This is a genomic window from Arthrobacter sp. THG-b23 (assembly GCF_059091265.1).
This window is the reverse complement of sequence record NZ_JBNHGM010000003.1, coordinates 170,224-226,915: the sequence shown is the minus strand read 5'-3', so window position 1 is coordinate 226,915 and position 56,692 is coordinate 170,224. Positions and strand designations below refer to the sequence as shown.

The following is a 56,692-nucleotide window of genomic DNA, read 5'->3' as shown; positions in this document are numbered from 1 at the left end:
CACCGTCGTGCTGGCGGCTGCGCTGGAGTTCGCCGGTCTTCAGGCAACCCTTTGGCTCGTGGAGGGGCACATCTTCCTCGGCTACTGGCGGGACGAGGCGAATTTCCAGACCCCTGCGCTGGAGGAACCGGATCTGCTGGTCAATGCGATCGACATGGGCCGGATCCGCCTGATCGAAACGACCAAGGTCACTGATGTCGAGTCCTGGAGCATGGACGAGCTGCACAACAAGCCCTACGTGCGCTACCTGACGGGCGATCTGGACGAGGTCCTCGGTGTCGTCGATGTGTTCGCGGCACGCTATGCCGGCGTCCGGCCGATCCCGGCCAGGTTTACGGACGACGGCGGCAAGGTCGCCGTCGTCGAATACACCCCGCCCAGGCGGGAGGTGACGGGCGCAGCCCCGGCAGCTGCGCCGTCGGCAGCTCCCGGCACACGGCAGCGACCGGACATGCCGGCACGTGTCAGCCAGTGGAAGAATACACTGCTGGATCTGAGCCTTCGCAACCGGCTGATCAACTTCACCAAGACCGCTAGATTCCCGCTCGCTGTTCCGGATGACAGGGTGGGCCAGTTCGAGGACATGATTAACGGCGGAACCTCGATCACCCTGATGCCTTCGGACGACGTCTCCGCCATGCAGTCCGAGCGCGGGATCCGGTTCGGGCGGGACCTGCCCCAGGACCAGCTGGCGGACATTCTCGTCAACCAGAAGGCCGTCTTCGCCGACGTCACTAGTGACGCGTACCAGACCCGCATGCGGAATCTGGCCTACAAGGCGAAGACACTGGTGGAGGAAACGGGGGCCAACAATCTTTACCTCGCACTCGGCTCGCTCGTGTGGAGCATCGACGGCAAGGAGCTGCGCTCGCCGCTAGTCCTGGTGCCGGCGCGGCTGCGCCCAACCACCAAACAGGGCCCTTACCGCATCAGCCTGGATGATTCTGGCACGTCGACGCCGAACTACTGCCTGCTCGAGAAGCTGAGACTGACCCATGGGCTGGAAATTCCCGGGTTGGCGGAGCCGTTGGAGGACGGTTCCGGGATCGACTTGCAGGCTGCCTTCGGCGCCGTCCGGAGCGCGGTGGCCGAAAAGGGCCTGCCGTTCCGGGTAGAGCAGACCGTTGACCTGTCCATCCTGCAGTTCGCGAAGTTCCGGCTTTGGAAAGACCTGGATGAGAACTGGGAAGAACTCTCGCACAATGCCCTGGTGAAGCACCTGATCCACACCCCGACGGAATCCTTTGCGGACCCGGTGAGTGGAACGGCGGAGGCGGACCTGGACGAGCTGGCCGCGAAAGTGCCGATTCCGGCGGATTCCTCTCAGCTGCGGGCTGTTGCGGAGGCGGTCGCCGAGAAGACCTTCGTCCTTGAGGGCCCTCCGGGGACAGGCAAGTCCCAGACCATTACCAATCTGCTCACACGCGCCATTGTTGAGGGCAAGCGGGTCCTCTTCGTCGCAGAAAAGCGCGCCGCGCTGGACGTAGTGCAGAAGCGCCTGGACGAAGTCGGGATGGGCGTATTCTCGCTCGATCTGCACGACAAGGGGAGCAAGCCCGCTGCTGTACGAGAACAGATCAGGCTGGCGCTCGAGCACACCGCGGACCCGGACCGGCAGGGTCTGGACGCCGCCCTGGGGACACTGCACAACGCCCGCCGCGGACTCGTCCGCTACGCCTCCCGTCTGCACGAGGAAAACGGGGCGGAGCTGTCCCTGTACAGTGCCCGCACGCAGGAACTGGCCGTGGGGGAAGAGGTTCAGGCGCTGCACGTGCCGGAGGATTTTGCCGGACGCGTGTCACTCGACGCCCTGCAGCAGCTGCGCAGCTTGCTCGCCGAGCTGCCGGACACGGCGGAGCCTGCCGGGCCCGGCGAACGGCATCCGTGGGGCTTCATCGATCAGCCACTGTCCCCAGAAGGGGCACGAGCGGTGGCTGCCGCCGCGCGCAGTCTTCAGACGTCACTGGAACAGCTGCCTGCATCACCGGAGCTCCTCAAGGTCCTGCTCGCCGCCCGCATGCCCGCCGACCTGACCAACCTGGCCGCCCTGCTGCGCAGCGGCAATGTCGATATGGCCGTGCTAGACGAGGTCAACAGTGACCGTTGGAGCGTTGCCGTCCGCACGCTCGGCAGCCAGATGGCCGCATTCGTCGCCGCCTCCCATCCGGGGCTGGACAAGGTGACACCCGAGGCGCTGGATCTGCCCGTCGCGGACATCCACGCGCAGGCCGTTGCAGCGGCAGAATCCGGCTTCTTCGGGCGGAGGAAGCGGCTGATCGCGGTCCGGGACCAGCTCGCCTCGGTGATCCGGCCCGGCGTCGAAATCAAGCCGAAGGAACTACCCGGGCTGACAGGCGCCCTGATGAACGTCCAAGGTGCGGTCCGCGGATTCGCTGACTATGCCGGCTCCGTTCCCGGCGTAGCGCTGCCGGTCTCCTGGAACCCGCTCACCGAGCCGGGTCAGGAGTACCTGCGCAACAACGTCCAGTGGCTGGAGTGGGCGGCCTCGCTCGTGAAAGTCGACGGCGCGCCGGACCCGGCGGAGTTCCTGCCGACGCTGCGTGCCTTTCTCCGGGCCCGTACCCCGGTGGACGCGGCGGCGGTGGAAATTGTCGCCGCGCTGGCGCGCGCCGCAACAGATTTGATGGCCGCAGCCCGGCTGACCGATGAAGGGCTGCAGGCATGGCTGGGCGGCCAGCGCCTGCTCGAACGTTGGGAACAGACGAGCCGGGGGCGAGACCTGGACAAGTCCGCCGCGGCGTCCCTGGGTCGCTGGCTGGCGTTCATCGAACAGCTGGAACTGCTGCGCGCGGCCGGGCTTGTCCAGGCGCGGGAGCAGCTGATGCTGGGCCACATTGAGTCCGCCGACGCCGGCCGGGCGTTTGAGCGAGGCCTTGCCTTGGCCTCACAGCAGGAACGTGAGGGTGCTACCGGGCTGGACCGGTTTGAGCCCCGGAGCCACGAAAAAATGATCACAAGGTTCACCACAGGCTCGCGGCATATTCGCGAGTATCTGAAGGCAGCGCTGCCCGACGAAATCCTGAAATCGAGGCGCTTCGATGCGGAGGCCAAAGCCGGACAGATGGGGAAACTTCAGCGCCAGCTGAACTACAAGTCCGGGGGACTGCGAGTGCGGCCGCTGCTGGAAACGTACGGCGAACTCATCACCCAGATCATGCCCTGTGTTCTCGTCAGCCCGGACTCTGTGGCGCGGTTCTTCCCGGCGAAAGCGGATCTCTTTGACCTAGTGGTCTTCGACGAGGCATCCCAGATCCGGGTAGCCGACGCGGTCGGCGCCATGGGACGCGGCCGCTCCGTCGTCGTCGTCGGCGACAGCAAGCAGATGCCTCCCACCTCCTTCGCCGAGACCACCATGGAGAAGGACGAGGACACCGAGCTGGCCAACGAAACCGTGGAGGATGAGGAGTCCATCCTGTCCGAGTGCGTGCTGGCACGCGTTCCGCGGCAGTGGCTGTCCTGGCATTACCGTAGCCAGGATGAATCGCTGATCGCCTTCAGCAACCAGCAGTACTACGACAGCAAGCTTTCATCCTTTCCGGCACCGGTGCATGGCGCGGCTGATCCCGGGATCAACGGCTATGGCATCAACTTCGTTCGAGTGGACGGGCACTTCAACCGTTCCGGCGCCGGGAAGCTGCTGCGGACCAACCCGGTGGAGGCGGAGGCCGTGGTCGGCGAGATTCGACGGCGTTTTGAGGCCTCGCCGGAGGACTATCCGTCCATCGGCGTCGTGACTTTCAACCTCCAGCAGCGTGCGTACATCGAATCCCTGCTGCGGGATTCCGACGATCCGCGCATTGCCGAGGCACTTGACGCTTCCGACGGTCTGTTCGTAAAGAATCTTGAGAACGTCCAGGGCGACGAGCGCGACACCATCCTGTTTTCCACCGGCTTCAGCAAGAATGACCGAGGCTATCTGCCCTTGAACTTCGGACCGCTGAACCGCAGCGGCGGCGAACGGCGACTCAACGTCGCCGTCACCCGGGCTCGCCGTCAGGTCGTCGTGTTCTCCAGCTTTGATCCGTCCGAACTGCGGGCGGAGGAAACCTCCTCCGTGGGCATCAAGCATCTGCGCAGTTATCTTGAACTCGCAGCTCATGGCACCGGCTCGCTGCCCTTCGACGGCCGCAGGAAACCGGCGGTTGACCGGCACCGCGAGCAGATCGCCCTTGCCCTGCGCGACCGTGGACTCGTGGTCACTACGGACGTCGGACTCTCGGACTTCAAGGTGGATCTGAGCGTGGCGCTGCCCGAGAATCCGGACCGGCCGGTGATGGCGGTGCTGCTGGATTCACCGGCCTGGGCTTCGCGGGGAACCGTGGGGGACAGGGACGGGCTGCCGTCCGACGTGCTCTCACGGATGCTACGCTGGCCGGCCGTCGAGCGTGTGTGGCTGCCCGAGTGGCTTTCCGATTCGGCCGCGGTGCTTGAGCGGCTCGAGAAAGCGGCACGGCGGGAAGACGGTGCCTTTGCCGATGACGTGTCGGTGCCTGACGGCGAAGCCGACAGGCCGACTCCGGAATGGCACGTTGACGCTGACGTCCTTAGCGGTGCCGTTCCTCAGAACGCCAAACTAGATTCTGAGGCGCCCGTTGCTGTTGTCGTGGAAGAAATAGAAGGCCCGACGTCGTCAGGGGAAAAGACGTACGAGCCGGTCCGAGGCGCATCGGAAGCGGTTGTTCTCGATGCCAGGGTGAAGCAGTTTTCGCCCTGGACTTTCCGAGGAGCTGGCGGGATTGACGTCCTGGACTCGCTGACGTATTCATCGAAATCCCGGGCGCTGGTGGCGGCCGTCATTGCGCAGGTGGTCGAGGTGGAGGGGCCGATCCACACCGATCGGCTGGCCAAACTTGTCTGCGCTGAGTTTGACCTCAACAAGGTGAACAGCCAACGGGCGAAGTCCGTGCTGCGTCAGCTCGAAACCAAGCGCTTTCATGTAGACAAGGACTCCTTCGTCTGGCCGGCAGGTATGGATGGCACGATTTGGACGGGTTATCGCGAAAATGATGCGGATGTTGAGCGGAAGATCGAGCACGTGAGCAAGATCGAGATCGCTAACGCGATGGTGGACGTGTGCCACGCTGCCGCGGGGATCCATCTTGAGGAACTCAAACGCCAAACAGTTCGCGTGTTCGGCGGCAAACGCGTCACAGTCGGTATCGGTGCGAGGTTGGAGGAGGCTCTCAATGATGCTGTGCAGTCGGGCAAGCTGCGGAAGGATCCCTCAGGGCTGGTAAGAGCGGCGTAGCCATCACATCACGCTTGAAGAGCCTCGGAATATGCGGCAATAGTTCGAGCTGCGCCATACCGCCTTGGTGGTACGCGACGACGGGATCGACCGTGACTTCTCCGCCGCGGGCAGCCCACCATCGGCGTCCACTACCGGGACCACGTGTCAGACCCGCGGCTGGGCACGCCGGACGCCGAGCACTTCAACCAATCGGTGTCGATCACCGCCGGTGATCTGTTGCTCGCCGGGGCGCTGCGGCTGGTCGGCCGGGCGGCAACCGGTCTGCCGCAGGTTGATGAATTGACCGCTACCGCGCACGACGCCGTCTTCGCGTCCGCCGCCGGCGAGCTGGAGGACGTGCTCTTTTCCGCCACCACGGACAGGCCTCCGACGCTACGCGTCGGGCTCCGGATTAGCAGTGTCCGTCCGGTCGATCACGCGGCCGGTTCCGGCGATTTCACGTGCGAGCTCGATGCCGTCCTTGGCCTCCTGAAGGGACGGATACGTCACCGATTCGGCCATGAGATTTCCCTTGCCGTCCAGCATTCTGACCCGGTAGCCGCCGTCGGGCGCCTTGATCACTTCGAAATGCCCAGCCATGTCATGCGTTCCTGTCCACGAGGATTCCACGGCGCTGTGGAGTCCAAACAGTATGCCATCCGGCGTTTGCTGCCGTCTTGAGCCCTTGCCACACGTGCCCGCCGCGAGGAGAGTGGACAGTACGCTGACACGCTAGCGAAGGGAAAAAACCCATGCAGATCGACAAGCAGCAGATCATCGATTTCCTCAAGCAGCAGGGAAAAGAGGACCAGGCAGTTGCGGCAGATGCAGAACTGCCGGAGAAGGTGGACACCGAGCGCGACTCCGGGCTGTTGTCCAGACTGGGCATCGACGTCGACGCGCTCCTCGGCAAGCTCCCCGGAGGGTTGGGCGAGAAGCTGGGCGGCATGAAGGACAAGCTCGGGGGGTTCGGATAACAAACGCTTCCGCCTGAAGCGGCTCTGCGCGCGGCGCCCGGAGACCGCCTAGCGGTTGGCTCCGGGCGTTGCCGTGCCCGCCACCATTGGATTTATCGGGAGCCAGGCCGGACCGATGGCGAACGTATCCTGCCGCGACACGTTAAAGCCGGCGGCAGCGATCGCCGCCGCGGTGTTCCGGTTGGGCTCACATCCCTGCGCAGCGAACGACCACACGGGCCGCAGCAGGTCCTGCACTTTGCCGTGCGCGCCAGGGCCGCGGACGTGCTCCAGGAAGAGAAGCTTGCCGTCCGGCTTGAGCACGCGCTTGGTTTCGACCAGCGCCGATGCCTGGTCGGGGACGCTGCACAGCACCAGGGTGAACACCACGGCGTCCACACTCGCGTCCTCGGCCGGCAGGTCCTCGGCGACCGCATCCACGACGCGCAGCGTTGCGGAGTGGGACCCCACCCTGGACTCCAGTCGCTTGCGCATGTTCGGGTCCGGCTCGACCAATGTCACGGAGCACCCCGACGGGAAGTAGGGCAGATTCGCGCCGGTGCCGGCGCCGACGTCGTACACAATCCCGCTCAGCCCGGACAGCAAGGCCGCGCGGTGCGACGCGAGCTCCGCCGGTTCGCGACGAATGACGGCATCATATTGCGCGGCGAACAGCGCGCTTCGCAGTCCCATGAGCGTGGTCCTTTTGTTCGGCTCCGGAGCAGGGCCCTGGTGTCGACCATACTCCGGTGCCCGGCGGAAGGGAGGACGTTCAGGCCGACCGTGTGGTTTCCTCCGGTTCTTCGTGCTGCTCCCGTCCGGCCGCACGTTCCTTGGCCGCCTTGAGCTGCCGGTGCAGCGAAGCGTTGTCCTCTTCAAGCTCCAGGACCTTGCCGACGCCGGCCAGGTTCACGCCGTCGTCCACGAGCTCGCCGATCCGGCGGAGGCGGTCGACGTCGTCCTGGCTGTACCGCCGCGTGCCGCCCGCCGTGCGCTCCGGTTCCAGCAGGCCGCGGCGTTCGTACAGGCGCAGGGTCTGCTCGCCCACGCCCACGATGTCGGAGACCACGGAGATGCCGTAGACGCCCTGGTCCGTCCGCGGCCGCTTCTTCTCGCTTGCCAAAATTCCTCCAAAAACCGACTTGCAAACATAGTAGCGCAGAGTCATAATATCTATGCGCTCAGACATAGATTAGGTGAGCGTCAATGAGAAGAACTGAAGGAGGCTGCCATGTTGATGAGAACTGATCCCTTCCGTGAGCTGGACCGCCTGACCCAGCAGGTCTTCGGAAACCAGGCACGCCCGGTGGCGATGCCGATGGATGCGTGGCGCGAAGGCGAGGAGTTCGTCGTCGAACTCGACCTGCCCGGTGTCGATCCGTCCACCATCGACCTGGACGTGGAGCGCAATGTCCTCACGGTTGCTGCGGAGCGCAAGTCCAAGATCGAGGACGGCAAGGAAATCGTTGCCGCCGAACGGCCCAGCGGCACCTTTAGCCGCCAGCTGATCCTGGGCGACACGCTGGATACGGACAAGGTCACGGCGAACTACGAGGCCGGCGTGCTGGCCCTCCGGATCCCCATCCGGGAGCAGGCCAAGCCGCGCAAGATCGAGATCAAAGGCGGAGACACCAAGCAGATGATCGACGCCTGACCTGTGGGATCGCAGCCGGTGGTGACGCCCGGGGACGGGCGGAACCACCGGCTGGCCATGAGCGGCGTAAGCTTCCGGCAGCAGGAGGGAGGCCAGCATGGGCGATGCCGACTTCTACGCCATCCTGGGCGTGTCGCCCGATGCCAGCGATGCGGACATCAGGCGCGCCTACCGGTCCTTGCTGCGCGTGCATCATCCCGATCTGAACCACGACGGCGATGCGCCGCGGTCGCGTGCCGACGGTTTGGCGATGGGTGCCATCCTGCAGGCTTACTCGGTCCTGGGTGACGTGGGCCTCCGGGCAGATTACGACCGCGGACGCCGGGTGGGCAGCAGGCGCGGCCAAACGGCGGCGGCTTCGTCCGGCGGTCGACGCGGCGACCAAACGGCAGCTTCGCCCGGCGGCGGGCAGGCGGCTTCGCCGGGACGGCCCGCGACGCCCAGGACGCGTCCGCGCCCTGCGCCCGGAGTGCGCCCGGCCATGCAGGTGGCGGATCCGGTCTACCTCGGCTTCCCGCGGCCGGAGCCCGAGGATACCGTGTGGCCTGAGTGGCTGCTATTTCCCTTTCGATGAAGCGAGGATCAATGCCTGTTTCCAGTTGGCGCCGGTACGACCATCACCTGTTTCCCGTTTTCCATGAACGGTTCGAGGAGCGCTGGGGGCCGGGGACGGCGCCGTTTTTGGACCCGAGCGTGTTCGAAGAAGGCCAGCCGCGACCGCGTGCGCAGTGGATCAACGTCGATACCGGCGCCGCCGTCGCCGTCGTCCCGGTGTGGGAGGACGACGACGGCGAACACCGGTCCTTCGCCGTGTTCTACCTGCCTCCGGCCGGCGGCATCTGGGCCCTGCGGCCGGGCTTCACGAACTACACCGAAAGCGTTAATGGCAGCCCGGAACAGGCCGCTTTACGTAACGACTCGTTCAAAAAGGCCGTTGCGCACGCCGAGGAGTTCATCTACGGAACAGGCGGGACCGGGTCCTAGGTCAGTCGTGGCCCGGGTGCTCGTGCTCCACGTGGCCTGCGGGCTCCAGTTGAAAGGTGGAGTGCTCCACGCTCAGCTCGAAGTGTTCGGCCACGCACTGCTGGAGTTGGTCCAGGACCTGCGGGGCGTGGACGCCGGTTATGCGGCCGGTGTGCCCCCACGCAGGTAGACGGTGGTAGTGTGCGTGAAGAATTCCTTGGCCGCACCGCCCTGTTCCTTCGGGCCGTAACCGGACTTCTTCGCGCCGCCGAAGGGGACGTGCGTGTCAGATCCGGCGGTTTCGGAGTTCACGTGCAGGATGCCGACGTCGAGGTCGTCAAGGCCGTCCAGCACGCGGGTGACGTCCTGCGTGAAAAGCGCAGCGGAGAGTCCGTACTCACTATCGTTGGCCAACTCGAACGCGTGCTCAGCGCTCGCGGCCCGGCGGACGCTGAGCACCGGGCCGAAGAGTTCATCGCGCCAGACGTCCGCGTCGCGGCCGGCGGGCAGTTCCAGGATGGTCGGCGGCACGAAGTACCCGTCGGCGAGGTCCCCGCTGTCGTACTCTGTCGCACCAGCAATCACGGACGCGCCTTGGTTAAGCGCAGTGTTGATGCCCGCCCTGATGGATTTGCGGGCTCGGTCGTTGACAACCGGCCCCATCTGCACGGCCGGGTCCGTGGGGTCACCGACTACCAAGGCCTCGGCGCGCTCCCGCAGCGCGGCCAGAAATTTGTCGGCGACGGAAGCGGCCACGATTAGCCGCGAGGTAGCCGTGCACTTTTGCCCGGTGGACCGGAAGGCACCAAGGATTACCTGTTCGGCGGCCAGCTCCAGGTCTGCGTCGGCCAGCACGATGGCGGCGTTCTTGCCGCCCATTTCCGCTTGTACCGGAACACCGCGGCCGGCGGCCTCGGCGGCGAGCCGGCGCCCAATAGCCGTGGAGCCGGTGAAGGTCAACCCGTCTAGGGACGAATGTTCCGCAATGGCCTGGCCCATGGACCCTGGACCGATAAGCAGATTCAGTACTCCGGGAGGCAAACCAGCGGCCTCCAGTGCTTGTGCCAGCCGCATGGCCAGTAGTGGGACGGTGCTGGCGGGCTTCCATACCACGGTATTGCCGTAGGCGAGCGCCGGAGCGATCTTCCACGCTGGGATGGCGATCGGGAAATTGAACGGCGAGATCACGCCCACCACTCCCAGGGGTCTCCGGGTCGTCAGGATTTTCTCGCCGCGGCGTGGCGAAGTAAAGAGCTCGCCGGCGCTGCGGTCCCCTTCGTTGCCGTAGTAGCGAAAGATCTGCGCGGCCCGCAGCACCTCGCCCTGGCCCTCCGCGAGGGTCTTTCCTTCCTCCCTGGCCAGTTCCAGTCCCCAGTTTTGAGCTTTCTGCTCGAGCAGAGCCGCTGCCCTGAGCAGCACGGTGCCCCGTTCGTGCAGGGGGGTGCGCGCCCACTCTCGCTTGGCGGCGACGGCTGCAGCCATGGCGCGGTCTGCCTCTACGGCGCCGGCCTGCAGGCCCTCCGCAACGGCCTCTGCCGGGCGGGCTGGGTTGTAGCTGGCGATTGCGGACCCGCTTCCGTCGGACCAAGCACCGTTAGTGTAGTGCTGCAGCTGCACGGCAGTGCTCATGGTGTTCCTTTCGGCTTCGGGAGGTATTTAGCGGAAGGCGGGGATGCCGGTGATCTTGTTGCCGAGGATGAGGGTGTGGACCTCGTCGGTGCCTTCGTAGGTGCGCACGGATTCGAGGTTGTTGGCGTGGCGCAGCGGCGAGTAGTCCAGGGTGATGCCGTTGCCGCCGAGGATGGTGCGGCATTCGCGGGCGATCTCGATGGCTTCGCGGCAGTTGTTGAGCTTGCCGACGGAGATTTGGTGGGGCTGGAGCTGTCCGGCGTCCTTGAGCCGGCCCAGGTGCAGGGCGAGCAGGAAGCCCTTGTTAATTTCCAGGGCCATGTTGACCAGCTTTTCCTGGGTGAGCTGGTAGCCGGCCAGCGGCTTGTCGAACTGCATCCGCTCCTTGGAATAGTCCACGGCCGCCTGCCAGGCGTCGCGGGCGGCTCCCATGGCGCCCCAGATGATGCCGTAGCGGGCTTCGTTGAGGCATTCGAACGGGCCGCGCAGGCCCTTGGCGCCTGGCAGGAGCGCGTCGGCGGGTAGCCGGACGTCGGTGAGTTCGATGTCGCACTGGATGGAGGCGCGCATGGAGAGCTTCGGTTCGATCGGGGTGGCTGTGAAACCGGGAGTGTCGGTCGGGACCAGGAAGCCGCGCACACCGTCGTCGGTCTGCGCCCAGATAACGGCTACCTGTGCCACGGAGGCGAGGCCGATCCAGCGCTTGGAACCGTTGAGCACCCAGTCGTCCCCGTCGCGGCGGGCGAAGGTTTTCATGCCGGCCGGGTCGGAGCCGGCGCTGGGTTCGGTCAGGCCGAAGCAGCCGATCGCTTCGCCGGCGGCCATCTGCGGCAGCCACTGGTTTTTCTGGTCCTCGGAGCCGTGCTTGTGGATCGCGGACATGGCCAGCGAGCCCTGGACGGAGACGAAGGTGCGCAGGCCGGAGTCGCCGGCTTCGAGCTCGGCACCGGCGAGGCCGTAGTCCACCGCGGATCTTCCGGCGCAGCCGTAGCCTGTCAGGTGCATGCCGAGCAGGCCGAGTTTGGCCAGCTCGGGCACGATCTCCAGCGGGAAGACGGCGTTTTCGTACCATTCGGCGATGTTCGGCTTGATCGCGGTGTCCACGAAGGAACGGATGCTTTTCTGCAGCAACCGCTCCTCTTCCGTCAAGAGCGAATCAAGAGCAATCAGGTCATGGTCCAGGGACATGGTGCGTTCCTTCTGTGGAGCTTGGTTCTCGGTATGGGGCTTGGTTATCGGAGCCGACCCTAGTTGTCGGTAATTATTTTGGCGGACGGCGCCGATGCCTCAGCGGAGTGCCAGAGCGCCGGTCTTCGCTGCGGAGCCGGCCGGCGGCGACGTTCACGATGGCTTGGCGCAAGACCTGAAGACCGTCGTCGAACAGATCAGGGCCGATCACCAGCGGTGGCAGCAGCCGGATGACGTCGCCTCGAGTGCCGCAGGTCTTTGTGAGCAAGCCCTGCGCGTAACAGCGGGCGGAGATTTCCTTGGCCAAGTCGGGGCGCGGTGCCAAGGTGCTGCGATCCGCGAACTCGAGGGCCAGCGAGGCACCGCGGCCGCGGAAGTCGGCCAACACGTCTGTTTTGGCGACCAACGGTGCTAGCACCTGCCGTGCGGCGGCTTCGATGGCGCGGGCGTTGGCCAACAGGCTGCCCTCCTCGAACGCCTCGAATACTGCCAACGCGGCCTCATAGTCGAGTGGGTTCCCTGCACCCACGCTTCCGAGCCCATCGGCCTGGACAGCATTCATCAGCTCGGCCCGGCCGGTAAGCGCGTGGAGCGGGCTCCCGTCCGTCAGCCACAGGGCACTGAGCACGATGTCACCGGCGACCCCTTCGTGCTCACTGGCGAATAGGGCTCCGCTGCGGCCCATGCCGACCTGGAGTTCGTCGATTACCAGAACGATGCCGTACCGGTCGGCTATGCGGCGTAGCCCCGAGAGGAAGCCTAATGCAGGCACGGCAAAAGCCCCTTCGGTCTGGACGGGTTCGATCACCATGGCGGCGAACGTGTCCGGGCCATGCTCGCCCAGGGTGGCCTGCACCGAAGCTAGTGCTGCGGCCGTGACCTCCGCCGGGGCGGGAGCGCCGGCAGCGCTGTTTGCCATGGCGGAATGCCTGGGAATGGCCGATGCCGCGCAGACCACGTCGGCGGACAACGAGAGTAGGTTCCGCCGGTAGGGGTTCTCCTTTGCCGTCATCGCCGGTGCCAGCAGGGAGAGGCCGTGGTATGCCTCGTCGAAAACCAATACCTTGCCGCGGCCAGTAACGGAACGGGCGAGCTTCACCGCTTTCTCCACCGCCTGGGCTTCGGTCGACAAGAGCACCGTACGCTTCTCGAAGTTACCCGGGGTGTGCTCGTTGAGCCACTGAGTCACTCGAGTTTGGGATGCGCCCTCTGCACCCCTTAGGTGAGAGTCTAGGGTTTTCTCGAGCTGGTCGGCCGCAAGGTGGTGGACGAGCGGGTGCTCGGCCCCGCTGCTACACATAACGATTCCGGAAGCGAAGTCGATCAGACGGTTGCCGTCCACATCCTCCAAAATGCCACCGTCGGCCCGCTCGATGAACACCGGAAGGGGGATGCCTAGGCCGTTGCTGAAGTGCTCCAGGCGCCGCTGGTAAAGGGCCTGCGACCGAGGACCGGGAACGGCCGTGGCTAGGTACCGGGACTGTGGGAGCGACGGCCGGGGGCTGCCCGCGGGGGAGGTGCGTGCGTCGATCATGGGACAACGCTATGCGGGTTGGGGTGCGTCGGTCATTGGATGGTTTGGTGTAGTCGAACCTCATTGTTGGACAATCGGACTAACGTTTAGCTGACTCAGCTCCATGACGCATCTTGTCCGGTGCGGCCAGCCGTTGCCCACCCGCTCTCAGGGATGCAGCTGTGCTGCAGGCGATCTCCCGAGCTTGAAGCGACCTATTCTGCCACCACTTAGTCGTGGGACGGGTGCTCATGCTCAAGGTGTCCGGCTGGTTCGAGTTGGAAAGTGGAGTGTTCCACGCTCAGCTCGAAGTGTTCGGCCACGCATTGCTGCAGTTGATCCAAAACCTGCGGTGCATGCCCGTCCACAAAGCACGAATCCTCGATTACCACGTGGGCGCTGAGCACCGGGATGTTGGAGGAGATCCGCGAGGCGTGCAGGTCGTGGACGGACAGCACGTGCGGCACTTCCAGGATGTGCTGGCGGACGTCCTCGAGATCCAGGCCCTTCGGCACGGTTTCCAGCAGGATGCTGCCCGCCTCGCGGAGGATCTTGATCGTGCGCGGGACGATCAGGATGGCGATCAGCATCGCGGCCAAGGCGTCAGCCTGAGTCCAGCCGGTGGTGGCGATGACGACGGCGCTGGCGATGACGGCGACGGAGCCGAGGGCGTCATTGACCACCTCAAGGAAAGCCGCCCGCAAGTTAAGGTTCGCGTTCCGGCCGGCGCTGAGCACCAGCATGGAGGCGATGTTCCCCAGCAGGCCGATGATGCCGAAGACCAGCAGGCCACCCGAACTGACTTCGGGCGGGTGGAACAGCCGCTGGACACCTTCGACCAGCGCAAAAATTCCGACCGCGAGCAGGACCGCGGCTTGGGCTCCCGCGGCCAGGACTTCCATCCGGAGGTATCCCCAGGTTCGGCGCGGGGTGTGCGGCCGGACCATGAGCGAAGCGGCGACCAGGGCGATCAGCAGCCCGCCGGCATCGGTGAGCATGTGCCCGGCGTCCACCAGCAGTGCAAGGCTGCCGGTCACGAAGGCGCCGAGCACCATGGCGACCAGGATGGAGGCGGTGATGGCGAAGGCGATGGCCAGCCGGCCGCGGTGCGTCGGCCCGGCATGGTGGTGGTGTCCGCTCACGCCGACGCCTCGGATGAGGGCGCCGCATCCGGCAGCGCCTCCGCTGCAGCCCGGCTGCCGGTGACGGTCGGGCACAGTTCGACGGCGTAGCCGGTGGCCTTCAACAATTGTTCGGCTGACGCCAGGGCGGCGAGCAGCTCGGGTTCGGTGGTCAGCGAGTACATCGACGCCCGCCCCACCGGGCGTGAGGTGACCAGGCCGCAGTCGCTCAGGCAGGCCAAGTGGGCGCTGACCGTGGACTGGGCAAGGCCGAGGTGCTCCGTCAGCTCCCGTACCTTGTGCTCGCCCGTGGTCAGGTGCTGCAGGATTGCTAGCCGGGTAGGGTCCGAGAGGCTGTGGAACAAAGCGGCAGCCGGAGCCAAGTCACCGGTGCGGCCCACAGTCCGTTCCCGTTGCATCGTCATATGGCGATGATATCGGTGAAAATCGGGTTTCCCTACCGCAGCCCCACCGCACTCCGGGCGCCATGACGGGTCGGCACGCGCACGGGCGGTCCCGTGCGCGTGCCGAACACCGCCATCGTTCTGTGCTGCCTTAGATCTGGTCGTCGGGGATATCGACTTCGATCTGTTCGAGGCCGTCGCCGACGGTGATCTGGCAGCCGAGCCGGCTGCGCGTTTCGTCGCGGGGGCCGACGGTGCAGTCGAGCATTTCGTCTTCGTCGTCGCCGATTTCGGGCAGGCCGTCCAGGTATTCGGGGCGGACGTAGACGTGGCAGGTGGCGCACATGGCCTGGCCGCCGCATTCGCCGACGATGCCGTCGACGCCGTTGGTGACGGCGGCGCGCATCAGTGAGGTGCCGGGGTCGACGTCGAGCACGTCAACGTTGCCGTCGGAGTGGTGGAAGCTGATCTTTGCCATGGTCCTTCTTTCCTAGTTCCAGGTGACGGGGAGGCTGGTCAGGCCGCGGAACACCCAGCCGTCCCAGGTCTCGGCGCGGCTTTCGTCGGTGCGAAGGCCGGGGAAGCGCTCATAGGCCAGGGGAACGGCGAGTTGTCCGATGGCGGACTTCGCGGCCCAGTGTCCGGCACACAGGTGAACCCCGCTGCCGAAAGCCAGGTGGGAGGTCTTCGGCCGGAAAATGTCGAAGTCTGCGGCGCTGGGACCGAAATGCGCCGTGTCGCGGTTGGCGGAGGCCACGACGACGCCGATGCCGGCGCCGGCGGGCAGCTCGACGCCGCACAGGGTGGTGTCCCGGGTGGTCTGGCGCGGGTACATGCCGATGGGGGAGAGCCACCGGACGGCTTCGTCGAAGACGGCAGGCCATAGCGATGAATCCTGCAGTACGGCCTGGCGCTGCTCGGGATGCCGGCTCAGCGCCCACACCATGTTGGTCACCATGTGCTGCGGCTCGTTCATGCCGCCGGAGATCGTGAGCTTGACGTTGGCGGCGACGTTGTCGAACGGCAGTCCGCTGTTGGCCAGCGCGGACGTCATTGAGGCGTCGGGATGCCGCTGGTAAAACGGGATGAGCTCGTCGAGGATTCCATCCAGTTCGGCTCGCGAAGCATCGCACCGGTCCCAGATGCTCTGGTCGTCGAGGACGTTCCCGGCTCCGGCGATGAAATCGTGCGACCAGCGGCGCATCTGGTCAACCACCACGTCCTTGAGGCCGAGCAGGTCGATCAGGTTTTTCGAGGCGACCGGCGCCGCGTAGTCCCGGTTGAGGTCGGCGCGGTCGGGGCCGGCATCCTCTACCTGGTCTAGGAACAGGCGGGCGTTGCGTTCGAAGACCGGCGCCCACGCATCCTTGATGTTCCTGGGGCGCAGCACCGGATTGATCGCGGCCCTGTCGGCGGCATGTTCAGGATCGTCTTTGCGCAGCATCGGCTGGCCGCCGAGGGCGCGGTTCATGGTGGCGCCGCTGACGTTGGCGCTAAAAATCTCCTGGTCCATCTCCACCGCATGGCATCCCGCGTAGCTCGTCACCAGGAACCGGTTGAGCGACGGCACCCACGCAACAGGTGCCTCCTCCCGGAGGCGGCGGTACGTGGGGTAGGGATCCGCCATCAGGTCCGCCGGCCGCACCCAGTCCGCCGAGGCGCAGGCCCGGCTTTCAGGAGCCGACGTCTCTGCGCGGACGGCTCCGGGGGCGGCCGGTGTCGCGGCAACGGGTGCTGCGGCGGGGACGGAAAAGGGGGCGGGAACGGAAGATGCGGCGGGAGCACTCGGTGTTGCTGCAACGGCAACGGGAGAGGGCCGGATCCCTTCCGATGTGCTGGTGCCAAACCCGAACGGGCACTGTCCGACGCCGGTAGTCATGGCTTGCTCCTTCGAACTAAGTGGATGTGTCCAGTGTCACCCGGCGGCTATCTGCTAGTAAACTGCGGATATCAGCGCAACTTCTTCTATCACTTAGGAATAACGTCTTGCCCAAGTTCACCCTGCGCCAGCTGGAACTCTTTGCGGCACTGCCCGATCATCCGACGCTGAGCTCCGCGGCGGCCGCCCTGCATATTTCGGAGTCGGCGCTCTCGCACGCGTTGAGCGAACTGGAGGCAGCGGTGGGCGAGCAGCTTTGCGTGCGCCGGAAGGCAAAGGGCATGTGGCTCACGCCCGCGGGGCAGTACCTCGCCGGCCGGGCCCGGAGCATCCTGAAGGAAACCGATGGGCTGGTCAGCGAACTGGCCGGAGTCGACGGACAGTTGCGGGGACCGGTCGCGCTCGGCTGCTATATCGGACTGGCCAGCAACGTACTGCCCTCGGTGCTAGAGGGCTTCGGGAAGCAGCATCCGGGAGTGGAGATCGGCATTACGGTGGGCGATCACGGCGACCTGTTGCCGTCGCTGACGACCGGTGCCTTGGACGCTGCCATCGTCTATGACATAGGCCTGCCCGCGGGATTGCAACGAAAGACCATTTATCGCACGGAGGTGATGGCCGTTGTGGCCCAGTCCCACCCGCTGGCCGGCAAGGCCGAACTGGATCTGGCCGAACTTGCTCCGGAGCCGCTGATCATGCTCGAATCGGTGCCCAGCAGTGGTTATACGCAGCTGATGTTCAGCGAACGGGGCCTCACGCCGACGCTGGCGGCCCAAGTGCCGCAAATCGATCTGGTCAGGGCGTTGGTGGGACGCGGCCTCGGCTACAGCCTGCTGATGTCACGGCCGAACCAGATTCCGGTCACCACCGAAGGTTTGCCGATCGTCTCGAGGCCTCTGGTGCCCCGGGCCGGCGGGACCTCGGTGGTGGCCGTTTGGCCCGACGGCGTGGCCCTGAGCGCACGGGCACGTGCCGTGATGGATTACGCCTCCGAGGTGCTGCACGGGGTCGAAACCGTCTGAGCGGAGGCCGCCGGCGCACCTTTTGCGTGTCAGCGGAAGGCGGGGATGCCGGTGATCTTCTGGCCGAGGATCAGGGTGTGGACCTCGTCGGTGCCTTCGTAGGTGCGCACGGATTCGAGGTTGTTGGCGTGGCGCAGCGGCGAGTAGTCCAGGGTGATGCCGTTGCCGCCGAGGATGGTGCGGCATTCGCGGGCGATTTCGATGGCTTCGCGGCAGTTGTTGAGCTTGCCGACGGAGATCTGGTGCGGGGCCAGCTGTCCGGCGTCCTTGAGCCGGCCCAGGTGCAGGGCGAGCAGGAAGCCCTTGTTGATCTCGAGTGCCATGTTGACCAGCTTTTCCTGGGTGAGCTGATAGCCGGCCAGCGGCTTGTCGAACTGCATCCGCTCCTTGGAATAGTCGACCGCGGCCTGCCAGGCATCGCGGGCGGCTCCCATGGCGCCCCAGATGATGCCGTAGCGGGCTTCGTTCAGGCACTCGAACGGGCCGCGCAGCCCCTTGGCCTTCGGCAGCAGCGCTCCGGCGGGCAGACGGACGTCGGTGAGTTCGATGTCGCACTGGATGGAGGCGCGCATGGAGAGCTTGGCTTCGATCGGGGTGGCCTTGAAACCGGCGGTATCGGTCGGCACCACGAAGCCGCGGACGCCGTCGTCGGTCTGCGCCCAGATCACGGCAACCTTGGCGACCGAGGCGAGGCCGATCCAGCGCTTGGAACCGTTGAGCACCCAGTCGTCCCCGTCGCGGCGGGCGAAAGTCTTCATGCTGGCCGGGTCGGAGCCGGCGCTGGGTTCGGTCAGGCCGAAGCAGCCGATCGCCTCGCCGGCGGCCATCTGCGGCAGCCACTCTTGTTTCTGTTCCTCGGAGCCGTGCTTGTGGATCGCGCTCATGGCCAGCGAGCCCTGCACGGAGACGAAGGTGCGCAGGCCGGAATCGCCGGCCTCAAGCTCGGCGCCGGCGAGCCCGTATTCAACGGCGGAGCGGCCGGCGCAGCCGTACCCATCCAGGTGCATGCCGAGCAGGCCGAGCTTGGCCAGCTCGGGCACGATCTCCAGCGGGAACACCGCATTTTCGTACCAGCCGGCGATGTTCGGTTTGACCGCGCTGTCCACAAAGGAGCGGACGTTCTTCTGCAGTTGCCGTTCCTCCTCGGTGAGCAGGGATTCGAACGAAATCAGGTCATGATCCAAAGACATGGGTTTTCCTTCTGCCGAGATGCGGGGAGGGTATTGAGGTTGGGATGGCTGCAGGGGTCAGGCTCGAGCCCGTTGCGCCGTCGGGGAGGCGGGCACATCGGTCATACGGCAACGCTAACGCGCCCCCGGCATAGGGGCATCGGATATTCTGCCCAAGACTTCAGGCCGTATTGGATAATCAATCCATGGTTTCCCTCGCCCAGCTCAGCCGTGAACTCGGAGATTCGCTCCGGCCGGCGGTTCCCGGACCGGTGCCTGGGATCCAGCTCTCCGGTGTCCATGTGTCCGAGCTGGCAGACCCGGGTGCCTACCTGGAGGGCGGCGAGCTGCTGCTGACCACCGGCATCCCGCTGAGCGGAAGTGCCGCTGCCGTGGACGGGTACGTGCGGCGCCTGGCGGCCAAAGGGGTCGCTGCCCTTGGCCTGGGGCTGGGGGAAGGGCTGGACAGCGTGCCGCCGGAGCTAATCCGGGCCTGCTCGGCCGAGGGCGTGGAGCTGTTGGTGGTCCCCGACGGCGTCCCGTTCCTGGACGTCTCGCGGATGTTCTGGGAATTGGCCTCGCGGAGCGATCAGGCAGACCTGATAGCGAACCTGGGAACGCAGACAGCTTTGGCCCGCGCGACGATGCGTCCGGATGCCCTGCCATCGGTCGTACAGGGGCTGGCCCAGGCGCTGGGTGGCTGGGCGGCCTACCTGCCCGCGGACGACGGGACGGAGGCCACCGTCTGGCCGGCCAGTGCGCTGCCGTTGCTGCCGCACCTCAAACTGGAAACCACACGACTCAACGATGCCGGCACCCATTCCGCCGCTACCTTCTGGCTGCACGGCGCTCCCGTCGTCGAGTATCCGATCCTCGTCGGACGGCGGATCGACGGCTTCCTGGCCATCGGCCCGGGCCGGACCCTGACCAAGGCCGATCGGCAGATCATCACGACGGTCTGCGTCCTGCTGGCTCTGAAGGCCCAGCAGCGCGAGGAGCTGCTGGGAACGACGACGGTGCTGGGCTCCGTCGTCGCCAAGCTGATTGCCCGCGGCCAGGTGGAGGCAGCACGGCTGGTAGCCGCCGACGGAAACCTCGGACCGCTGCCGGAACGGGTCCGTGTGCTGGCCGCCCGGATGGGGACGGCGGATTCCCTCACCGCGCTCGCCGGCGCGGTGTCTCGGCTCCGACCGGCCGACGGCGGCGGCTCGCCGGCGAGGGCCCTGGCCAGTTGTGCACTGCGCTTTAGCGACGACGGGATGGCCTACTTCCTGCTGGATGCCGGGCTCGCGGAACAGGGAGCGGCAGACCGGCAGGCAGACGGGGAAGCCGACGCGGAACTGCTGGCTTGGACGGGAGTCGACGCGCGGGCCGAGGTTGCGTCAGCGTCAGCAGTTGCCCCGGGTGGCGCGGAGACCGGTGCTGCCTGGACGGAATCCTTCGCCTTGGAAGACGTGGCGGCGGCGATGTCGGCGGTGCACCGTGCCGCGGTCGCGGCGCCTGCGGGCAAGCTCGTGGAACTGGCGGCCGACGATGAGGCCCGCGCCGACGCGTGGGTCGAGGCGCTGGCGGGGTACCGCCGCGCCGAGCTGCTGGAGACCGTGGCCGCCTACCTGCGCCACCGGGGCCACTGGGAGGATACCGCCCGCCAACTCAACGTCCACCGGAATTCGCTGCGCCATCGCATGGCGGTGGCCGAGCGGCTGCTTGGGGTCAGCTGTGACGACCCGGACGTCGCCGCGCACCTGTGGCTTGCCCTCCGCCGGCGCGGACTCTGACGTTCAGTCCAGGCTGCGCAGCCACTCCAGCACGGGTGCGGTGTGTTCACCGAGTGCGGGCGGGGCAGCGGTGCGCGGTTCGAACGCCGGGCTCCAGGAGATCGGGTGGCGGACCTGGCGGCCGGCGGGCTCCCCGGCGGCATCCCGGACTTCGATGGTCGGGGCCAGCCCCAGTGATTCGGCATACCTGATGCCCTCGTCGATGCCGGCCACGGGGCCGGCGGGAACTCCGACGCCGGTGAGCTTGCCTTGCCACACGGAGGCGGAGGCGGCGGAGAGGGCCTGTTCCAGCAGCGGGATGAGCTCCCGGCGGTGCTGCACCCTGGCGCTGTTGGTGGCGAAACGTTCGTCGTCCGCAAGCTGCGGCTCTCCCAGGACGGTGGCCAGCTGGCGGAACTGCCCGTCGTTGCCGCAGGCGACGGCCAGCGGGCCATCGGAGCATTCCAGCAGCTGATAGGGAACGATGGACGGGTGCTCGTTGCCCATCCGCCCGGGGACCTTGCCTGCTCCCAGATAGGCCTGGGCCTGGTTGGCCAGGGCGCCCTGCAGGCTGGACAGCAGGTTGACCTCGAGCCGGCTGCCCCGGCCGGTGGCGGCGCGCGCGCTGAGCGCGGCGAGGATCCCGATGGTGGCGTCCTTCGCGGTCAGCACGTCCACCAGGGCGACACCCGCCTTGTAGGGTGAGCCGTCCGCCTCGCCGGTGATGCTCATCAGGCCGCCGACCGCCTGCACGATAAAGTCGTAGCCGGGCAGGGACGCACCTTCGGCTGAACCAAAACCGGAGATCGACGCGTAGACCAGGCCCGGATTCCCGGCCGATAGCTCCGCATACCCAAGACCTAGCCTGTCCATCCCGCCGGGCTTGAAATTCTCCACGACGACGTCGGCAGCCAGCGCCAGCTTCCGGGCCAACCGCCGGTCGCCGGGATCAGCCAGGTCCAGGCAGACCGACTCCTTGTTGCGGTTCACGCTCTCGAAGTAGGTGGCCCCGGTCGGGGAATACGGCGGACCCCAGCTGCGGGTGTCGTCCCCCGTGCCCGGGCGCTCCACTTTGATGACCCGTGCACCCAGGTCGGCCAACGTCATGGTGGCCAGCGGGCCGGCGAGCACCCGGGAGAAGTCCGCCACCAGCAAACCCTCCAAGGGTCTTTGTCCTGCAGCCGGGGCAGCGGCGGTGGGGGAGTCGGGCACGATCCGTCCTTTCGAACAAGCACTAAGTGGCGTCGAGTCTACGGCAGGGTGGCCGGCGCGGGATCGGATGTCTCGGCCAATGGGGTTGGTCGTTTCGTCCAAGGGGAGGCTGCTGGTTGTCAGCTTCGACACCTGGAAGGGGTCCGCCTCTTGGGCCACAGACCAAACGGTCCTCTCCCGCCCGCCCATACAATGGCTGGTATGAACACGACTGACCGCTGGGCGCGCTCCTGGCAACGGCAGCTGCCCGGGTTCGGACCGACATGACGGCAGAATCACCCGAGCAGGTAGTGCTGCTGGACGAGAATCTGAAGCCCGCCGGCGTTGCCGACAAGTCCGACATCCACACCGGCGAGACTCCGCTGCACCTGGCGTTCTCCTGCCATATTTCCGACGCCGAGGGCCGCGTGCTGGTGACCAGGCGCGCCCTGAACAAGCTGACCTGGCCGGGTGTCTGGACCAACTCCGCGTGCGGCCATCCGGCCCCGGGGGAGGAGATGGCCGACGCGGTGCAGCGACGGGTGCGCTACGAGCTGGGGCTTGGGCTGGAAGACCTGAGGCTGGTGCTGCCGGACTTCCGTTACCGCGCGGTGGACGCCTCCGGCATCGTGGAGAACGAGTTTTGCCCCGTCTACACTGCGCTGGCCACCGGCGAACTGTCGCCGCGCGATGACGAGGTGGCCGAGTACCGCTGGGTGCGCCCCTCCGACCTGCGGACCGCCGCGACTGCCGCGCCGTGGGCCTTCAGTCCGTGGATCGTGCTGCAGCTCCAAGCCTTGGACCGCCTGGCCTAGCACTCGCAGAGACGGATCCGAGGCCTCAGGTGGCAGACGAATGTTCGGGCGTCTGCTGGGCCAGGGGTCGGCGGGCATCGCGCTGGGCAGAGGTCGGCAGCGCCGCCGTGCCGGAGGTCACCAGCCGGGCGATGACCTCCTCCGGCCACATCGGCCGGCCGAAGTAGAAGCCCTGGGCGTTCAAATCCGGGCAACCGGCCAGCCACTCCACGGTCTCTGCGGTCTCGATGCCCTCGATCACCACGTCCGCCTTCAGCGCGGTGAACATGGCGATCAAATGGCTGACCACGATGTTCCGGGCGGTTTCGTCGTCGTTCCGGGCACGGCCCTCGCCGGCGCTGACCAGCGAGCGGTCCACCTTGACGATGTCGAAGGGGAACTCGGTCAGCGAGTTCATGGATGAGTAACCGGAGCCGAAGTCGTCCACAGCGATCCTGAAGCCCTCGCTGCGGAACTGCACGAGGGTTGCCCGGGACTGCTCGGACATCTTGTCCAACGAGTTTTCGGTCAGCTCCACGATGATGTTCAGCTCCGGCCCTTCGGCGCGCATCCGCCTCAGCCGGTCCACGACGGGGGAGCCGGCGGCGAGCTGGCTCAGCTCCACGTTGACGGAGATGGAGCGGACACTGGTGACTGCGCTGATTCGGGCCATCGCCGCCGCCGCACCGTCGATCACCTGGATGGTCAGCTCGTCGAGCAGTCCCAGCCGGTTCGCTTCGGTGATTAGCCGGTCCGCCGGGATATTACCGAGTTCGTCGTCCTCGTAGCGGGCCAGGGCCTCGAACCCGACGATCGCATCCAGGTCCAGGGAAACGATAGGCTGCAGCGCCACACGCAGCAGGTGCCGGCGGATGCCGCGCTCAACCGCCACGGCCAGGCAGGCTTCGGCCTCGGAGCCGTCGCGCTGTGCGTCGCGCAGCCGCTGCTGCAGCCGCTTGGAGCCGTACATGCCGGAATCGGCGTTGCGAAGCAGCTCCTCGATGTTGGATGCCGGGCGGTCGGAGTACGCCACTCCGGTGCTGGCCCGCACCCGCAGCGTGTTGCCGCGGGCGGTGAGCGGGCGCGCGATCGCAGCGGCAATGCGGTCGGCGGCGGCGCGGGCGTCGGCTTCGCTGGTGACATCTCGGAGCACGACGACGAATTCGTCGCCACCGATGCGAGCGGCCACGTCGTCCTCGCGGATTTCCGAGCGGATCCGCTGCGCGGTGGCGGTCAGCAGCAGGTCGCCGACGTCGTGGCCGTGCCTGTCATTGACGGCCTTGAATTCGTCGAGGTCCAGATAGACGATGGCGATGGCCTCGCCGGGGCGGCGGCCGGCATTGATTTCGGCCAGTCGATGCCAGAGGGTGCGGCGGTTGCCCAGCCCGGTCAGGGCATCGGTGTCCGCCTGCAGCCGCAGTTCGTGCACCAGCTCATCGTGCCGGACCATGATGCTGCCGACGTGTGCCAGCGCGTCCAGCACCTGCTCGTCTTCTTCGGTGAACTGTGCGCCGCCGTTTCGCGAGGCCACCAGGTAGTTGTCGCCGTGGTCCCAGCGACGCATCCGGACACCGATTTCCCTTTCTTTCGGCGCTTCCGGACGCAGGGACACGCGGTCCGCGCGCACCGAGGCGCTGGCGGCGGCGAGGAGGGTCCTGTCGAGCCCGTCCGGTCTCCATGGCAGCTTGAGCGAGGCGTCGACCAGGCCTGTGAGGCGGCGGCGCAGCTCGCGGTTGCGCAGCCAGCCGGTGACCGCCAGCGCCAGCACGGACGCGAAGACCAGGAGCAACGACTGGACGCCGTCGTGGCTGAACCGCAGGGCGGCGTACTGGGCGGCCAGGCACAGGAGCAGGTTGATGGCCAACGTGCACAGTGCCGGCGGCCATCCGATGCCGTTGCGGAAGGTGCTGCTCCGTGTGGCCGTGGTGGCGAAGGCACCCTCGACGGCAATCGCCGTCAGGAAGAAGGCCAGCCAGCCAGCCAGCAGGGCGACCGGCCACGCAAAACCGGCAGCGTAAAGGGATTGGAACACCGCTACCAGCACGGCAGAGGCGAGCAGCCGGCTGATGAACCAGTACACCTCTCCCCAGCGGAAGCGCCGGAAAACCACGCGGGTGGCCAGCAGTCCGACTCCCACCACCGCCACCGTTTCGTGCAGCGGGGCGGTGAGATCGTTGCAGACGATCACAGCGGCGGTCATCGAGGCGGTCGTCTGGCGCCGCATGAGCGGCGTATCCACGCGCAGGTGCCAGGCCAGCACCAGCATCAGCACGGAGAGGACGGCCACCAGGTCGAACTGTGGCGGATCGACGATTGCAGCCGCGATGACCTGGCCCAACACCAGCAGCCCGGCGGCCGAAATGCCGGCGATGGCAGCCCACGCCAAGGCGGCCGCCGCCTTGGTGGCCGTCATGATGCTGCCGGCATGCCCGTTCCCCACTTCTGCCGTCTGATGTTAACGTTTCAACAATCGTAACCGCGCAGCACGCGCAGCCGGTGCAGCCGGTGGTGGACCGGCCGACTCGGGGTGGTTTGCAGAATCTCCGCTACGGTCCGCGTGGTTCTGATAATCCGGGCCGACGCGCGTCGGGGCCGTCCTGAGCGGACAGCCCCGACGCCGCGGCTGACCCGGAGCCGCACCGGGTGAGCATCACCTTCAGTGCTTGAGCAGCCCCTCCAAGAAGGTGGCGGGCCGCTGCATTTCGCCATGCTTGGCACCGAGCACGATGACCGTGCCGGCGAAGGCCGGGATGGTCCACTGCAGCAGCTTGAGCTGCTTCTGCGCGGACTTAAGCTCCGGTGATGCCATCGGCGACGGCTCGGTGGCGCCCTCTGCCCCCTGCTCGGCCATCTTCTCCACCTTCTTGCCCAGCATGCCGGCGTAGAGGGTGACGCCCGCGCCGGCCAGGGTGACAACGGTCTTGATCACGGTATTCCGCGTAACCCCTTCCTGCTTGACCATCCTGCCCTTGTTGCCCGCCAGCAGCGGCAGACCGGAAGCAAGGTGCGATACGAAGGCTACGGTCTGAACAGGTGCCCACTTCATCCAGCCGATGCTGGACAAACGGGTCCGCTCGCGCGGATCCTGGGCGGCGGCGGCCGCACCGTTAAGGCCGATGGCGCCCATCAGGGAACCGCCAAACCAGGCGGCGGCAGTAAGGTCGTGCACAGAACGGGCCAAAAGATTTCCGGACATTGCTGACTCCTTAAGTGCGTGCTGTGTTGCCGATCGGCAGGTGCCTCCGGCTAAAGGTTGACGACGTCGTTCTTGCCGACGTCGCCTGCTTGCTTCCCGGTGACCATTCCCTTGGCCAGCTTGAACAGCGTGGCCACCTTGGGAGAATCCGGCTTCCAGTATTCGGCCGTGTGGGCCTCGACCCGGAGCAAAGCCACCGTCGGGTCGTCCTTGCCGTTTTCAAACCACGGTTCCATCATGGGGCTCCACAGTTCGTCAATCTTCGCCTGGTCGCGGACGATTGTGGCGGTGCCCGAGATGGACAGGTAGCCGTCCGAACCGCTGACCGACACGTTCACGTGCGGATTGGCGCGGATTTCGCTGGCCTTGGGCGAGGGATCGTGCGTCACGAACCACAGGTCGCCGTCGAACTCTGCTTCCTGTAACGCCAGCGGCCGACTGAACAGCTGGCCGCTGGCATTGACCGTGGTGAGGACGCCGATGTCAGCGTCCTTCAGGATCTTGGCTACTTCCTTGCGTCCTTCATCATCGTTCGCCATGAAACCACCTTCCGTCTAGGGTTCAGGGAATCCTCAGCATACTTTCTAATTCCGAGGAGGCCAATGGTGGTTGCGGGCGCGAGACCCTTGGGCAGGGAAGTGCGCGGCACGGGATCGGGGCCTGGCAGGCTCCGACCCCATGCCGCGGCAGTGCCGCCTCTTTACGCGGTGCGGGCGCCGGCGAGCAGCTCGTCCAGCCGCTCGTAGCCTTCGCTCATGCCGCTTTCCATGCCGGACTGGGCCATGCCGTCGCGTGCCTCCAGCGTGGGGTAGACGGAATGGCCGATCAGTTTGCAGCGTCCGTTGCCGAGGTCCTCGAGGGTCATGAACTCGATGCTGACCACGTCCGGGTAGCCGCCGAACTCGAACGTCTGGATGGCGAACTCGTTCTCGCGGACCGTGTGGAAAATGCCGGTAAAGGCGTACTGCTGGCCGTCGGGTCCGGTGTGGAGGTAGCGGTAGCTGCCGCCGGTGCGGAAGTCGTAATGATCGATGTCCATCTTCATGCCGCGCGGGCCCAGCCACTGCTTGAGGAGGTCGGGGTCTTTGTGGGCGCGGAAAACGTCGGCGACGGGATAGTCGAACTCGCGTTCGGTATCGATGAACGGAAGGCCCTCCGGGAGGGTGACTTTCAGTGAGTTGCTCATGGTTTGTCCTTGGATAGTTGGCCGAGCACGGCGTCCAGTCCGCGGTACTGCGCCTCCCGAACCAGCCGGTACTGGTCGATCCACGCAGTGAGCGCTTCGAGCCGTGCAGCGTTTAGGTGAACGGGCCGGCGCTGGGCATCCCTGGTGCGGGTGACCAAATGTGCCTGCTCGAGGACCTGGATGTGCTTCGAAACCGCCTGCTTGGAGATCTCGAAGGGCTCGGCCAACTCGTTGACCGTTGCCGGTCCGCGGCTAAGCCGGGCGATGATGCGGCGGCGGGCCGGATCTGCCAGGGCCATGAACGCCTTGTCCAGGAGGGCCTCGTCGCTACTACCAGTCACGTTATTCAACTCTTCCCTTGATCAACCTTTCGGTTGAATAAGAACTTACTCCTGCGGCAGCGGCAGGTCAAGGGGGGGGCGACGGAGTTTTGGCTTGGTGCGCGAGTCCGGCTCCGGGCGGGTCTGGGGTCTGGCAGGATGAAGCATGGCTAAGCCCTTCACTCTTACCCAACTGCGCTACTTTGCGGTGGTCGCCGAGACCGAGAACATGACGGCCGCCGCCCAACGGCTCAACATGACGCAGTCGGCGCTGTCCAATGCGATTTCCCAGCTGGAGCACGACCTGGACGTGCAACTCTTCATCCGGTTGTCGCAGAGGGGCCTGAAACTGAGTCCGGCCGGACGGCAATTCGCTAAAGACCTGCACGCCTTCCTTGAGCACGCTGATTCACTCTACGAATCGGCTCGGGGGCTGTCGCAGAATCTCACCGGGGAGCTAAAAGTAGGGGTCTTCGGCCCCCTGGCACCCTTCCGGGCTCCAGTGATCCTGCAGGCCTTTGAGGCGGAATACCCGGACGTTCACGTTTCATTCTTGGAGGGAGATCAGGAGTTCCTACGACGGGCATTGCTGGAGGGGCATTGTGAGCTGGCGCTGATGTACAGCATTGGGTTGGGCGGCGGTTTCACCACTCAGACGGTGGAGCACATTCCGGCGCACGTGTTGGTCCAGGAAGGGCATCCTCTTGCTGCAAGTCCTGACCATGAGGTGGCGCTGAGGGATTTGGAGCACGAGCCGATGATCCTGCTGGACTTGCCGCACACCAGGGAGTACTTCATGCAGTTGTTCCAGCTTGCCGGCTTGAAGCCCAATATCCGTCACCGGGCAACCGGCTATGAGACTGTCCGCTCTTTCGTTGCCCGCGGCCATGGCTATGCTGTGCTGAATCAGCGGCTCCACCACAATCTGACCTACGCGGGCGGGGGAGTCGTTCCCCTACGGCTTGTGGATCATTTGCCATCCATCGAGGTAGTGCTGGTGCGCCCCGAGGGGCTGACGCCCACGCGGCGGGCGCTCGCGTTCGAGGCAGTGTGCCGTGCGCTCTACGGTGCGGACAAGACCTAGCCTCCTGTGTGCTGCGTCTTGCCCAAGCTTCGGATTCATTATTTCGATTGGAAACGGAGAAATTATCTATTGGACAGATGTGACACGGCTCACTGAGACTGAACATCATTCCGATAGGTTGATCCGCCCCTGTCCGAACCTGCAAAGACGCGGGACGGTACGAGGATCAGCCGCAACCCTCAGGAGGACTTGCGATGGCCTGCAGTCAGTCGAGATTTACGTCGTGTTCCGGGTTCCACGCTGCAAGTAGGGACTGCAGTTCCTCCCACCTCCGGTGGCGGTCATGACGGTGAATGAGACCCGGACTACATCGGGAGCCGCAGACGCCACAGCCTTCTCGCAGTCGAAAAAAACCACCGGGATGCAGAAGCGCGTCCTTGCAGGTGGCAGTGTTGGGCAGTTTATTGAGTTCTACGACTTTTCGCTCTACGGTCTCTCCGCGGTTACGCTCTCACAGCTGTTTTTCCCCGGCGAGAACGCACTTATTGGCCTGTTGGCGACCTTTGCCACGTTTGGTGTCGCCTTCATCGCCCGGCCGATCGGAGGCCTGTTCTTCGGCCAGCTGGGCGACCGGATCGGTCGACGCCGTGTCCTCTACATCACGCTGGTGACTATCGGCGGTGCCACGACCGCCATCGGTCTGTTGCCGCCCTATGCAGTCGTCGGAGCTCTCGCACCTGCACTGCTGGTACTGTGCCGGCTGCTGCAGGGGTTCTCCGCAGGCGGGGAATCCGTCGGTGCCCCGGCCTTCGTTTTCGAGCATGCTCCCGTGAACCGCCGTGGTTTCTGGCTCAACATCACGCTTGCCGCCACCGCGCTGCCTTCCGTCGTGGCCGGGGCGATGATCCTGATCCTCAACCAGACCCTTTCCGATGAGGCCTTTTTCTCATGGGGCTGGCGTGTACCCTTCCTGCTGGCATTGCCGCTGTCCCTGTTCGGTGTGTGGATCCGCTCCAGGACCGAGGAGAGCGCGGCCTTCAAGCAGGTCGCTGAAAAGCAGAAGAAAAAGGAGTACAGCCCAGTTCGCGAGGCCTTCCGCGAGAACAAGGTCCGGATGCTCCAGGTCGTCTTCGTCATGGGCCTGACCGCCATGGGTTTCTACTTCCTCTCCGGCTACTTCGTCGGCTACGTGCAGACGACCGGCAACCTGACCCTGCAAGCGTCCCTAGTGGCGAACGCTTCAGCGATGCTGTTTTACGCTTTGCTGCTCCCGGTCGGCGGGATCATCGGTGACAAGGTCGGCCGCAAGCCGATGCTGATTGCAGGGTCGGCCGCGATCGCATTGCTGGCCTTCCCATGTTTCATGCTGGTGACCAGCGGCTCGCTGGGCCTGGCGATTCTGGGACAGCTGCTGTTCGTCGTTCCGCTGTGCATCTACGGCGGCGGCTGCTACACCTTCTTCGTGGAAATCTTCACGACGAAGACGCGCTTCACCTCGGCCGCTGTCAGCTACAACCTGGGATACGCGTTGTTCGGAGGCACCGCACCCTTCATCGGCACCGCGCTGGTGAACGCCACAGGTATTTCTTACTCGCCGGCCTACTGGCTGTGCGGCGCAGCAATCATCGTGTTCCTGCTGCTCACGCTGACCAAGGTCCCGGAGACCCGCGGACGCCTCGGCTGACCACGGGAGCCGGGCGGACCGATACTCCCTCCGGCTCCCACAGGTTCCGCCTTTCCCGGTTTCCTAACCGGCAGCATACGTATTAGGTATTAGGAGTTTTTCGTTATGTCCGCTGAAGCTTTTCTCAAAGACTTTCACCACGTTGCCACCATCGGCGCTACACCAAACCACGGTGTGCACCGGCAAGCCGCCACCGAGGAAGACCGGCAGACCCGGGACTGGTTCACCGCCTTTGCAGAGGAGCACGGTTGGGGGGTGCGAGTGGACGGCATCGGCAACATGTTCGCCATCATCGAATTCCGGCCCGCTGCGAGATTCGTCATGATCGGCTCCCACCTGGACAGCCAACCGCTGGGCGGCCGCTTCGACGGGGCGTACGGTGTGTTGGCCGGGTTGCACGCTGCTGCCCGAATCGAGGCCCACATTAAGGCGTCAGGGGAGCTTCCGCCCTTCAACCTGGCGGTCGTGAACTGGTTTAACGAGGAAGGCGGCCGCTTTGCACCCTCCATCATGGGTAGCTCCGTCTTCGCGGGAATCATGGACCGTGAGCAGATGCTCGGCGTTAGGGACCTCCAGGGAGTCTCCGTGCGGGATGCCCTGGAGGCGATAGGCTACCTCGGGACCGATGAGGGGCCCGAAGCCGTGAGCTACGCGGAGATCCACATCGAGCAGGGCCGCATCCTGGAGCGCGAGGGCCTGACCATAGGTGCCGTGGACTCGAGTTGGTACACACAGAAGCTGGACATTGAGGTCCTCGGCGAGCAGTCCCATACTGGCGCTACGGCCATGGCAGACCGGCACGATGCGCTGGTGGCCGCCTCGAAGATTGTCCTCATGGTGCACGACGTCACGCGCAACTTCGAGGAGGAGGCACTCGTTTCCTCCGTGGGGCAGCTGACGCTGGAACCGAATTCGCCGATCGTCGTGGCCCGCCGGGTGCACCTTGTAGCTGATTTGCGCTCCAACAGCCCCGAGATTGTGCGGTCCGCACGGGACAGCCTGCTGGCAGACATCGCCCAGCTTGCCCGGGAACACGACATTCGGATCACTGTGAACGACTTCGACATCCGGGCCAACCAGTACTACCCCGAATCCGGTGTCGAACTGACTGAGAAGACGGCCGCGAAGCTGGGACTGGGCGTACGCCGTATGCAGTCGATGGCAGGGCACGACTCGGTAGCGATGAACCGGATTGTGCCGTCGGTCATGGTATTCATCCCGTCAGTAGACGGCGTCAGCCACTGTGAACGCGAATTTACCAAGGACGCGGACATGCTGGCGGGCCTGGATGCCCTGACCGAGATCGCGTTGGAACTGGTTCATGGCGCGCTTTCCGAAGAGCCCGTGCTGGGAAAGAGCAACGTGGGAAATCATTCCACTGCAGGGGCCCGGCCATGACCCAGCTGCATTACCTCAGCGCAGTCGACGCGCTGCGGCTGTTCCGTTCTCGGGAGCTTTCCCCTGTGGAACTGATGGAAGCGGTCATAGAACGCACCACCGAGATCAACGGGACCGTCAATGCGCTGACAGAGACGATGTTTGAGGAGGCCCTCGCTGCGTCGCGTGAGGCCGAGCGGCTGTACCAGCGCGGCGAGTACGACGGCGAAACCCGGGGACTGGACCCGGGGCGCTCGTTACTGGGACTTCCGGTGGCCGCCAAAGAGAAGCATGCCATCGCCGGCCGAAGCTTCTCGCAGGGGCTGTTGGCGTGTGCCGGCGAGACCGCAGCAGCCGATCACCCGATCATTGGGCGGATCAAAGCCGCCGGAGGTATTCTCCACGCCCGAACCACCTCGCCTGAATTCAGTTGCGCCACGGTGACGCACAGCCCGATGTGGGGAGTCACCCGGAACCCGTGGAGCCCGGAGTATTCGCCGGGCGGGTCCTCGGGCGGGGCCGGAGCAGCGCTCGCCTCCGGCATGACGGCGTTGGCGACGGCCTCGGACATCGCGGGTTCTACCCGGTTGCCCGCCTCCTTTACCGGAACCGTTGGTTATAAGGCGCCGTACGGCAGGATCCCGGGTATGCCGCCTCTTTCCAATGATTGGTACCGCGGCGACGGCCCGATGGGCCGCACGGTCGCCGATACCGCCCTGTTGACCAATGTGATGGCCGGTCCGCACCCTGTGGACCACACCTCGGTAGGACCGTCCGCTCCTTTGCCCTTGGAATTTGCGCCGGTCCACCAGATGCGGATTGCGCTTTGTATCCGGCTCGGAGACTACCCGGTCATGGCGGAGATCGAGGCCAACACCCGCGGCGTGGCCGCGGCTCTGGAAACAGCCGGGGCAATCGTCGAGGAGATCGAACTTCCTTGGTCCCACCGGGAGATCAGTGATGTCATCTTCACCCACTTTGGGCACATTCTCGGTCCCGCCATGGAGGCAGCCACCGCAGGCGGCACCGAGCAGTTGGCCGCCTACACACGGCGCTTCATGGCCGACGCGCGTGAGGCGTCATCCCGCCACACACTCCTGGAGGGACTGCAAGCCGAGTCACGTATCCAAGCGCAGCTAGCCCAGGCCATGACTGGGTTCGACGCCTTGATCTGTCCCGCCTCAGCAGTTTCTGCGCTCAAAGCAGACGCCGACTACCTCGACGGGATCGACGTCGACGGGAAGCATCTCGAGCACTACTGGGAAGCGCACATGACGGCGCCGTTCAACATTAACAACCGTTGCCCTGTCCTGGCCGTGCCGAGCGGACTATCCGAGACCGGAATCCCGACAGGCGTGCAGATCGTCGGGCACCCCTACGACGACCTCACCGTCTTCCGCATCGGTGCCGCCGTGGAACGGGCGCGCCCTTGGTCCGAGATGCGGCCGGCACTCTGACCCCCGATGTCCTAGACCGGCCCGCCGACGCACTCAGCGGACGGTGACTTGGCCGGCGTCGACGTCCCAGCGGGTGTCCAGCCGGACGTTTTCCAGCAGCCGGCGGTCATGCGAGACCAGCAGCAGCGTGCCGTCGTAGCTGTCCAGAGCCTGCTCCAGCTGTTCGATGGCGGGCAGGTCCAAGTGGTTGGTGGGTTCGTCGAGGACCAGCAGGTTCACGCCGCGTGCCTGCAGCAGGGCGAGGGCGGCCCGGGTGCGCTCGCCGGGGGAGAGGGCGCCGACGGCGCTGGACACTTGGTCGGCCTTGAGCCCGAACTTTGCCAGCAGCGTGCGGACCTCGGCCTGGCTGTAGTCCGGTACCAGTGCCTCGAAGGCGGTACCGAGCGGCTGGTCCTCCGCGAGCTGGCCGCGCGCCTGGTCGATCTCGCCGACGGCGACGCTGGCACCCAGCCCGGCGGCGCCGTCGTCGGGCTGCTGGTGTCCCAGCAGGAGGCGCAGCAGGGTGGACTTGCCGGCGCCGTTGGGGCCGGTGATGCCGATGCGCTCGCCGGCGTTGACCTGCAGCGACACCGGGCCGAGCGTGAATCCGTCGCGGCGGACGGTGGCCTGGTTCAAGGTGGCGACCACGGCGCTGGAGCGCGGGGCGGCGCCGATGCTGAACTGCAGCTGCCACTCCTTGCGCGGCTCCTCCACCTCGTCCAGCCGGGCGATGCGGGACTCCATTTGCCGCACCTTCTGCGCCTGCTTTTCGGAGGACTCCGTGCTGGCCTTGCGGCGGATCTTGTCGTTGTCCGGGTTCTTCTTCATGGCGTTGCGGACGCCCTGGGAGCTCCACTCGCGCTGGGTCCGCGCCCGGGACACGAGGTCCGCCTTCTTCTCGGCGAACTCGTCGTAAGCGTCGCGGGCGTGGCGGCGCGCGACGGCCCGCTCCTCCAGGAAGGCATCGTAGCCGCCGTCGTACACCGCCACCTTGTTCTGGGCCAGGTCCAACTCCACCACGGTGGTCACGCAGCGGGCCAGGAACTCGCGGTCGTGGGAGACCAGCACCACGCCGCCGCGCAGGCCCTGCACGAACGACTCCAGCCGGGCCAGTCCGGCCAGGTCCAGGTCGTTGGTGGGCTCGTCCAGCAGGACCACGTCGAAGCGGCTCAGCAGCAGGGCCGCCAAGGCAGCGCGTGCGGCCTGGCCGCCGGAAAGCCCGGTCATCGGGGCGTCCGGACCAACGTCCAGACCGAGTTCGGCCAGCACGGGCGGGATCCTGTCCTCCAAGTCCGCGGCCCCGCTGGCCATCCAGTGGTCCAGGGCGGCGGCGTAGGCGTCGCCGGCCTGCTTGGAGCCGGAGCCCAGCGCCTCGGCCGCGGCTTCCATGGCGGCGGTGGCGGCCGCGGCACCAGTGCGGCGGTCAATGTAGGCGGCGATGGTCTCGCCGGGAATCCGTTCGTGCTCCTGCGGCAGCCAGCCGACAAAGGCGTCCGAGGGCGCCGTGCTCACCGACCCCGCCAGCGGTGCGTCCGCGCCGGCCAGGATCCGCAGCAGCGTGGTCTTGCCGGCACCGTTGGCGCCGACCACCCCGACGACGTCGCCCGGAGCGACGGTCAGGTTCAGGTTGGAGAACAGAGTGCGGTGGCCGTGGCCGCCCGAGAGGTCCTTGGCCACCAGCGTTGCAGTCATGCCTACAAGTCTAAGGAGCGACGGCGGGTGGTCTGGACCGCGCCGGGACCCGGCCAGGAACCGCGGAGCCTGGCGGCCTGGCCCCTGGCCGGCGGGGAGGGCGTGGGCGCCGGCTGGCTATGCTGGAGAAGTCGCGTCGCAGCGCCTGGGACGGACGGAGCCCGGCCGCGTGCGGCGCCGGATTTTGTTGGACAAGCGCGAAGGCGGGATGCAGATGTCAGGGATAGTGGCTGCCCACGGGGAGTTCGATGCGACAGCGGGCGAACGGATGCTGGACCGGTTGGCGCACCGTGGACCGGATGGATCGGGGTCCCGCCGGGTGGGTAATTCCTGGCTTGGCAGCCGGCAGTTAGCCATCGTCGATCCGGAGAACGGGCAGCAACCCCTGGCCGGCCGCGACGGCGACGCCTGGCTGGTGGGCGACGGCGAGATCTACAACTACCGCCGGATCCGCGACCGCCTCGGGCGTGAGGGGTTCAGGACCCGCTCCGATCTGGAGGCCGCGCTGCAGCTGTACGAGGAGCTCGGCGTCGCCGCCTTCGAAAAGCTCTGGGGCCCGTTTGCCTTGGTGGTGGCAGGCGATGACGGGCGGTTCGTCGCGGCCAGGGACATGCTCGGTTTGTCCCCGTTGTACTGGGCACGCCGCGACGAAACCGTGCTGTTTGCCTCCGAAATGAAGGCGTTCGACGACGAGTGGCGGCCCTTCGTGGAGCCTTTTCCGCCGGGCCATGCCTGGACACCGGAGGACGGCTTGATCGCCGGACCCGTTTTCCCGGCGGGCGCCCCGGTGCTGCTCAAGAGCCGGCGGCCGGAGGAGGATCCTCCGCAGTGGGTCTTTGATGCCCTGCGCGACACCTTGGTCCGGGCGGTGGAACGCAGCCTGGAGGCCGATGTGCCGGTGGGCGTCCTGTTGTCGGGCGGGGTGGACTCCAGCATCGTCACGGCCGTGGCGGCCCGAAAGGCCGCAGAGCGCGGGAAGGTTTTGAAGACGTTCGCCGTCGGGCTGGAAGGCAGCGCCGACCTGCTGGCCGCCCGGGTGATGGCGGCCGCCGCCGGTACCGATCACCATGAGCTGGTCTACACGGCCGAGGACGCGATCGCGCTGGTGCCGCAGGTCATCGCGGAGCTTGAATCCTTTGACCCCACGCTGGTGCACAGCGCGGTGCCGAATTTCCTGGTGTCCCGGCTGGCCGCTGAACACGTGAAGATCGTGCTGGTGGGCGAGGGCGCCGACGAGCTGTTCGCCGGCTACTCGCATTACGGCCGCCATGACACCGGCGAGGCGCTGCACGAGGATCTGCTGGAGACACTCGAAGGCATGCCCATCGGCGGACTGCAGCGAGTGGACCGGGTGGCCGGCGCCCACGGGCTGGAACCGCGGCTGCCCTTCCTGGACCTGGACGTGGTGGAACTTGCCCTGGCGTTGCCGCCGGCATGGAAACTGACGGGACCTGAGCGGCCGGCCAAATGGCTGTTGCGCAAGGCCTTCGACGGGATGGTTCCCCACGAGGTGCTCTGGCGGCCGAAGGAGCAATTCGGCGAAGGCACCGGCATGAACGATGTGCTCCGCGAACACTTCGAAGCTTCGGTCAGCGAAGCGGAGCTGCAACATGAGGCCGGTGTCCTGGATCCGCCGGTGCGCACCCGCGAGGAACTGGCTTACTACCGCATCTTCGCGGCCGCCCTGCCGGGGATCGATGCGCAGAAGACGGTGGGACGTTTCGCGGAGGCCTGAGAGGCGGGCGGTTTCGGGGAGGCCCGAAACCGCAGGCAGTTTTCGCGGAGCCTGAGAAAGGGGCAGCGGCCGCCGGTCGTGGTGGCCGGCGGCCGCTGGCCGTTGTGCGGTGCGGAGGTCCGGTGGCTAACCCACCAGGCCCTGCTCCTTCAGCCACTCTTCGGCGACATCGCGGGGATCCTCGCCGTCGTTATCCACCCGGCCGTTGAGCTCGGTGATGACTTCATTGGTCAGTGCGGCGCTGATCGGTGCCATAATCTCGGCAATGGCCGGGTACTCGTCCAGGGTTTCCTGGCGCAGGGTCATGGCGCCCTGATACGGGACGAAGAATTCCTTGTCGTCCTCTAACACCGTCAGTTCGTTGGAGATGACGCGGGCATCGGTGGAGAAGACTTCACCGAACTGGCAGGATCCGCCGACCTGCGTGTAGATGAGGTTCAGGTCCAGCTCCACCACCTTGCTGAAGTCGAATCCGTACGCTTTCTCCAAGCCGGGGAGCCCGTCGTCGCGGTTGATGAACTCGCTGGCAGCACAGACGGCACCCTGGTCCGGGTTCTTCTGGATGAACGCGGCGGCTTCGCTCATGTTGGTGATGCCTTCGGCCTCCGCGAAATCCTTCTTTGCGGCGATGCGGTAGGTGTTCTCGAACGGCGCCGGTTCCAGCCAGGCGACGCCGTTTTCGGCGTCTTCCTTCGCGACGGCGGCGTAGAGGTCTTCCGGCACGTCCTCGGTGGTGTGGCCGAGGACGTTGACCCAGCCGGTTCCGGTGTAGTCCCAATAGAAGTCGACCTGGCTCGACTGCAGGGCTTCGCGCACGGTGGCGCTGCCGGAGATGCCTGTCTTGTCCTCGACGGTGGCACCGGCATCCTCGAGCGCGACGGCCGCAATCTGGGCCAGCAGGATGGATTCAGTGAATTCCTTGGAGCCCGCCGCGAAGTGCGCGCCAGCGAGCTCGCCGTCGCCTGTCGCCTCGGCGGCGTCGCCGCCGCCGCAGGCCGTCAGCAGCAAGGCCACTCCGGCACCAAACGCGGCGAACGCCGTCTTCCGTGAACTATTCGCTTTCATCATTCCTCTTTCGTCATGCAGGGGATGGCCTAGAGCCCTTTCGGGCGCAGGAAGTCTTCGGCGATGCTCGCCAGGTAGTCGATCAGCAGTGCCAGCACCGCTGTGAGCGCGGCGCCGACAACCTGGACCAGCACGCGGTTGGTGGAGAGCCCGGCAACGATGATGTCCCCGAGTCCGCCCGCGTTGATGTAGGTCACCAGGGTGGCCGTACCAACGTTGATCACCAGCGCGGTGCGTACGCCGGCCAGGATGATGGGCACCGCGAGGGGCAATTCGAGCCGGCGCAGGACACCGAACTTGGAGATGCCCATGCCTCGCCCGGCTTCGAGCACGGATTCATCGACCTGCTCCAGGCCCACCATCGTGTTGAGCAGCACCGGGATGATGGCGTAAAGCACCAAGCCCACGATGGCTGCCTGGAAACCCAGGAACAGAAATGCCACGGCCAGCAGGACCAACACGGCGATGGTCGGAACCGCCTGGCCCAAGGTCAGCAGTGTGATCAGGTAGGGGCGGACCCGGCGCATGGCCGGACGGGTGAACAGGATGCCCAGCGGCACGGCGATGACCAGCGTCAGCAGCGTCGAGACCGCGGTCAGCTGCAGGTGCCGCCCCAGGGCGGCAGCCAGGTTGGCCGGGGCCAGGGCGCGCGCCTCGATGCTGTCCAGTTCCTGCGAGCCGACATACAGGTACAGTGCGAGGCAGGCCAGCGCCAGAATCGCCGGCACCAGCAGGTAACCGGTCAGGGTCCGGCGTCGCGTCCTGGCCGGTGGCTGGACGGCAACGTCTTGGTCGTGCACCGCGTGCTGGGGTGCGGCAGCTGCCACGTCAGCCACCCGCCCGTACGGCTTCGGCCACCTCGCCCAGCCCGGCCCGGGCTCGAGCGACCGCCGTGTCCCGCATGGCCCGGATGGCCTCGTTGATCTGTTCGATATCCACCACGCCCTGGTAGACACCGTGCGAGTCCACCACGATCGTCACGCTGTAGCGGGCGGTGATGAGTTCGTTCAGCGCATCGGACAGCGTTGCCCGGGGTTCCAGAATGGCTTCCGGCGGCAGTCCGACCTCGTCCAGCGCGCGTGTGCCTGCCCGGTGCAGGTCGTCGGCACCTACCCAGCGGCGGGGCCGCCCGGCGTTGTCGAGCACCAGGAGCGCCGAGCGGTCGCTGCGCCGCAGCTGGTCCAGTGCGTCCTCGGCCGGGGTGTCCAGCCGGACGGTCGGCCACTGCGTCAGCTCGATATCGGCCACGCGGCTGAGGTTCAGCCGCTTCAAGGAGGCGCCGTTGCCGATGAAGTCGGAGACGAAATCATTGGCGGGGGCGGTCAGGATCTGCTCCGGGGTATCGTATTGGGCAATCCGGGAGCGGTCCTGCAGGATGGCGATTCGGTCGCCCATCTTGATTGCTTCATCGATGTCATGGGTGACGAACACGATGGTCTTGCGCACTTCCGACTGCAGGCGCAGGAATTCGTTCTGCAGCCGGTCCCGGGTGATCGGGTCTATGGCCCCGAACGGTTCGTCCATCAGCATCACTTCCGGGTCTGCGCCCAAAGCGCGTGCCACGCCTACCCGCTGCCGCTGCCCGCCGGAGAGCTCCTTGGGGTAGCGGTTGCGATAGGTCGACGGCGGCATGTTGACCATGTCCAGCAACTCGTCGACCCGTGCGGAAATCCGTTTGGTGTCCCAACCCAACAGCTTGGGGACGGTGGCCACGTTTTCGCCGATGGTCATGTGCGGGAACAGGCCGACTTGCTGGATGACGTAGCCGATGCGGCGGCGGAGCTGGTCCGGGTCGGTGGTGGTGACATCTTCACCGTCCAGGATGATCCGGCCGGAGGTGGGCTCGATGATCCGGTTGATCATCTTCATGGTGGTGGTCTTGCCACATCCCGACGGGCCGACCAGCACCACGATTTCGCCCTCGTAGATGTCCAGTGTCAGGTCGTCGACCGCGTTGTCCTTCTGCCCGGGAAACCTTTTGGACAGGTTCTGTAGGCGGATCTTGACCGGCCTGGGCTGGGGGGTCTGATGGTCGGATACGGTCATCGGATTCCTTTGGAGGTAGTCAGCTTGCGGACGGTGTGGAAGAGCAGGTCGAACAGGATGGCGAGGACAACCACCCCGAGGGTTCCGGCCAGAACCATGTTGACGGCCACCGGCGTGCCCACCCGGGCCAGGCCGGTAAAGATCAGCTCTCCGTAGCCTGGGCCCAGTACGATCGCGCCGATGGCAGCGATGCCAAGCAGGACCAGGGTGGTGACGCGGACGCCGGTGATGATCACCGGCCACGCCAGGGGCAGTTCGATCTTCAGCAGCCGCTGGGTACGGCTCATGCCCATGCCCTTGGCCGATTCCACGATGGCAGGATCCACTTCGCGCAGGCCGGTGATGGTATTGCGGACAATGGGCAGCAGGCCATACATCGTGAGGGCGACCACCACGGGCAGGGCGCCAAGGCCCAGAGGGCCGATGAGGAGGATGAACAACGCGAAGGAGGGGACGGTCAGGAAAGCACCGGTGACCGCGAGGACTGTTTCGCGCGGTCGTTCATGCCGATAGGTCGCGATGCCCAGGCCGACCCCGATCACGGTGGCGAGCATGACTGAAACGCCCACGAGGACGGCATGCTCGATGCCCATTTCCAGCATGTCGTCGGCCCGTTTCGCGAGAAACTCGAAAAAGTTCACACGTTCCTTTCTGCAGCCTCTGCCGGGAACAAGACACGGAGAAACTGCGGCTGGTGTGGTTTCTGGTGCCGATGTGGCAGATGCTACGACTGCCCGTAACTATAGTTGATGCCCGGCCGCGGATGCCCATCGGGCCGCCGGCAGCGGGCCGCCGCGGACGGTCAGTCGCGGATCCGGACGGCGGTTTCGCGCAGGAACTGGTCCACCCGGGTGTAGGCATCCCGGGTGAGCGCCTTCCACAGGCGCATCGCCAGCTTGGGGTCCTGCTCCTCCAGCTCCTCGATTGCCTCCGACGAAAGCACCATGAGTTCCACCGGGCCGTCCGCTTTCTCGGTGGTTTCCTGCCGGTCTTCGCTGCCCAGCGCGAGTTCGCCGAACGTCATGCCGGCGCTGAGCGTGCTCAGCTTGACCCGCCGTCCCTCCGAGTCGGCGGCGATGGTGCTGATCCGGCCGGAGACAATGAAGTACACCCCGCCAAACCGCTGGCCAACCCGCCGAACGATCTCGCCGTCTTCGTACTTCGCGGGCTCCATGCGTTGCACCAGGGCCACAATCTCATCCGGGTGGAGGGTGCCCAGGGCCAGCGAGTGTTCCACCGGCACCGACGTGGGCACGCCCAGCGGATCTCCGTAGCGGGCAATGAGGCGGTTCTCGGAGAATTCGACGGCACCGGTGCGGGTATCAAAGACCGGCACGGGCCGCCCGGTGTCGGCGAAGACGCCGGCGAGCGTGTCCTCCGGGTCGATCAGCAGCAGTTCACGGTTGTCGGCAGCCAGGTTCTCCTCCAGGCGGGCGAACATCCGCAGGGCCACGCCGCCTACTTCGTCGACGCGGCGCAGGTCCAGTACCACCAGCTCGACATCGTCCGGCAGCGAGCTGATCTCCCGGACCATTGATTCCGTGCCGGCAAACAGCAGGTCGCCGTTGAGCTCGATCAGCTGCGCGCGGTGACCGTTCTCCCGCAGCACCTCGGCCGACTCATCCGTGCGGCGAATGCCGGAGGGAACGACGGTGATGTCGTAGCTTGCGCGGATCGCGGAACGCCCCGCCCGCGCCGAGCGGACAAAGTGCATTTCCATGTCCTCGGACAGCCGCCGGCTGACGGCGATGCCGCGGACCGATCCGCCGTGGTCGTCCAGCGGCGGGGAGAAAACCGCCAGCCCCACCTGGCCGGGCAGCACCGCCAAGGTGCCGCCTCCCACCCCGGACTTGGCCGGCATGCCCACGTTGGTGACCCAGTCTCCGGCGTCGTCGTACATGCCCGAGGTCATCATGACCGACAGCACCCGTTCCACCGGCCCGATGTCCATGACGTGGTTCCCGGTGACCGGATTGGTGCCGCCGTTGGCCAAGGTCGCGGCCATGATGGACAGGTCCCGGCAGGTTACCTGCACCGAGCACTGCCGCAGGTAGTTCTCCAACGCGGTGGTGGGGTTGTCCTCGATGACGCCGAACGAGCTCAGCAGGTAGGCCAGCGCGTGGTTGCGGTCGCTGTTGCGCAGCTCGGCTTCGAACACCCGCGGACTGCTCTTCAGCCTCCGGCCGGCGAACTCCGAATACGTGTTCAGGATCCGCTTGATCGCGGACCTGCCGCCGGAGCCCTTAATCATCCCGGTGACCGCCAGCGCACCCGCATTGATCATCGCGTTGGCGGGCCGTCCGGTGCCGGCGGCGAGGGAGATTTCGTTGAACGGATCCCCGGAGGGCTCCACGTCCACTTTTTCGTCCACCGCGTCGAACCCGAGCTCGGCCAGCGCGAGCGCGTAACTGAACGGCTTGGAGATCGACTGCAGCGTGAATTCCTTGCGCGTGGTCCCCACTTCGTAGACGTAGCCGTCCACCGTCGCCAGGCAGATACCGAAGTCGTCCGGATTGACCACCGCCGAGGCAGGACCAACCAGGTAAGGCGTGCCGCCGCGGAGCTCGGAGACCTCGGCGTGCAAGGCGTGCAAGTAGCTGTCGATCGGCGATTCCATATCACCAGCGTAATTGGGAGTAAGGCGCGCCCCGGACAGCCGCCGGCCCCGGCCGCATGCCTCCTCGCGCGATCGGACTATCGCGCGATCGGACTCTTCTGCGGCGCGATGGTCACGGAGGCGACCTCTTCCAGCCCCGGGTGCAGATCGTCGCCGTCGTGCACCACGCCCTTTTCCCACCAGATCCTCAGGCCGTCGGGGGAGTCCTCCAGGCTGGCCAGGTTGTTGTCGAACCATGGCCGCTTGAGGCCCTTCCAGGTGAACGGTGGATTGGGAACCTTCGCGCCGCGGGCCACGAGCGCCCCGACGGGAGCGGCGATGCCGTAGGACATGGCCGCGGTGAAATAGCGCAGGAAGCGGGGCAGCGGGTTGCGGACGGGGGAGCAGACGACCTGGACGATCCGGCTGCCCGAGTCGCGCACCACCTCCGTCACATACGAGAAGTGGACGTCGCCCGAGAGGAAGGTGACGGTCTCCGGCGCCGGTCCGCGTCTGCCGTCGGCCACCTCCTGCACCAAGGCTGCCACCTCGCGGAAGGTGCGCTGGAAGGCTGCCCAGTGCTCCAGATCCACCGCCCGCCGCAGCAGTTCGCCGGCGGTCGCCGGCAGCTTGCCCCAGGCGCCTTCGCTGAGCGCCTCGTTCCAGGACTCGATGTGGTGCAGGCCCGTGGGGAGCAGGAACGGCAGCGAGGTCCCGATCAGGAGGTGCTTGAAGCCGCCCTGGAGTTGGCTGTCCAGCCAGGCCATTTCTTCCTCGTCGAGCAGCGTCCGCCGTTCCGGTTGCAGGTCACGGGCCGCGCGGGAGTCGAGCACGACCAGCCGTGAACCGCCGATATCGCGGGTGTAGCTCCACCGGTAGGTGTCCGGCTGCCGGTCCGCCCGCTCCGCGAAAGCTTCCAGCGCGTCGGTGAGGTCCGGTTCTCCGCCGCCCGGGTGGTTGACCACCTGCTGCCACAGTTCGTCCTGGGCACGCTGCTCCGGGGACAGGTTGCCCAGATGCTGGTAGACCCAGTAGGACGCGAGGCCGGCGACGATCCGGCCGTGCCACCAGGGCTTCTTCTCCATCTGCCGCCGCCAGGTCAGCGAGGCGTTCCAGTCGTCGCGAATATCATGGTCGTCGAAGATCATGGCACTGGGCAGCGTGGACAGCAGCCACCGGTTGGCGCCGTCCGACCACGCGAGCATGTACAGGTGGGCGTACTCGGCGTAGTCCTTCAGTTCTTTGCCGGGTGGTTCCTTGATGTTCCGGCGGGCGCGGATGAACTCCTGCATCGCTTCGGACGTCGAGTCCGCATAGACCTGGTCGCCCAGGAAGAGCAGCAGGTCCGGCCAGCCGGGTTCCGTCCCGTTCCCGTCGAGGGCATAGGGATCGGTCCCGTCCGAGGCCCCGGCGGGGGTCCCCACTCCGGCGGGGGTCCCGTCTCCGGCGCGGCTCCCGGCCCCGTCCCCGGCCGGGGCCGCGCCGTTGGCGCGGTGCAGCGCGTACGCCCGCAGCGCGTCCACGCCGTGCTGCCTGTTGCCGGTCGCGTCATGCTCGACGCTGGTGCGGCAGGAACCAAAGGCCAGCCGGAGCGGGCGTCCGGGCGTGAGGGTGCGGATGACGGGCTCCGGGTACGGCGACTCCGGCGCCGGCCAGGCCGGCACGCCGTCGACCTCCACCCGGTAGGGCGTAACGCTCCCGGGCTCCAGCCCCTCCGCCTCGACCAGCGCGTAGTGGTGGCCGCGCACGGAAAACGTGCCCGCCTGCCAGCTGCGTCCCTGAACCACGACGGCGACGGTGGCGGCTTCGCGGGTCTCCACCCAGATGCTGGCCGACGTCTGGTCCACGTAGCGCAGCATCGGTCCAAGTACCAGCGGCGATGCGGTCATGAGTCCTCCTGCCCGTCCCGACAGAACGGTGTCCCCTTGGCGCAACTCTGCCACTATCGCCCGATTGCGGAAAGAGGCTGTGTCGGGAGGATTCGTTACCGGCGCGAGCACCGCCGTCGTTATTCCCCGGCCGGGCGCTGGCCGGTCAGTGCTCCGGTGACGGGATGGCCGGGAGCGCAGGGCGGTGGCCGGTCAGTGCTCCGGTGACGGGATGGCCGGGAGCGCCGGAAGGTGGCCGGAACCGGGGACGGGCAGGTCCTGGCCCTCCCGCGGGGCGCCCTTGCCGGGGTTGCCCTCGCGTTGACCCAGGGACGGCTCGGGCAGCCCGCCCTCCAGGGGCGGCACCGCGGGGACCACGTCACGGGACGGCTTGCCCGGGGGACGTTTGCCATCCTGCCCGCCGGCATCATCGGAGCCCTTGGTTTTCTCCGCCTGGGGCCCAGGCTGCCCGGGGGCGGCAGGACTTACCGGGGCGGCGGGACCGGCAGGGGCGTCGGTGCCGGCGTCGGCCGAGCCGGAGCCGTGTTGTTCAACCGGGACCTCGCCGTCCTGGACAGCGGGGACATCGGCGGGGACTCCGGGCACGCCGTGGTCCAAGGGACCTTGTCGGCCGGTGTCGGACGGGGCAAGGAAGCCGACGACTTGCCGGACGGCGTGGTCCGCGGCTGCCCGGAAGTCAGGATTGGCGGCCGCGACGCCGGACATTCCCAGCCCGGTAGCGGCCACCGCGGCCGTGAGGACAAGGGCGCCGCGTACCGTGCGGCGACGCCGCAGCGGCACGACCTGCGCGCCCGCGGCCTGCACGCCGGCAGCCGGCGTCATGTAGGCCAGCACCTCGGGCGATGGAGCCGGGACGGGGGCTTCCCCGGCAACCCGGAGGGCCAGCAACGAGGACTCCAGCGGGTCAGAAGGAGCCAGCCCGGATTCGTCCAGCAACTGGCGGACGGCGCCGTCGGACATATCTGCGCTGTTCATACCAGGGCCTCCTTCCTTTCCAGAACGGATTTGAGTTTGAGCAGGGCACGCCGCTGCAATTGTTTAATGGAGCCGGTGGTCCGGCCCATGATTTCGGCAACCTGTTCGATCGACAGGTCGGCGACCACGCGCAGCAACAGCACTTCCTGCTGCTCCGGGTTCAGCTCTTTGAGCTGGCGTCCGACATCGCTCTCCGCGAGCGTATCCAGGACAGTTGTTTCGGCGGAGGCGACCGCGCGGGCATCGGCATCCGGGTCGTAAGGCGACAGCACTGGCTGGCGGGCCCGGCGCCGGACATCGTCTACGTAGCGGGCATGGGCGATGGAGAAGGCCAGCGTCCGCAGCCCCTGGAATCCGCCTTGCACCGACTGGATCCGGGAGAAGAGGGCGAGGAATACTTCCTGCACGGCGCCTTCGTGGTCTTCCAGGCCGCGCACCTTCAGGTAACCATTCAGCCCGGGAGCCAGCGCGGCGTAGATCTCGCTGAACGCATCTGCATTTCCGGACTGCGCCGCGAGCACGATGTCGTCGGAGAGTGATTGGGGCAAGTCGACGTTCTTTCAGACAGCGGGCGACGGGTGCGGCGCCACCAGTGTAGGCGCCGCACCCGGTACTGCGGGAATTACTGTCCGGCTTCTAACTTGACCGAAGCCGCACCACGGAGCTCGGCGCGGGTTTCCGCGGCTTCCGTGCGGGCGTCGATGGCGGCCTGGGCCTCCGCGTTGGCGGTGACGGGCAGTTCCGGGACGGCAGGGACGGCCGGAGTAGCAGGCACGCCCTCGGCACCCGGGATGGCCGGTGTTGCCGGGACAGCCGGAGCCACGGCGGCACCCGAACGCAGTTCGGCGGCTGCACCGTTCTCCTCGGTGCCGGCCTCTCCCTCTGCACCCAGCGCTGCGTCAGCCTCTGCTCCGTCTACGCCCGCGGTGACGTCGGCCTCGGCGTCGCCTGCGGCTGCGGACCGGACTTCCGGCACAGCGGGGGTGGCCGGGATGGCCGGGACTGCGGTCTCACCCTCGTTGGCGGGGACGGCCGGGGTGGCCGGGACCGCGTCAGTGGTGACGGCGGTCTCCGAACCGCCGGCGGCGGTCAAGGCGGGTGCTGCCACGGCTGCTCCGGCGCCTCCGACGGCGATGACGGCGGCCAGGGCGGCTCCCTTGGCGGGCAGGCTAAGGGTGCGGAAACGGTTCGACATGAATCTCCTCAAAGGTTGCTCGGCACGGCTGCGGTGCTGCCACCGCGGCGCGCCCTTACACCTGCCTAATCGAAGGACGAGGGTGAAAGGTTACGCTTTCGTGATTCTCGGGAGAAACATTTTTCACGGGAAACGCCGGTGGCCGGGGCGTCACGCCCCGGCCACCGGCGTTCTACCAGCTAACGGACTCAGTAGGCCTTGACCCGCTGTTCGACCACCAGATGGATCAGCGCGAAGGTCTTGTCCTCGTCGATGGCCTTCAGCGCGGCCGCGAGGGCGGCAGGTATATCGGCGTCCTGCTCGACCTTCACCCCGAAGCCGCCGAAAGCCTGGGCCATCAAGGCGAAGTCGGGGTTCTTCAGCTGGGTGCCGGAGATGCGCTCGGGGTACCAGCGTTCCTGGTGGGTGCGGATGGTGCCGTATTCCTGGTTGTCCATGACGATGACCAGCGGGGTGGCGCCGTACTGGGCGGCGGTCGCCAGTTCCTGGCCGTTCATGAGGAACTCGCCGTCGCCGGCGATGGTCACCACGCGACGTCCCGGGTGGGCCAGCGAGGCGGCGATGGCCGAGGGGACGGAGTAGCCCATGGAGCCGTTGCGTGCCGACAGCATGGAGGCGTAGTCGTGTGTGGGGAAGTAGCGGTGCGCCCAGTTGGTGTGCTCGCCGGCGCCGAGGGTGACCATGGCGTCGCGCGGCAGGCCCGCAACCAGGTTGGCCATCATGGTGTCCATCCGCGCCGGTCCGTCGGTGGGCTCGGCCGGCGGCAGGGCGGCGAACTTGACCTGCTCGCCGCGCATGCGCTGGGTGAAGTTTTTCCACTCTTCCTTCAGCGGCAGGTCCATCATGACGAGGTCGCGGACGAAGACGTCGGGCTTGGCCACGATCTGGTAGGAGACGGGGCCGGAGCGGCCCCGCAGCGACGGGTCGATGGTGACCAGGAAGTTCTTCTTGGACCAATCCTGGCGGACCAGGAAGCCGTCGGTGATGACATCGCCCGGGACGGTGCCGACGAAGACCAGCAGGTCGGTTTCCTCGAGCAGGTCGTAGGTGGGCTTCGGCCGGCCGTAGCCGATCGGGCCCACATAGGAGGGGGAGTCGAAGGGGATGGTGCCCTCGCAGCGCCATTCGACGGCGGCCGCTATGTGGTGCTCCTCGAGCCACGTCGTGAGTGCGCTGGACCCTTCCTGGGTCCAGTCATTGCCGCCGACCACGAACAGCGGCTTCTCGGCTTCCTTGAGCGCGGACTTCAGCGCCTTCCAGTCCGTGACCGTCATGCCGCCCTGCGCGACGGGGATGACCGGGTGCAGCGTGGCGTCCACTTCTTCGCGGATGACATCCTCCGGGAGGCCGACGACGACGGGTCCCGGCCGGCCGCTCATGGCAGCAAACATGGCCTCGGCGACGATTTCGGACGCCCGCTCCGGGTGGTCCAGCACCATGACCCGCTTGGCGCCGGTGTCGAACCAGGATTTGATGTCGAATTCCTGGAATGCTTCGCGGTCACGGTGCTCGAAGGGGATCAGGCCCACGAACAGCACCATGGGCGTGGCGTCCTGCCAGGCGGTGTGGAGGCCAACATGCGCGTTGGCCGCGCCGGGCCCGCGGGTGACCATGGCGATGCCGGGCCGCTGGTTCATCTTTCCGTCCGTCTCGGCCATGTAGGCCGCGCCGCCTTCATGGCGGCAGACGATGGTGTCGATGCTGGAATTGTGGAGTCCGTCCAACACTTCCAAATAGCTCTCGCCGGGAACCACGTACGTTCGTTCGACGCCGTGCGCCATCAATGAGTCGACAATGATATGCCCTGCCGATTTGCGGACCGGCTGCTGCTGCGCTGCGACTGCGACCGCTTCCATTTGATCCTGTGTCACAGGAGACCTCTTTCACCTTTGAATCGAACTCGTCCGCGGCATTCTTCTCGTGCGGGTGCACGGTTCCCGATGAACGCGCTTGAGCAAAAGTACATGATGGGGTGTGTTATGGCAGCGTCCCTGTGACATGGCGAGGTAACGAAAGTGACGTGGTTCGCATCGTCCGGTCGGGGCGTGCAACCTAAGTTGGACTCCGGCGGCGCCCTCCGGCCCACAGGCTCGGCAGTGCGGACCCGCGGCGGGGCTTGTTCCAGGCCAGGGGTGGCTGCTGCGACCGTTCTCAGACGCGGCGGTGGCGGGACACGAAATCGGCGCAGCCGCGGATGGCGCCCGCCGCCAGGCAGATCAGGCCCAGCATGGCCAGAACCAGCGCATTGCCCGCTATGCCGATGAACAGCAGGAGCGCGCCGGCCAAAGCGAGCAGGGTCGCCGCACCGACGATGTGGCCGAAGACCATCACGCCGCGGGCAGACAGGGAACGGGCCAGGCGGGGGTCGTCGTTCTCCAGTTGCTGCCCCAGCCTGTCCAGGCGCTGCCGTTCGTCATCCGATAGAGACATTCCGACCTCCTCGGGCTCCGCGGCGCCGCAGCTGGGGCCGCGCCGGACACCGTATAAGACAAATGTAGCCTCGGGATGCCCTCCGGGGGTATGGGCTGGGGCCAAGCGAGGGCTGATTCGTTACCGGCGTGCCGGCGGTCCGGGTCGGTTTTGCTGGAGCCTCTAGGCCAGTGGTACCTTGATCCGGATAAATCTGATTTATTGACGAGAGATTGGTCACCAAATCAGATGTAATGAAGCGTCTGAGGAGTTCTGACCCATGTCTCTGCAATATCCCCCGCTGGTGGTCATGGGCGTCCAAGGATGCGGAAAATCTACGGTGGGCAGCGCCGTCGCCGAGCACCTGGGCGTGGAGTTCGTCGACGGCGACGACCTGCACAGCGCGGCGAACAAGGAAAAGATGGCCTCGGGGCACCCGCTGACCGATGCCGACCGCGAGCCCTGGCTGAGCGCCATCGGCCGCGTGATGGCAGACAAACTGGCGGACGGAACCTCAACCGTCGTCGCATGCTCGGCGCTGAAGCGTAGCTACCGCGACCTCATCCGCTCCTTTGCGCCGCAGACCCGGTTCATCCACCTCACCGGCAGCCAGGAACTGATTGCCGAGCGGATCAGCGGGCGCGACCACGAATACATGCCTCCGACGCTGCTGGATTCGCAGTTCCAGACGCTGGAACCGCTCGGCGAGGACGAGGCGGGACTTGTGGTCTCCGTCACCGATTCGCCCGAGGAGATCGCGGCGCTGGTGGAGAACTACCTGCGGGACCCGGCCGGCTCGGCGGGAAGCTAGCGCCGGCGGGCGGGAAGCAACTGAACCAACAACTGAAACGGTTAAGCCGATAACCCATCGGACGACCGTCCGATCCAACGAAGGACAATGATGACCGAACTCGAGCTCAACTGGACGTTGGGCACGGCGGGCCTCCTGCTTGTCGCCGTAGCAGCCATTGCGCTGCTGCTGGTGCTGATCATGCGGTTCCGCGTGCACGCCTTCCTGTCGCTGATTATTGTCAGCCTGCTCACCGCAGTGGCGACCGGCATTCCGGCCGCAGACATTATGCCGACCCTCCTCGGCGGCTTCGGCGGAACCTTGGCCAGCGTGGCCCTGCTGGTCGGCCTGGGCGCCATGCTCGGCCGCATGCTGGAGGTCTCCGGCGGCGCGGACGTCATGACGCAGGCGTTGATCAACAAGTTCGGTGAGAAGCGTGCGCCGCTGGCGCTCTCCGTGGCGTCGCTGCTGTTCGGTTTCCCGATCTTCTTCGACGCAGGCCTCGTGGTCATGCTGCCGATCATTTTCACCGTGGCACGACGCCTGGGCGGATCGCTGCTGACCTATGCCTTCCCCGCAGCCACAGCCTTCTCCGTCATGCACATCTTCGTGCCGCCGCACCCGGGTCCCGTGGCCGCCACCGGCCTGCTGGGCGCCGACGTCGGACTCGTCCTGATTCTGGGTCTGGTCATTGCCATCCCGACCTGGTACCTGGTGGGCTACCTGTTCGGCCACTTCCTGGGCCGCCGGTTCAACATCGCCGTGCCGGACATCCTCGATGCCCCGAAGGGTTCGGTGGAAAACGAATTCCGCTCCTCCCCGAAGCTGGGCACCATCTTCTTCCTGCTGCTGCTGCCGCTGCTGCTGATCTTCCTCAACACCGGCCTGAACATGCTCGCTACCGCCGAGGTTGTCTCGCTTGAGGACACCTGGGTGCAGGTCCTGCGCACGCTGGGTGAGACCCCGGTCGCGCTGCTGATCACCGTGCTCCTGGCCATGTGGCTGCTGGGTCACCGCCAGGGCAAGAAGCACAGCCTCGTCGAGACCGTGGTGGACAGTGCACTGGGCCCGGTCTGCTCGATCATCCTGATCACCGGCGCCGGCGGTATGTTCGGCGGCGTGCTGCGCTCGAGCGGCATCGGCAACGCGATCGCGGAGTCTCTGGACGCTATCGGCTTGCCGATCATCGTGGCCGGCTTCGTGATTGCCGCCGTCGTCCGTGTGGCGCAGGGTTCGGCAACGGTGGCGCTAACCACCGCGGCCGCTCTGGTCCAGCCGGTAGTGATGGGCAACCCCGAGTTCAACCCGGTGGAACTGGCCGCGATTGTGCTGGCGCTGGCCGCCGGCTCGGTGTTCGCCGGCCACGTGAACGACTCGGGCTTCTGGCTGGTCAGCCGGTTCTTCCAGATGGACACTAAGACCACGCTGAAGACCTGGACCGTGGGCCAGGCGCTGGTGGGCGTCGTCGGTTTTGTCCTGGCACTGGCCATCTACCTGATCGCCACGAACTTCTAGTACAACCTTGGACAACATGGACGGGGCGGCTGCGGCCGTCCCGTCCGCATTTGGAGCGTAAATGACTGTGAACCTGTTCGACATTTCCTCCCGGGTGGCGCTGGTGACCGGCTCCAGCCGCGGGATCGGCAAGGCGATCGCCCGCGGGCTCGCCGCCGCGGGCGCCGTTGTGGTGCTCAACGGGCTGGATGAGGAACGGCTGGAAGGCACCCGTGCGGAACTGGCCGCCGAGTTCGGCGGGGACCGTATTTTTGCCCGGGCCTTCGACGTCACCGACGCCCAGGCGGCGGCCGACGGCGTGGCCTGGGTCGAGCGCGAAGTGGGCCCCCTGTGGGTGCTGGTCAACAATGCCGGCGTCCAGCACCGGGTGCCGATGCTGGACCTGGACGTGGACGACTGGGAGCGCGTGCTGCGCACCAACCTGACCAGCGCGTTCCTGGTGGGCCGCGAGGCCGCGCGGCACATGATCGAACGCGGCGCCGGGAAGATCATCAACATCGCGTCCGTCCAGACCGACCTGGCCCGTCCGACCATCGCCCCTTACACGGCGTCCAAGGGCGGCATCCGCAACCTGACCCGGGCGATGACCGCCGAGTGGGCCAGCCAGGGACTGCAGATCAATGCGATCGCCCCGGGCTACATCCACACCGAGATGACCCAGAAGCTGGTGGACGACGAGGCGTTCAACTCGTGGATCCTGGGCCGCACCCCGGCGCACCGCTGGGGCACCGTGGAGGACATCGTGGGACCGGCCATCTGGCTGGCCTCCGACGCCTCCAACTTCGTGAACGGCCAGGTGGTGTTTATCGACGGCGGCATGACCACCGTCGTCTGACCCGTCTGACCGTTTGACCCGTCTGACCCGTCTGACCCGTCTGACCGGCCTGCGCGGCTGTCCCCGGTCCCCGGGCCGCCGGCGCAGGCACCCAAGGCGGCGCACCGCCGTCGTCGTTTTGCAGCACCATCGAAAGGCAGTTTCCATGACCTCCCTCCCAGCACAGTCCCTCGGCGTTGTGGCCCACGCGGCCGGTGACCTGCGGGTCGAACCGGTCGCGCTCGCGCCGGCCGGGCCCGACGAAGCCGTGGTCGAGATTGCCTACGGCGGCATCTGCGGGTCCGACCTGCACTACTGGCAGCACGGCGCTGCCGGCGAGTCCATCCTGAAAGCGCCGATGCTGCTGGGCCACGAAGTGGTGGGTACCGTGGCAGCGGCCGCCGCCGATGGCAGCGGACCGGCTGCGGGCACCGCCGTCGCCGTGCATCCGGCGACGCCCGGACCGGGTGACGGATCCAGGTATCCGGAGGACCGCCCGAACCTCTCGCCGGGCTGCACCTACCTGGGCAGCGCCGCACGTTTCCCGCACACCGAAGGCGCGTTCGCCCGCTACGTCAACCTGCCCACGCGGATGCTGCGGGAGCTGCCCGCCAAACTCCCGCTGCGGCGGGCCGCCCTGGTGGAGCCGGCCAGCGTGGCCTGGCATGCCGTCGCGCGCGCCGGAGACGTGGCCGGCAAGCGCGTGCTGGTCATCGGCTGCGGCCCGATCGGCGCCCTGATTATAGCGGTGCTAAAGCGGGCCGGCGCGGCCGAGATCGTCGCCGTCGACATGCACGAAAAGCCGCTGGACATCGCCCGTGAAGTGGGTGCCAGCCGCACGCTGCTGGCGACCGATGCCGAGGCGATCGCCGGGGTCGAAGCAGACATCTGCCTGGAGTCGTCCGGCAACCATCACGGCTTGGCGTCGGCCGTGCGCGGTGCGGCCCGCGGCGGCCGCGTGGTGATGGTGGGACTGCTGCCCTCGGGTGAGCAGCCGGCGCTGATCTCGCTGGCGATCACCCGCGAGCTGGAGCTGGTGGGTTCGTTCCGCTTCAACGACGAGATCGATGAAGTGATCGCGGCGCTGGCCGACGGATCGCTCTACGCGGACCCCGTGATGACGCACGAATACGCCGCGGCCGACGCCCTGGAGGCGTTCGGCATGGCGCGGGACTCGTCGCAGAGCGGCAAGGTGCTGCTGCGGTTCAGCGACGCGGAGTAGCCGCCGGGGCGGCAGGCACGGTGGCGCCGGCGGCTTCGAACAGTCGCGGCTCGGACTCCCAGACGCTGCGTACTTCCTCGACCGTCCGCCGCATGATCTGGTCCATGGCCGCCCGGGCCGCTTCCGGGCGGCCGGACTGGATGGCGTCCGCGACGTCGACGTGCAATTGCAGCGCTTCTTCGTGCGGGTGTGCGGGCATCAGCCCGTAATCGGTGCGGCCACGCAGCACTTCGGCGATCATCGAGTGCATCTGCGCGAACATCTCGTTGCCGGAGGCTGCCAGCACCAGCGTGTGGTAGTGGATGTCCAGCTCCAGGAACTGCTGCAGGTCCCCGGCCCGTCCCACCGCCCGCATCCTCGCCGCGACGGCCATGAGTTCCGCCGACATCTCCTGCGGCGAATGCTGCGCGGCCAGCTCGGCGGCAGCCGGCTCGACGGCGGAGCGCAGCTCGGTCAGCGAGCGCAGCTGGACGCCCTTTCCCTCCCCGGCCAGGCGCCACCGGATCACCGAGGGGTCGAACTTGTTCCAGTGCTCCGGCGGCAGGACGCGGATGCCGATGCGCTTGACCGACTCAACGAGCCCCAGCGACTGCAGCACGCGCACGGCCTCGCGCATCACGGAACGGGAAACGCCGAGCTCGGCCTCGAACTGCCCGGCATGCGCGGTGGCACCCGCCGTCAGATCACCGGAGACGATGCGCTTGCCGAGCGTCTCGATGACGAGGCTGTGCAGGCGCGAACTCATGCGCGCAGAAGGATAGCGGTCACGCGTTCATTCTATGGGGGCCCGGCGAGCGCACCCGGCTGTGTTGCGGACGTAGCCGGGGCCAACCGGCAGGATCTAGGGCCTTCGCGGCGGAAGGATCGGCCCCGGGTCGGGGAAGGGGCCGGGCTGCGGTTGCGGCGGAAGGGGCTGTGGCCCCGGGTCCGGCGGCGGCTCCGGCCGTTCGGGCGTGGGCGGCGCGTAGGGATCCGGGTTCGGCTCCGGCCGTTCGGGCGTGGGCGGCGCGAAGGGATCCGGGTTCGGCTCCGGCGGGAACGGATGCCTGGGCCCCGGCTCGTTCGGGTCGTGTGCCGGCTCCGGCGGCGGTGGAATTGTCACGGCGTGCCTCCTTGGGCAGCGGTACGGTAGGCCTGCTGCCTGCCACGCTACAACTGTGTCCCGGGCGTCTCAAGGATCGTTCCCGCTGTCCTCGATGAGGGCCAGCAAGTCCTCGGCGACACGGTCGGGGGCGTCCCAGAGGACCGTGTGCCCGGCCCGGGGGTAGTGGTTGCGCCGGGCGGAAGGGATGGCATCGGCGAGCACGTTCTGCTCGGCGGCGCCGAGCAGGTCGTCGTCGTCGCCCCACACCACGAGGGCCGGTGCCCTGACGGCCTCCGGTGGCGGGGGTGCGGCGTCGGCGAGGCCGGCCAGCGTCTGCTGCCAGACGCGGGCGGGAATTTTGAGCGCGTCTGCCAGCACCGCCTCCCGGACGGCCCGGGGTCGGCCAGCAGAGTGAAGGACTCCACGAAGGCGCGGACGTTGGCGGGGTGGATGGGATCGCGGAACGCCTCGATGGTGGGGGCGAAGGGCGCGCGTCGCTGGTGCAGGCTCAGCGGGGAGCCGATGAGCATGAGGGCCCGGACCCGCCCGGGCTGGTCGACGGCGAAACGCCGCGCGACATAGCCGCCGCTGGAATGGCCGGCGATCGCGGCGCGTGGGACGGCCAGGGCGTCCAGGAAGTCGCCAAGGTCGTTGCTGAAATCCTCCAGCCGGTAGCCTGTGGGGGGCTTGTCCGAATCGCCGTGCCCGCGGGGGCTGAGCGCTATCAGCCGGAGCGATTCCGGTAACCGGCCGAAGAGCGGGACCCAGAACCGCCAGGAATCCCCGTAGCCGGGAACCAGCAGAACCGGGGTGCCGTTGCGGGAGCCGGACTCGGCATACGCGAGGCGGAGTCCGTTGGCGAGACGGGCGCAGCGTTGGCGGGGGTGCATGGCCGGACCCTCAGGAGCGGGGGTGCGCGGTGGCCAGCAGCCGGCGCTCGTCGTCCGGCGCCAGGCCGGACTTACGCGGACGGTCGGCGCCGGCCGCCAGCTCCCACGCCAAGGTGTCTGCCAGCGTGTCCTGCAGCGGGCGCAAGGCCAGGCCGGCTGCCTTGGCGGCGGCGTTGCTGCGGGAGGCGAAGCCGGCGAAATCGGGCAGCGGCAGCCAGAGCGGCAGGGAGCACTCGCCGGCCCAGGGGTTGACGCCGGCCGCTGACAGTTCCTCCTGGCCCAGGGACAGGACCGGCCCGGTATGGCCCGCGACCCTGCGCGCGGTTTCCAGGTGCCCGGCCAACGGAAGCGCGTCGCCCACCGCGTTGAACTCGCCGGCCAGTTGCTGTTCGGCTGCGGCGATGAGCCAGGCGGCGAGGTCCCTAACGTCGATGACTTGGGCGCCCAACTCCGGCGCGTCGGGAACCAGCACGGCGCCGTCCTCGGCCACGGGCCGGGCGAAGCGCAGGGGCCAGTAACCGGTGCGGTCGGTGATATCGCCCGGACCGGCGATCAGGCCCGGTCGGACGATCAGGCTGCGGTCGGGGCCGAAGACCTGCCGCACCGCCTGCTCGCAGGCGGCCTTCGCCTCGCCGTAGACGTCCGGAGACGTCATCACGTCCGAGGCCAAGGGCGGCAGCAGCCGGGCGGTTTCGTCGGCGCCCGGGGTGCCGGGGTCGGCGTAGACGCTGCAGGAGGACACGAAAACAAAGTGCTCCGCCGTGCCAGCCAGCGCGGCCGCGGCGCGGCCCACCTGGCCCGGCTGCCGGGAGACATCGAGCACGGCATCCCAGTGCTGGCCCGCGACCTTGTCCAAGCTGTCCGGGGCGTCCCGGTCGGCGCGGACCAGCCGCGCCCCGGGCGGAGCGGGCCCCGATGTTCCGCGGGCGAGGCAGGTGACCCGGTGGCCGCGGCGCAGCGCCGCGGCGGCGGTTTCGTGTCCCAACCAGGCCGTGCCGCCCAGGACGAGTAGATGCATGCTGCCCATGGAACACCGTCCCAGGGACTTTGGGCACCGGTTGTTCGCCCAAAGCAGCGAGAACCGCCCGAATTCGTGTCCGGACCTCCTTTTGGCCGGGCGCCCTGGGTCCGGAACTGCGTCTATGCTCCGTAGATGGCTAAACCCGACGACTTCATGCCGCGCCTCGACCCACCGGACCTGGGGGATCTGTCTCCCGGGCAGGCAACAGCCTTGGTTCCTGAGGCCCGCGTGGCAGGGAAGCGGTTTGCCGGTGCGGGAGCGGACGGCCTCCGGCTGGCCGGTGCGTCCTTAACGGAGTGCGAATTCCTGGATGTTTCCGCGGACAGTCTGGACCTGCGTTCTGCCAGTTTGGTGGACGTAACATTCGAGCGGCTGAATGCCCCGGAGTTCAGTGCGCCGCGCTCGCGCTTCCGGCGAGTGGTGATCGGCGGTTCACGCCTCGGCTCGGCCGAAGTTTACGAATCCGAGTGGGAGTCGGTGGAATTCCGCAACTGCAAACTTGGGTATGTGAATCTGCGCGGAGCCGAACTTCAGGACGTCGTGTTTGCCGGCTGCATCCTGGACGAACTGGATCTGGGCGGCGCGACCGGTCGCAGGGTGGCCTTTGAAGACAGCCGGGTCCGCCGGCTCGACCTGACCGGGGCGAAGCTAAAGCACGTGGACCTGCGCGGCCTGGAGATTCGCGAACTGGCTGGGCTGGAAGGCCTGCGCGGCGCGGCAATGACGCCCACCCAGATCAGTGAACTCGCCCCGCTGTTCGCCGCCCATTTTGGGGTCGTGGAAAAAACTTAGCCGCAATATACGGAATTGCCGCACCGAATTAATCCACAGTTCAGCTTTTTTCTGTTTGGATGGTCTGTAGTGGACTGGACAGCACGCGTCCGGCGAACAACAGAAGGTAGATGATGGACTTCCGTCAGGCCGAGCATCCACGGCCAAACCATTTCTTACTTCACATCAGCGACACCCATTTAGTGGGCGGCGACGGCAGGCTGTACGGGGCGGTGGACAGCGAGGCGAAGCTGGAGAAGATCTTCGAG

The 56,692-nt window shown here is 66.8% G+C and carries 51 protein-coding genes (2 of these 51 running past the window's edge); 19 read left to right on the top strand and 32 right to left on the bottom strand.

The features are described 5' to 3' along the window. On the top strand, positions 1-5,269 hold the 3' portion of the coding sequence (proA, locus tag AC5RVD_RS07905) for an anti-phage protein ProA (protein ID WP_494126593.1). The gene continues 1,235 nt to the left of window position 1, outside the view; only the last 5,269 of its 6,504 coding nucleotides appear in the window; the start codon falls outside the window, past its left edge; the stop codon is at positions 5,267-5,269. Positions 5,270-5,644: 375 nt separating this feature from the next. Here proA and AC5RVD_RS07900 read toward each other — a convergent pair whose 3' ends face one another. Beyond that, positions 5,645-5,851, bottom strand: coding sequence for a YegP family protein (locus tag AC5RVD_RS07900; RefSeq protein ID WP_494126592.1), 207 nt, complete (start codon positions 5,849-5,851; stop codon positions 5,645-5,647). Positions 5,852-6,003: 152 nt separating this feature from the next. Here AC5RVD_RS07900 and AC5RVD_RS07895 point away from each other — a divergent pair, with 152 nt between their 5' ends. Continuing rightward, on the top strand, positions 6,004-6,228 hold the full coding sequence (locus AC5RVD_RS07895) for a hypothetical protein (RefSeq protein WP_493978740.1): 225 nt from the start codon (positions 6,004-6,006) through the stop codon (positions 6,226-6,228). A 48-nt stretch (positions 6,229-6,276) separates the two neighbouring features. Here the strand turns inward: AC5RVD_RS07895 and AC5RVD_RS07890 are convergent, their stop codons facing one another. Beyond that, positions 6,277-6,900: a class I SAM-dependent methyltransferase gene (locus AC5RVD_RS07890; protein ID WP_494126591.1), complete on the bottom strand. Its 624-nt coding sequence runs from the start codon at positions 6,898-6,900 to the stop codon at positions 6,277-6,279. A gap of 79 nt (positions 6,901-6,979) precedes the next feature. Beyond that, positions 6,980-7,330, bottom strand: coding sequence for a MerR family transcriptional regulator (locus AC5RVD_RS07885; RefSeq protein ID WP_494126590.1), 351 nt, complete (start codon positions 7,328-7,330; stop codon positions 6,980-6,982). 108 nt (positions 7,331-7,438) lie between these two features. Between AC5RVD_RS07885 and AC5RVD_RS07880 the strand changes: the two genes are divergently transcribed. The 3 genes from AC5RVD_RS07880 (at position 7,439) to AC5RVD_RS07870 (ending at position 8,845) form a co-directional block, all read left to right on the top strand. Continuing rightward, complete coding sequence (locus tag AC5RVD_RS07880) at positions 7,439-7,861, top strand: Hsp20/alpha crystallin family protein (protein WP_494126589.1); 423 nt, start codon at positions 7,439-7,441, stop codon at positions 7,859-7,861. A 97-nt stretch (positions 7,862-7,958) separates the two neighbouring features. Next, positions 7,959-8,435, top strand: coding sequence for a J domain-containing protein (locus tag AC5RVD_RS07875; protein WP_494126588.1), 477 nt, complete (start codon positions 7,959-7,961; stop codon positions 8,433-8,435). Between the two features lie 11 nt (positions 8,436-8,446). Next, complete coding sequence (locus AC5RVD_RS07870) at positions 8,447-8,845, top strand: hypothetical protein (protein ID WP_494126587.1); 399 nt, start codon at positions 8,447-8,449, stop codon at positions 8,843-8,845. Positions 8,846-8,983: 138 nt separating this feature from the next. On the opposite strand, the gene AC5RVD_RS07865 is transcribed toward AC5RVD_RS07870, so the two are convergent. From AC5RVD_RS07865 to AC5RVD_RS07835, 7 genes are all read right to left on the bottom strand, one after another. Beyond that, a complete protein-coding gene (locus AC5RVD_RS07865; RefSeq protein ID WP_494126586.1) occupies positions 8,984-10,453 on the bottom strand; it encodes an aldehyde dehydrogenase family protein in 1,470 nt (489 codons plus the stop codon). Between the two features lie 27 nt (positions 10,454-10,480). Then, complete coding sequence (locus AC5RVD_RS07860) at positions 10,481-11,641, bottom strand: acyl-CoA dehydrogenase family protein (RefSeq protein ID WP_494126585.1); 1,161 nt, start codon at positions 11,639-11,641, stop codon at positions 10,481-10,483. A gap of 73 nt (positions 11,642-11,714) precedes the next feature. Next, positions 11,715-13,175 carry an aminotransferase class III-fold pyridoxal phosphate-dependent enzyme gene (locus tag AC5RVD_RS07855; protein ID WP_494126584.1) on the bottom strand — a complete coding sequence of 487 codons (1,461 nt, stop codon included), beginning with the start codon at positions 13,173-13,175 and terminating at the stop codon, positions 11,715-11,717. 209 nt (positions 13,176-13,384) lie between these two features. After that, complete coding sequence (locus tag AC5RVD_RS07850) at positions 13,385-14,296, bottom strand: cation diffusion facilitator family transporter (RefSeq protein WP_494126583.1); 912 nt, start codon at positions 14,294-14,296, stop codon at positions 13,385-13,387. Further along, positions 14,293-14,700, bottom strand: coding sequence for an ArsR/SmtB family transcription factor (locus AC5RVD_RS07845; protein ID WP_494126582.1), 408 nt, complete (start codon positions 14,698-14,700; stop codon positions 14,293-14,295). Before AC5RVD_RS07845 ends, AC5RVD_RS07850 begins: the two co-directional genes overlap by 4 nt. A 130-nt stretch (positions 14,701-14,830) precedes the next feature. Then, the gene (locus AC5RVD_RS07840; protein ID WP_494126581.1) at positions 14,831-15,157 is read right to left on the bottom strand and encodes a 2Fe-2S iron-sulfur cluster-binding protein; all 327 of its coding nucleotides are present in this window, start codon (positions 15,155-15,157) and stop codon (positions 14,831-14,833) included. 12 nt (positions 15,158-15,169) lie between these two features. Beyond that, entirely contained in the window at positions 15,170-16,558 is a 1,389-nt protein-coding gene (locus AC5RVD_RS07835) for a cytochrome P450 (protein ID WP_494126580.1), read from the bottom strand. A gap of 107 nt (positions 16,559-16,665) precedes the next feature. Between AC5RVD_RS07835 and AC5RVD_RS07830 the strand changes: the two genes are divergently transcribed. Beyond that, positions 16,666-17,580, top strand: a complete 915-nt coding sequence (locus AC5RVD_RS07830; RefSeq protein WP_494126579.1) for a LysR family transcriptional regulator — start codon at positions 16,666-16,668, stop codon at positions 17,578-17,580. 29 nt (positions 17,581-17,609) lie between these two features. Here AC5RVD_RS07830 and AC5RVD_RS07825 read toward each other — a convergent pair whose 3' ends face one another. Then, on the bottom strand, positions 17,610-18,770 hold the full coding sequence (locus AC5RVD_RS07825; RefSeq protein WP_494126578.1) for an acyl-CoA dehydrogenase family protein: 1,161 nt from the start codon (positions 18,768-18,770) through the stop codon (positions 17,610-17,612). Positions 18,771-18,955: 185 nt separating this feature from the next. On the opposite strand from AC5RVD_RS07825, the gene AC5RVD_RS07820 reads away from it, so the two are divergent. After that, on the top strand, positions 18,956-20,527 hold the full coding sequence (locus AC5RVD_RS07820) for a PucR family transcriptional regulator ligand-binding domain-containing protein (protein WP_494126577.1): 1,572 nt from the start codon (positions 18,956-18,958) through the stop codon (positions 20,525-20,527). 3 nt (positions 20,528-20,530) lie between these two features. Here AC5RVD_RS07820 and AC5RVD_RS07815 read toward each other — a convergent pair whose 3' ends face one another. Continuing rightward, a complete protein-coding gene (locus AC5RVD_RS07815) occupies positions 20,531-21,718 on the bottom strand; it encodes a CaiB/BaiF CoA transferase family protein (RefSeq protein WP_494111694.1) in 1,188 nt (395 codons plus the stop codon). Between the two features lie 263 nt (positions 21,719-21,981). On the opposite strand from AC5RVD_RS07815, the gene idi reads away from it, so the two are divergent. Then, a complete protein-coding gene (gene idi, locus AC5RVD_RS07810; RefSeq protein WP_494126576.1) occupies positions 21,982-22,512 on the top strand; it encodes an isopentenyl-diphosphate Delta-isomerase in 531 nt (176 codons plus the stop codon). Between the two features lie 25 nt (positions 22,513-22,537). Here idi and AC5RVD_RS07805 read toward each other — a convergent pair whose 3' ends face one another. The 5 genes from AC5RVD_RS07805 to AC5RVD_RS07785 all read right to left on the bottom strand — a co-directional run bounded on the left by AC5RVD_RS07805 (position 22,538) and on the right by AC5RVD_RS07785 (position 27,172). Beyond that, on the bottom strand, positions 22,538-24,931 hold the full coding sequence (locus AC5RVD_RS07805) for a putative bifunctional diguanylate cyclase/phosphodiesterase (protein WP_494126575.1): 2,394 nt from the start codon (positions 24,929-24,931) through the stop codon (positions 22,538-22,540). Between the two features lie 216 nt (positions 24,932-25,147). Further along, positions 25,148-25,687 (bottom strand): hypothetical protein, encoded by a 540-nt coding sequence (locus tag AC5RVD_RS07800; RefSeq protein WP_494111697.1) that lies wholly within the window; start codon positions 25,685-25,687, stop codon positions 25,148-25,150. Between the two features lie 50 nt (positions 25,688-25,737). Then, on the bottom strand, positions 25,738-26,226 hold the full coding sequence (locus tag AC5RVD_RS07795) for a pyridoxamine 5'-phosphate oxidase family protein (RefSeq protein WP_494126574.1): 489 nt from the start codon (positions 26,224-26,226) through the stop codon (positions 25,738-25,740). A 161-nt stretch (positions 26,227-26,387) separates the two neighbouring features. Continuing rightward, the gene (locus AC5RVD_RS07790; RefSeq protein ID WP_494023543.1) at positions 26,388-26,873 is read right to left on the bottom strand and encodes an SRPBCC family protein; all 486 of its coding nucleotides are present in this window, start codon (positions 26,871-26,873) and stop codon (positions 26,388-26,390) included. Next, on the bottom strand, positions 26,870-27,172 hold the full coding sequence (locus AC5RVD_RS07785; RefSeq protein WP_493988232.1) for an ArsR/SmtB family transcription factor: 303 nt from the start codon (positions 27,170-27,172) through the stop codon (positions 26,870-26,872). Before AC5RVD_RS07785 ends, AC5RVD_RS07790 begins: the two co-directional genes overlap by 4 nt. Before the next feature lie 187 nt (positions 27,173-27,359). On the opposite strand from AC5RVD_RS07785, the gene AC5RVD_RS07780 reads away from it, so the two are divergent. The 4 genes from AC5RVD_RS07780 (at position 27,360) to AC5RVD_RS07765 (ending at position 32,735) form a co-directional block, all read left to right on the top strand. Then, positions 27,360-28,277, top strand: a complete 918-nt coding sequence (locus AC5RVD_RS07780) for a LysR family transcriptional regulator (protein ID WP_494111700.1) — start codon at positions 27,360-27,362, stop codon at positions 28,275-28,277. A 283-nt stretch (positions 28,278-28,560) separates the two neighbouring features. Then, on the top strand, positions 28,561-29,901 hold the full coding sequence (locus tag AC5RVD_RS07775; RefSeq protein WP_494111701.1) for an MFS transporter: 1,341 nt from the start codon (positions 28,561-28,563) through the stop codon (positions 29,899-29,901). 105 nt (positions 29,902-30,006) lie between these two features. Next, positions 30,007-31,299, top strand: coding sequence for a M20 family metallo-hydrolase (locus AC5RVD_RS07770; RefSeq protein WP_494126573.1), 1,293 nt, complete (start codon positions 30,007-30,009; stop codon positions 31,297-31,299). Then, a complete protein-coding gene (locus tag AC5RVD_RS07765) occupies positions 31,296-32,735 on the top strand; it encodes an amidase (RefSeq protein ID WP_494126572.1) in 1,440 nt (479 codons plus the stop codon). The genes AC5RVD_RS07770 and AC5RVD_RS07765 overlap by 4 nt, the downstream gene beginning before the upstream one ends. A gap of 33 nt (positions 32,736-32,768) precedes the next feature. On the opposite strand, the gene AC5RVD_RS07760 is transcribed toward AC5RVD_RS07765, so the two are convergent. Next, a complete protein-coding gene (locus AC5RVD_RS07760; RefSeq protein ID WP_494126571.1) occupies positions 32,769-34,406 on the bottom strand; it encodes an ABC-F family ATP-binding cassette domain-containing protein in 1,638 nt (545 codons plus the stop codon). Between the two features lie 214 nt (positions 34,407-34,620). On the opposite strand from AC5RVD_RS07760, the gene asnB reads away from it, so the two are divergent. Beyond that, positions 34,621-36,141 carry an asparagine synthase (glutamine-hydrolyzing) gene (gene asnB, locus AC5RVD_RS07755; protein ID WP_494023545.1) on the top strand — a complete coding sequence of 507 codons (1,521 nt, stop codon included), beginning with the start codon at positions 34,621-34,623 and terminating at the stop codon, positions 36,139-36,141. A 126-nt stretch (positions 36,142-36,267) separates the two neighbouring features. Here the strand turns inward: asnB and AC5RVD_RS07750 are convergent, their stop codons facing one another. The 11 genes from AC5RVD_RS07750 to AC5RVD_RS07700 all read right to left on the bottom strand — a co-directional run bounded on the left by AC5RVD_RS07750 (position 36,268) and on the right by AC5RVD_RS07700 (position 48,337). Further along, the gene (locus AC5RVD_RS07750) at positions 36,268-37,206 is read right to left on the bottom strand and encodes a glycine betaine ABC transporter substrate-binding protein (RefSeq protein WP_494111706.1); all 939 of its coding nucleotides are present in this window, start codon (positions 37,204-37,206) and stop codon (positions 36,268-36,270) included. Positions 37,207-37,235: 29 nt separating this feature from the next. Further along, positions 37,236-38,033, bottom strand: a complete 798-nt coding sequence (locus AC5RVD_RS07745) for an ABC transporter permease (RefSeq protein ID WP_494111707.1) — start codon at positions 38,031-38,033, stop codon at positions 37,236-37,238. A gap of 1 nt (position 38,034) precedes the next feature. Then, a complete protein-coding gene (locus tag AC5RVD_RS07740) occupies positions 38,035-39,252 on the bottom strand; it encodes an ABC transporter ATP-binding protein (RefSeq protein ID WP_494126570.1) in 1,218 nt (405 codons plus the stop codon). Then, the gene (locus tag AC5RVD_RS07735) at positions 39,249-39,893 is read right to left on the bottom strand and encodes an ABC transporter permease (RefSeq protein WP_494122505.1); all 645 of its coding nucleotides are present in this window, start codon (positions 39,891-39,893) and stop codon (positions 39,249-39,251) included. Before AC5RVD_RS07735 ends, AC5RVD_RS07740 begins: the two co-directional genes overlap by 4 nt. Positions 39,894-40,054: 161 nt before the next feature. Then, entirely contained in the window at positions 40,055-41,869 is a 1,815-nt protein-coding gene (glsA, locus tag AC5RVD_RS07730) for a glutaminase A (protein ID WP_494111710.1), read from the bottom strand. 77 nt (positions 41,870-41,946) lie between these two features. Next, positions 41,947-43,737 carry an alkaline phosphatase D family protein gene (locus tag AC5RVD_RS07725; protein WP_494126569.1) on the bottom strand — a complete coding sequence of 597 codons (1,791 nt, stop codon included), beginning with the start codon at positions 43,735-43,737 and terminating at the stop codon, positions 41,947-41,949. A 192-nt stretch (positions 43,738-43,929) separates the two neighbouring features. Further along, on the bottom strand, positions 43,930-44,712 hold the full coding sequence (locus tag AC5RVD_RS07720) for a hypothetical protein (protein WP_494126568.1): 783 nt from the start codon (positions 44,710-44,712) through the stop codon (positions 43,930-43,932). Then, a complete protein-coding gene (locus tag AC5RVD_RS07715; protein WP_494126567.1) occupies positions 44,709-45,260 on the bottom strand; it encodes an RNA polymerase sigma factor in 552 nt (183 codons plus the stop codon). Before AC5RVD_RS07715 ends, AC5RVD_RS07720 begins: the two co-directional genes overlap by 4 nt. A 74-nt stretch (positions 45,261-45,334) precedes the next feature. After that, positions 45,335-45,907, bottom strand: a complete 573-nt coding sequence (locus tag AC5RVD_RS07710) for a hypothetical protein (RefSeq protein WP_494126566.1) — start codon at positions 45,905-45,907, stop codon at positions 45,335-45,337. A gap of 188 nt (positions 45,908-46,095) precedes the next feature. After that, positions 46,096-47,763, bottom strand: coding sequence for a thiamine pyrophosphate-dependent enzyme (locus AC5RVD_RS07705; RefSeq protein ID WP_494126740.1), 1,668 nt, complete (start codon positions 47,761-47,763; stop codon positions 46,096-46,098). A gap of 295 nt (positions 47,764-48,058) precedes the next feature. Continuing rightward, positions 48,059-48,337: a DUF3040 domain-containing protein gene (locus AC5RVD_RS07700; protein ID WP_494111715.1), complete on the bottom strand. Its 279-nt coding sequence runs from the start codon at positions 48,335-48,337 to the stop codon at positions 48,059-48,061. A 259-nt stretch (positions 48,338-48,596) separates the two neighbouring features. Between AC5RVD_RS07700 and AC5RVD_RS07695 the strand changes: the two genes are divergently transcribed. The 4 genes from AC5RVD_RS07695 to AC5RVD_RS07680 all read left to right on the top strand — a co-directional run bounded on the left by AC5RVD_RS07695 (position 48,597) and on the right by AC5RVD_RS07680 (position 52,657). Next, positions 48,597-49,127: a gluconokinase gene (locus AC5RVD_RS07695; protein ID WP_494111716.1), complete on the top strand. Its 531-nt coding sequence runs from the start codon at positions 48,597-48,599 to the stop codon at positions 49,125-49,127. 87 nt (positions 49,128-49,214) lie between these two features. Then, positions 49,215-50,621: a GntP family permease gene (locus tag AC5RVD_RS07690; protein ID WP_494111717.1), complete on the top strand. Its 1,407-nt coding sequence runs from the start codon at positions 49,215-49,217 to the stop codon at positions 50,619-50,621. 61 nt (positions 50,622-50,682) lie between these two features. Then, positions 50,683-51,456, top strand: a complete 774-nt coding sequence (locus AC5RVD_RS07685; protein ID WP_494111718.1) for an SDR family oxidoreductase — start codon at positions 50,683-50,685, stop codon at positions 51,454-51,456. A 145-nt stretch (positions 51,457-51,601) separates the two neighbouring features. Continuing rightward, positions 51,602-52,657: an L-idonate 5-dehydrogenase gene (locus AC5RVD_RS07680; RefSeq protein WP_494111719.1), complete on the top strand. Its 1,056-nt coding sequence runs from the start codon at positions 51,602-51,604 to the stop codon at positions 52,655-52,657. Here the strand turns inward: AC5RVD_RS07680 and AC5RVD_RS07675 are convergent. From AC5RVD_RS07675 to AC5RVD_RS07665, 3 genes are all read right to left on the bottom strand, one after another. Further along, complete coding sequence (locus AC5RVD_RS07675; protein ID WP_494111720.1) at positions 52,641-53,402, bottom strand: FadR/GntR family transcriptional regulator; 762 nt, start codon at positions 53,400-53,402, stop codon at positions 52,641-52,643. The genes AC5RVD_RS07680 and AC5RVD_RS07675 overlap by 17 nt on opposite strands. Before the next feature lie 404 nt (positions 53,403-53,806). Next, a complete protein-coding gene (locus AC5RVD_RS07670) occupies positions 53,807-54,631 on the bottom strand; it encodes an alpha/beta fold hydrolase (protein WP_494126565.1) in 825 nt (274 codons plus the stop codon). Between the two features lie 10 nt (positions 54,632-54,641). Then, on the bottom strand, positions 54,642-55,649 hold the full coding sequence (locus AC5RVD_RS07665; protein ID WP_494126564.1) for an NAD-dependent epimerase/dehydratase family protein: 1,008 nt from the start codon (positions 55,647-55,649) through the stop codon (positions 54,642-54,644). Positions 55,650-55,784: 135 nt separating this feature from the next. On the opposite strand from AC5RVD_RS07665, the gene AC5RVD_RS07660 reads away from it, so the two are divergent. Both AC5RVD_RS07660 and AC5RVD_RS07655 read left to right on the top strand, forming a co-directional pair. After that, entirely contained in the window at positions 55,785-56,444 is a 660-nt protein-coding gene (locus AC5RVD_RS07660; protein WP_494126563.1) for a pentapeptide repeat-containing protein, read from the top strand. Between the two features lie 113 nt (positions 56,445-56,557). Then, on the top strand, positions 56,558-56,692 hold the 5' end (the start) of the coding sequence (locus tag AC5RVD_RS07655; RefSeq protein WP_494111725.1) for a phosphodiesterase. It continues 780 nt past the right edge of the window; 135 of the gene's 915 nt are visible here — the first part of the coding sequence; it begins with the start codon at positions 56,558-56,560; the stop codon falls past the right edge of the window.

Bases quoted from the DNA above. Each gene is read 5' to 3' on its own strand.
- AC5RVD_RS07900 (WP_494126592.1), bottom strand. From the start codon at position 5,851: ATGGCTGGGCATTTCGAAGTGATCAAGGCGCCCGACGGCGGCTACCGG.
- AC5RVD_RS07895 (WP_493978740.1), top strand. From the start codon at position 6,004: ATGCAGATCGACAAGCAGCAGATCATCGATTTCCTCAAGCAGCAGGGA.
- AC5RVD_RS07890 (WP_494126591.1), bottom strand. From the start codon at position 6,900: ATGGGACTGCGAAGCGCGCTGTTCGCCGCGCAATATGATGCCGTCATT.
- AC5RVD_RS07880 (WP_494126589.1), top strand. From the start codon at position 7,439: ATGTTGATGAGAACTGATCCCTTCCGTGAGCTGGACCGCCTGACCCAG.
- AC5RVD_RS07875 (WP_494126588.1), top strand. From the start codon at position 7,959: ATGGGCGATGCCGACTTCTACGCCATCCTGGGCGTGTCGCCCGATGCC.
- AC5RVD_RS07870 (WP_494126587.1), top strand. From the start codon at position 8,447: ATGCCTGTTTCCAGTTGGCGCCGGTACGACCATCACCTGTTTCCCGTT.
- AC5RVD_RS07865 (WP_494126586.1), bottom strand. From the start codon at position 10,453: ATGAGCACTGCCGTGCAGCTGCAGCACTACACTAACGGTGCTTGGTCC.
- AC5RVD_RS07860 (WP_494126585.1), bottom strand. From the start codon at position 11,641: ATGTCCCTGGACCATGACCTGATTGCTCTTGATTCGCTCTTGACGGAA.
- AC5RVD_RS07855 (WP_494126584.1), bottom strand. From the start codon at position 13,175: ATGATCGACGCACGCACCTCCCCCGCGGGCAGCCCCCGGCCGTCGCTC.
- AC5RVD_RS07845 (WP_494126582.1), bottom strand. From the start codon at position 14,700: ATGACGATGCAACGGGAACGGACTGTGGGCCGCACCGGTGACTTGGCT.
- AC5RVD_RS07840 (WP_494126581.1), bottom strand. From the start codon at position 15,157: ATGGCAAAGATCAGCTTCCACCACTCCGACGGCAACGTTGACGTGCTC.
- AC5RVD_RS07835 (WP_494126580.1), bottom strand. From the start codon at position 16,558: ATGACTACCGGCGTCGGACAGTGCCCGTTCGGGTTTGGCACCAGCACA.
- AC5RVD_RS07825 (WP_494126578.1), bottom strand. From the start codon at position 18,770: ATGTCTTTGGATCATGACCTGATTTCGTTCGAATCCCTGCTCACCGAG.
- AC5RVD_RS07820 (WP_494126577.1), top strand. From the start codon at position 18,956: ATGGTTTCCCTCGCCCAGCTCAGCCGTGAACTCGGAGATTCGCTCCGG.
- idi (WP_494126576.1), top strand. From the start codon at position 21,982: ATGACGGCAGAATCACCCGAGCAGGTAGTGCTGCTGGACGAGAATCTG.
- AC5RVD_RS07800 (WP_494111697.1), bottom strand. From the start codon at position 25,687: ATGTCCGGAAATCTTTTGGCCCGTTCTGTGCACGACCTTACTGCCGCC.
- AC5RVD_RS07795 (WP_494126574.1), bottom strand. From the start codon at position 26,226: ATGGCGAACGATGATGAAGGACGCAAGGAAGTAGCCAAGATCCTGAAG.
- AC5RVD_RS07790 (WP_494023543.1), bottom strand. From the start codon at position 26,873: ATGAGCAACTCACTGAAAGTCACCCTCCCGGAGGGCCTTCCGTTCATC.
- AC5RVD_RS07785 (WP_493988232.1), bottom strand. From the start codon at position 27,172: ATGGCCCTGGCAGATCCGGCCCGCCGCCGCATCATCGCCCGGCTTAGC.
- AC5RVD_RS07780 (WP_494111700.1), top strand. From the start codon at position 27,360: ATGGCTAAGCCCTTCACTCTTACCCAACTGCGCTACTTTGCGGTGGTC.
- AC5RVD_RS07775 (WP_494111701.1), top strand. From the start codon at position 28,561: ATGACGGTGAATGAGACCCGGACTACATCGGGAGCCGCAGACGCCACA.
- AC5RVD_RS07770 (WP_494126573.1), top strand. From the start codon at position 30,007: ATGTCCGCTGAAGCTTTTCTCAAAGACTTTCACCACGTTGCCACCATC.
- AC5RVD_RS07765 (WP_494126572.1), top strand. From the start codon at position 31,296: ATGACCCAGCTGCATTACCTCAGCGCAGTCGACGCGCTGCGGCTGTTC.
- AC5RVD_RS07760 (WP_494126571.1), bottom strand. From the start codon at position 34,406: ATGACTGCAACGCTGGTGGCCAAGGACCTCTCGGGCGGCCACGGCCAC.
- asnB (WP_494023545.1), top strand. From the start codon at position 34,621: ATGTCAGGGATAGTGGCTGCCCACGGGGAGTTCGATGCGACAGCGGGC.
- AC5RVD_RS07750 (WP_494111706.1), bottom strand. From the start codon at position 37,206: ATGAAAGCGAATAGTTCACGGAAGACGGCGTTCGCCGCGTTTGGTGCC.
- AC5RVD_RS07740 (WP_494126570.1), bottom strand. From the start codon at position 39,252: ATGACCGTATCCGACCATCAGACCCCCCAGCCCAGGCCGGTCAAGATC.
- glsA (WP_494111710.1), bottom strand. From the start codon at position 41,869: ATGGAATCGCCGATCGACAGCTACTTGCACGCCTTGCACGCCGAGGTC.
- AC5RVD_RS07725 (WP_494126569.1), bottom strand. From the start codon at position 43,737: ATGACCGCATCGCCGCTGGTACTTGGACCGATGCTGCGCTACGTGGAC.
- AC5RVD_RS07720 (WP_494126568.1), bottom strand. From the start codon at position 44,712: ATGAACAGCGCAGATATGTCCGACGGCGCCGTCCGCCAGTTGCTGGAC.
- AC5RVD_RS07710 (WP_494126566.1), bottom strand. From the start codon at position 45,907: ATGTCGAACCGTTTCCGCACCCTTAGCCTGCCCGCCAAGGGAGCCGCC.
- AC5RVD_RS07705 (WP_494126740.1), bottom strand. From the start codon at position 47,763: ATGGAAGCGGTCGCAGTCGCAGCGCAGCAGCAGCCGGTCCGCAAATCG.
- AC5RVD_RS07700 (WP_494111715.1), bottom strand. From the start codon at position 48,337: ATGTCTCTATCGGATGACGAACGGCAGCGCCTGGACAGGCTGGGGCAG.
- AC5RVD_RS07695 (WP_494111716.1), top strand. From the start codon at position 48,597: ATGTCTCTGCAATATCCCCCGCTGGTGGTCATGGGCGTCCAAGGATGC.
- AC5RVD_RS07690 (WP_494111717.1), top strand. From the start codon at position 49,215: ATGATGACCGAACTCGAGCTCAACTGGACGTTGGGCACGGCGGGCCTC.
- AC5RVD_RS07685 (WP_494111718.1), top strand. From the start codon at position 50,683: ATGACTGTGAACCTGTTCGACATTTCCTCCCGGGTGGCGCTGGTGACC.
- AC5RVD_RS07680 (WP_494111719.1), top strand. From the start codon at position 51,602: ATGACCTCCCTCCCAGCACAGTCCCTCGGCGTTGTGGCCCACGCGGCC.
- AC5RVD_RS07675 (WP_494111720.1), bottom strand. From the start codon at position 53,402: ATGAGTTCGCGCCTGCACAGCCTCGTCATCGAGACGCTCGGCAAGCGC.
- AC5RVD_RS07670 (WP_494126565.1), bottom strand. From the start codon at position 54,631: ATGCACCCCCGCCAACGCTGCGCCCGTCTCGCCAACGGACTCCGCCTC.
- AC5RVD_RS07665 (WP_494126564.1), bottom strand. From the start codon at position 55,649: ATGCATCTACTCGTCCTGGGCGGCACGGCCTGGTTGGGACACGAAACC.
- AC5RVD_RS07660 (WP_494126563.1), top strand. From the start codon at position 55,785: ATGGCTAAACCCGACGACTTCATGCCGCGCCTCGACCCACCGGACCTG.